This is a genomic window from Atlantibacter subterraneus (assembly GCF_007570865.1).
GTDB lineage: Bacteria > Pseudomonadota > Gammaproteobacteria > Enterobacterales > Enterobacteriaceae > Atlantibacter > Atlantibacter subterraneus.
Window position 1 is genome coordinate 403701 of the sequence record NZ_VLPS01000005.1, and the last position, 57671, is coordinate 461371.

The window sequence follows — 57671 nt, forward strand, 5'->3', positions numbered from 1 at the left end:
TCATCTGCTACGGCGAATACCCGAATATTCAGCACAACCTGAAAGCGCTGGAAGACGTCTGGGATTACAGCTATCAGCACGTGCCGTATTACGGAACCAACACCCCGATCGACGAGTGCTACGAATGCGGCTACACCGGTGAGTTCGAATGCACCAGCAAAGGCTTTACCTGCCCGAAATGCGGCAACCACGATGCGGCCCGCGTGTCGGTGACCCGTCGCGTTTGCGGCTACCTGGGCAGCCCGGATGCGCGTCCGTTCAACGCCGGCAAGCAGGAAGAAGTGAAGCGCCGCGTGAAGCATTTAGGGAATGGGCAGTTAGGTTAATGAATTTCCATCAGTATTACCCGGTCGACATCGTCAACGGGCCCGGCACGCGCTGTACCCTGTTTGTTTCGGGGTGCGTCCATGAATGCCCCGGGTGCTACAACAAAAGCACCTGGCGGCTGAATTCAGGCCAGCCGTTCACCCGTGAGATGGAAGATCGGATCATCAGCGATCTCAACGACACGCGGATCCCCCGCCAGGGGATCTCGCTATCCGGCGGCGATCCGCTGCATCCGCAAAACGTGCCGGATATTCTGGCGCTGGTGCAGCGCATCCGCGCCGAGTGTCCGGGTAAAGATATCTGGCTATGGACCGGCTATAAGCTGGAAGAACTGAATGCCGACCAGATGCAGGTGGTCGATCTGATCAACGTGCTGGTGGACGGCAAGTTTGTGCAAGATCTCAAAGACCCGGCGCTGATCTGGCGCGGCAGTAGCAATCAGGTGGTCCATCACCTGCGTTAAAGTATGACAGCGGGCGGCAGACGCTTCCCGCTGCTAAAAACGGCTTACGCACTCCATCGCCACCGCCTTAAATTCCGCAAAGTTGCAGCATCCGCACAGCCGCGTCATGGCGCGCTCCCGCAGGAAAGTGACAAAAATATCGTAAATCGCCATCGCTTCTTCGTACTCGCTTTTACTGATAGCGAGTAAAAAGATCACGTGCGCCGTTTCGTCGCCCCAGGCGATCCCCTGGGGAGCCAGCACGGTATAGACCACGGTTTTTTTCGCTAACAGCCCCAGGGCGTGGGGAAGCGCGATACTGTCACCCAGCAGGGTGCTGACGATGGCCTCACGCTCGATCACCGAGTCGAGAAACTCGCCGTCAACAAAACCTTCGTCCTGCAACTGGTCGCACAGCGTTTTGAACAGCGTCTGCTGGTCCATCGCGCCTTCGATAATGCGGAAATGGGCGGCGTCGAAATATTTGTTCAGCATCCACGGACGGGTGCGATCCACCAGCACCAGCTTGCCGATTTGCTCCAGCTGATAGTCGGTAGGGAACGGCGCAATCTGCACCACCGGCTTGTCTTTTTCACTGATGCGCGCGGTGGAAATCACGAAGTCTTCACTGATGCTCTCTCGCTGCTCATAGTCGCGCAGCGTCAGGGTGCGGGTGATGTCGATCTGCGGATATTTGCGCGCCATCACCGCTTCGATCATCCGCACCATGGCGTTACCGGCATCACATACCAGCAGTACGCGCGGCTGGCGCTGATAATCAATGTTGTAGCTGCGCTCCAGCCCGACGCCGACGTGCAGCACCAGAAAACCGATTTCGTTTTCGCTGATGGTGTACGGCGTGTATTTCACCCAGCCCGACACCGCCGCCAGCGTCATATCCCACGCCATCGGATAGTGCTGCTTGATGTTATCCAGCAGCGGATTAGGGATCATGATTTGATAGCGCACCCGGGTGATCATGGTTTTGACATGGGTAAGCATGTCGGCATGCAACTGCTGGTCATTCAGCAGATTGTAGTTGTACTGAGTGTTGATGAAATTGAGGATGTAATTGACCAGCGCCTCTTCATCATCGGCGTTAATGGTACTGGGCGCGATCTCCTGCACCTGGCGCGCGGCGATATGCACTTTTAACCAGTTCTCTTCAAAAGCCGACAGCGGTTTTTCCGCCAGCCGTTGCAGTACGCCTGCCAGCTCGCGCGCCGCATGGCATACCGGTTCCGCCACCTCTTCGCCAGTAAATTCCGACAGCGGATAGCCTTCGCCGATGCGCCGCACCGCCACCGCACAGTACAGGCGTAAAAACAGCTCGCCTTCATCGGTTAGACGGATATGAAAGCGGCTGAATATTTCCTGTAGGATCGGCTGTAACCGTTCCGGCATCCCCGCGTTCAACGCCTCTTCGGTGACCAGCGGATGAGCCGGATCCTGCTGGGCCAGCGTCCACAGCAGATCGGTGAGACAGGCGCGGATCGCCATTTCGCTGCCAAACAGCTTCATGCCGTGACGGGGCCGCGTCTCCAGCGTCAGCTGGTAGCGCCGCAACCATTCGCGCACTTCCGCCATGTCGTTTTGCAGCGTGGCGCGGCTGACGAACCATTCATCAGCCAAATCTTCCAGCTTGATGGAAAACGCCGAGGTCAGGAAACGCACCATCAGATAGTGTACCCGCTCCTGGCTGGTACGCGGAATGCGCAGCGCGGTCGGCTGCTGGGTTTGCAGGATCTGATAGCTCGCCGAATCATCGATTCTCAGCTGATAGCCGTTACCCCGGCTCAGCACGAACTGCGCGCCATGCTGAGTCAGTAAGGCATTCAGCGCAGTGATATCGGCGCGGACGGTACGCGTGGAAACCGACAACCGCTGCGCCAGTTCATCCTGCGGCAGCGTTTCGTTTTGCAACATATCAAACAGTTGCGCTAAACGTTGGTTGGGGAATCGCACGTCACTCTCCTCGCTATTAGCCTACGCACGCCCGGGTGATGGCCAGCAGCTGGCGCACATCGTCCGGGCGGGTGTTTCCGCTCACCTTATCAATAATCGAACTATAGATGTGAGGAATGATTCTTGAGACGCCCGCATCCAGAGCAATCTGCAAAATCTCGCCAAAGTTCTCTAAATCGATGCCGCCGGTAGGCTCCAGCCAGAAGTTGTTACGGGCGCAGGCTTCCGCCACCGCCCGGTACTCGTCGCGGCACGCCAGGCCGCCCATCGGGAAATATTTAATCGAGCTGCCGCCCATGTCTTTCAACAGGGCAATAGCGGTGTCGATGGGCACAATGCCGTCCGCCGCTTGACTGCTGAGCGGGCCGGTGGAGATTTTCACCTGGCCCGGCGTACCGGTCGGCGACACCAGACCGTTGACTACCGTGTCGTTCTGGCCCAGCAGCGCGCGGCTGGTGGCCACGCCGGTAAACACCTGGTTGACGTGTTGCGGCTGAACCTGACGGGAGATTTCGCTCACCATCGCCGACTGGTTGGGATCGCCCGCGCCGAGTCCAACCGACAGCGCGTTGTCAATAAGCGCCGCGTATTCACGCATATCCGCCACCGCGCTGGCGACGTCCGGGTAATTTTTGGAGAGCACGCCCACCAGCACATGGCCTTCCGCCGCTTGATAGATTTCGCGGGCGTTGTCTTTAGAGCCTGCCAGCACGTTCAGGCAGACGCGATCGCGATAAAAGTTGGGGGTCAGTTTCATGCGGTTTTCTCCGGGTTAATCACTTCGCTAATGCGGCGTGCCACAATCTCCAGCTGCGCGCGATCCACGCTGCGCACGTCGGCTTCGATAATCCCTTCGTTCGCTTTGTAGCCACGGAAGTAAATCGCGTACTCGCCCTGCTTCAGCGCTTCCACCAGCTCGCCGGTCGCCACGCCGGTCACGGCTTCATCAAACTTGATTTCGGTACGGGCGATATCGCGTCCGGCGCTGTCCCACACCACGCGAGCGCTCACGCCGTTAAGCGTATTCAGCGCGTCGATAAACGGCGTCATTTTTTCCACCATCTCCGCCCCGCTCTCTTTCTGAGCATGCAGGTAAAGCTCAATGGCGCAGGTCAGGCCAAGAATGCCCTCTTTGCCGACTTTCATTGCCCGGCCAATGCCCGCCGTCTGGCGTTTTACCCACTCGACGTACTGGGTTTTGCCGATCACCAGCCCGCTGGTCGGTCCTTCAATGGCTTTCGCGCCGCTGTAGATCACCAGGTCCGCGCCCGCGCGGTAGTAGCATTGCAGATCTTCTTCCGCCGCCGCGTCGACGATCAGCGGCAGGTTATGTTTGCGGGCCACGACCACCGCCTGCTCCACGCTGAGCATGCTTTTTTGCACGCAGTGGTGGGATTTGATGTAGAGAATGGCTGCGGTGCGCGGGGTGATCGCCGCTGCCAGCTGCGCGGCGGAGCATTCGTTGGCATAGCCCGCTTCCACCAGTTTGCCGCCGCCCAGCGCCACCATGGTGCCGACCGGCGCACCGAAGTTGACGTTATGGCCCTTCGGCAGCACGATTTCGTTATTCTCGATGGGCGTGACGTGCAGGTTTTCCAGCAGCCAGTCGCTGTCCTGAACCAGTACCGCCGCCACCGACTGGGCGATCCCCGCCGAGGCGCAGGAGACCACGGTCGCGCCTTCCACATCCAGCAGCTTCGCGATGTAATCGCCGGTCTTGTTCACCAGATCTTTCATTTCGAAGTACTGGTTCATGCCTGCCATCGCCACCTCCACCACTTCCGGGCGCGGCGTGGACACGCCCAGCGCGGTCATGCGGCCTGAGGTATTAATCACCTGTTTTAACTGGTATTTCTCAAAAATCGAAGACATGTTCCGCGCTCCCTTGTTCGGTCATATAGCCCTTGCCCGCACGAACGGCGGCAAGCGGCACCAGCAGTTTCTCAGCCTGTAAGCTGTCGTTTTCTGCATCCACCAGCAGCGTCGGCTGGCGCTGTAGCGTAAAGAGGGTGAGGTCGGCATCCAGACCCGGCTGGAGCCGCCCTTTGGTTTTCAGATTCAGGCCGTCGGCGACGTTGGCCGTTACGCAGTCGATGACCTGCGGCAGCGACATCCCGATAGCGAGAAATTTCGACATCACGTTAGCCAGCGAATAGACCGGCCCGTTGATGCGGTTGCGGCAATAGATATCCGAGCTGATGGTGTGCGGCAGAATGCCTAAGCTGATGGCGCGTTTTGCCACCGCAAAGCTGAGGCTGGCGGTGCCGTGGCCGACGTCGAGACGCACGCCGCGCTGGATTGCCCGGGTCACGGACGCGCGCAGCTCTCCGTCCGGCGTCAAAATACGGTTCGGTTTGCCGTTGTAGCAGTGGGTAATGATGTCGCCCGCCGTCAGGCGCTCGGCGATCTCATCCAGATCCGGCGGGTTGTTGCCGATGTGTACCATTAGCGGCAAATCGCCGTTCTCCTGCTGCATCGCTTTGGCGCGTTCCAGCGGCGTAATGCCGTTATCGCCCACCACGCTGCTGCTCATGCGCGCTTTCAGGCCGACGATAAAATCAGGATGGCGTTTGACCGCCTGCTTCACCGCCTCGCTATCGATATTAGCCATGTTCGCCAGTTCGTTCTGGGCGATCAGGCCGACGCGGGAGATGTTCAGCAGGGCGTAAACCTCGGTGGCGGCGTCGCGGGTCAGGGTATAAAAGTCGTCGATATCATCGGCACCGGTGCTGCCGGCATCAATCACGGTGGTGACGCCGGTGGCAATGCCGATGCTGTCCGGCTGGTCGTGATAAATCGGCGATTCTGGATAACAGTGCACGTGCGAATCAATCCAGCCGGCGCTGACGTAACACTCGCCCTGGAGATCGACGGTTTTCACCGCCGGGTCGTTTATCTCACCGAGGGCGGCTATTTTGCCGTCCTTGATGGCGATATCACAAACCGTATCGTCGACCAGACGGGCACGGCGCAGGAGTAAATCAAACATGTCTCTCTCCTGTGAACGCGGGCGCTTGCACGCCCGCTCAGGTTTTAACTGATTGCAATCGGGAAGATCGAACCCAGAATCATCGCGCCGAGGATCGCGCCGCCGGTGATCGGTTTCTGCCAGATGTAAAACAGCAGCGCGCCAACCAGCGAACCGATGCCGATAGGAATCGACGCGGTCATGGCGCTGAGGATAATCAACGGCCCGAGGAAGCGGCCCGAGGCGTTACCGGCCCCCATCATCACGTCCGCCCCGTAGGTGGAATCGCTCTGGTTGATGGTGAACTTACGCGCCAGGATGATGACATAACCAATCGCCAGGCCAATCGCCAGACCGGTAACCAGGGAGGCGATAAAGTTTTCTACCGGGAAGACAATACCCGCGCCCAGCAGCAGTGCCGGAACGCCGAGGCCCACGCCGGTCTGGATCGCCCCGCCGATATCCAGGATCCCGACCAGGGAACCTTCGATAATGCGGGCAAACAGGAAGCTCGCGCCAAATGCCGCCACCGCGCCATACGAACCGGTATCGATACCCGCTTTCAGCATCGCCACGAACGCCACTTCGTTAAACGCACCGATGCCGTACAGGTAGTACATGTGCGTCCCGGCAAACACGCCGGAAGAGAGCAGGCCAACGAAGATCGGGAACGACCAGTCGGCAAACCAAAAACCTTTATTCTGTTCCATTGTGGCCTCCGTTATTTGCCGCTCAGCGAGTTGTGGATCAGTTCGAGCCAGTTCGGCACGGTCATATGGAAGGATTCGATCATCTTCATGTCGAAGCCACGGAAGAATCCGCTCAGCACGAACAGCAGCACGATGGCGACCATCATCACTTTGGTGACGTGGTTCCAGCCGCTCTCTTCCACGCCTTTACCGATCAGGATGCCTAACACCAGGCCGGGAACGGCGTTGCCCATGATCAGCTGCGCTGCGCCGCCGAACACGGTGGCCCAGAAACCGGATTTCTTACCGGCGTCGATGGCCGCCAGCCAGAAGATCACCGGCATCACGGTGTTGACCAGCAGGTTAGCCGCAGGCACCAGCACCTTCACGGCGGTAACCTGCAACGCTTCCGGAACCGAAGAGGCGGTAAGGTTGAGGAAAGTCACCACGATCATGCCGATAACGCCGCAGGCGATGGCCATTTTTTTTGGATCGTGCAGGGTTTCGCCGACGTTGCGGTTTTTCACCATCAGCGCCGCCGCACCCCAGTTAGGAATGATGCGGTGATCGACGTCCTGGGTGAACGAGCCCGCCGCCACCGACGATGCCCAGGCGTTGAAGAAGAAGCCCAGACCGAAGGAGAAGTGAGAAGCCGGATCCCCTTCACAGGAGTTCAGTTCCCCCAAAGTACGAAACGCGCCCATACCCTGTGTGGTAGGCGCATGAAACATGCGTGCAGCCCCAGCGCCCACGCCGACGCCAACCAGGCCGCCGATAATGAGCGATTTTATTAATATTATCAGGAACATTAGTCTGCCCTTTTTAGTCAGAATCAGCGTTGCGCGACGAAATCCACCTTGTCGAGATTGATGGCTGTCACGTTGACGGTCACATCCAGCTCCACGCTGTACGTGCGTCGTTCCCGGCGCAAAAAGAAGAACAGAAAGGCTTCTTTACGCACCGTTTCACGCGCTTGAACAACCTGCACATCCTGTGGCTCAATACGCAGTAAGATATGCGGCGAGGCTTTCATCACCGCTGCCTGAACGTGGTTCAGGGCATCGGCAAAGGCGCGCGCTTTGGCTTCGCCTTTGCCGGAGACTCTCACCGTGGTGGTGAATTGCTCTTTCATACTCAGACGCCGTGTTTCTTTTGCCACGCCTGCACCAGACGCTCGCCCAGCTCTTCTTTATCCATAAAGCCGAACCCCAGCACATTGCAGCCTTCGTTGATGGCGGTGACGCCCTCATCCACCGAGCGCATGCCGTATTTGGCTTTGTAGCCGTATTTGGTCTGCGCGGTGATGGCACCCGCGCCGCCGCTGCCGCAAAACGAAATGCCAAAGGTGGCGTTTTCCGCTTTCATTACGTCGCCCAGTTTCATATCCGCCGCCACGCCCGGCACCACTACCGCCCGGCCACCGGCTTTTTCTACGCCTGCCGCCACTTTCTGGCCTTTACCCAGACGATCGCCAATCACGACTGTAATCTGTTCCATTCTTTGCTCCTTAAAGGTTGTCTTTCGCGACTTCGAAATGCACCGACAGCAGCCAGGCCTCTTCATCGGGAAGATTGCCAAACGCGGCGACTACCTCACGGGCAAGCGCCATCGACTCGGCAGAAATTTCGTCAAACAAACTGGCATCCACTTCCGGCAACGGCTCGCCGGTTACCGACCGGTGCGCCATGGCGCGAACGTGCGACGTCAGCATCTGTTGCTGGACCGCATTGGGAATGATCTGGTGATGGCGGAGTAAGGCATACACCTGCGCCAGCATGCGCTCGGCCAGATCGCCGATCTGCATCGCCTGCGCTCCCCCGTCGTTGATTACTGCTCCGTTATTCACTCGCGTTACCCCGTTAATGGCTCTGGGGTAAAAGTAACGACTGGGGTTAAGAGTTTGTAGCGAGTTGTTTTCCACTTCGAAGTGGAAAGGCGGGGGGTGAGAGTGATCTGTTCCACAGAAAAGGCGGGATTGCCGAGTTATCGCTGGAAATCTGTGATGGGTATCGCGGGAAAACGACAAAAACCGTCAAGGAAACCGACAATCAAGCTGGGAATTGAAAGCAAGATTTGTGACAGGGATTGGATTTACTTATGGCGAAACGTGCAGGGAAAGCGGGAGCCAGGCGTCCCCCGCCAGCGGGAAAGCGATTAACGGTACTTCTTGTGATAGGCGTTGCGGGTGGTTTTAAACTCTTCAGCTGCCGCCTGCGCTTCTTTGATTTTCCCTTCATTCGCCAGCTTCAGCGCACCGTCGATTTGCCCGACCAGCGTCTGTAATCCATGGCGGAAATCTTTCATTTCCGGGCTGTCCGGCGCTTTGTCTTCCAGCTTCGGCGGCGTGCCCTTTTGCGCATCCAGTGCGGCGGCGCGCATCGTGGTCAGCGCGGTTTTCATCTCACCGGCATTTTCCGTTTTTTGCACGATTTTGAGATTGTCGTTGAGGATATCCATATCATCTTCAAGATCCTTCGCCAGACCGGCGGCACTGAATAACACGGACGACACGGCTAACATTGCAATCAGTTGCTTACGCATTAGGTCACCTTTTTTTAGTTATAAAAAAGGCGCGATGCCTCGCGCCCATTTTGATATCACTGACCGGCGATTTTCATCTCCGGCAGTAATACCGAACCACACTGAATATTGCTGCGCGTTTCGATATCGTCGCCAATGGTGACCATATTGCGCCACATGTCTTTCAGGTTCCCGGCGATGGTGATTTCACTCACCGGGTACTGGATCACGCCATTTTCCACCCAGAAACCAGCAGCGCCGCGGGAGTAATCTCCGGTGATGCCGCTGACGCCCTGGCCCATCAGTTCAGTGACCACCAGGCCGGTGCCCATCTCTTTCAGCAGCTCATCAAAGCCTAAACCGCGCCCGTTGATGCGCCAGTTGTGGATGCCGCCCGCATGGCCGGTGCTGGTTAAGCCCAGTTTGCGCGCCGAGTAGTTGGTCAGCAGCCACTGCTGGAGCACGCCGTCTTTAATGATATCGCGACGCTCGGTGCGTACGCCTTCGCTGTCGAACGGCGTGGAGGCCAGCCCTTTCAGCAGATGCGGATGCTCTTCAATAGTCAGCCAGTCCGGCAGAATTTGTTTACCCAGCGAATCCAGCAGGAAGGTGGATTTGCGATACACCGCGCCGCCTGCAATCGCGCCCACCAGGTGACCAAACAGGCCGGTGGCCACTTCACGGGCGAAAATCACCGGTGCCTTCATGGTGGAAAGCTTGCGCGGTGCCAGGCGTGATAAAACGCGCTGGGCGCACTCTTCGCCCACCCACTCCGGCGAACGTAAGTCTTCTATGGCGCGGCCAATGGTATAGGCGTAATCGCGCTCCATATCGCCGTCCTGCTCGGCAATCACGCAGCTGGAGAGCGAGTGGCGGGTTGAACAGTAGCTTTGCAGCATGCCGTGGCTGTTGCCGAACACTTTGATGCCGTAGTGGCTGTTAAAGCTGCCGCCTTCGGTATTGGTGATGCGTTTATCGGCTTTAAGCGCCACTTCTTCGGCGCGCGCCGCCAGTTCGATGGCGCGATCGGCGTCGACTTCCGCCGGGTGGAACAGATCCAGGTCCGGGGCGTCGAATGCCAGCAGCTCTTTATCCGCCACGCCTGCGCACGGGTCCGGCGAGGTGTAGCGGGCGATATCCAGCGCCGCCTGCACGGTGCGGGCAATGGCGTCGGGGCTTAAATCGGTGGACGAGGCGCTGCCCTTGCGGTTCTGGTGATAAACCGTAATGCCCAACGCGCCATCGCTGTTAAATTCTACGTTTTCCACTTCACCGTAGCGGGTACTGACGCTGATGCCGGTGGTTTTACTGACCGCCACTTCCGCACCGTCGGCTTTACCGGCAGCGAGCTCCAGCGCCTGAGAGACAGCCTGTTCCAGCGTTTTGCGCTGCGCTTCAACTTGTGTGATTACTTTCATCGCGAGTGCCATAATGTAAGGTGATAATTCGAAACGTCTTAAGTGAGTCTAACAGAGAACCATTTCGCAGTGCGCGCCATTACTGATAGTATTAGCCTCTTTTTTTAAGGAGCCTGAAATGACAAAGCAGCCCGAAGACTGGCTCGACGACGTGCCCGATAATGAAAACGAAGATGACGATGATGAAATTATCTGGGTCAGTAAAAGCGAGATTAAACGCGACGCCGAAGAGTTAAAGCGCCTCGGCCTTGAGATGGTTGAGCTGGGTAAAAACGCGCTGGATAAAATCCCGCTGGATGAGGAACTGCGTGCCGCCATCGAGCTGGCGCAGAAAATCAAAAAAGAGGGTCGCCGCCGCCAGCTTCAGCTTATCGGTAAAATGTTGCGTAACCGCGATGTCGATCCTATTCGTCAGGCGCTTGATAAGCTCAAAAACCGCCATAACCAGCAAGTTGCGCTGTTTCATAAGCTGGAGATGCTGCGCGATCGCCTGATTGAAGAAGGCGATGACGCGGTGCCGGAAGTGCTGAAACTGTGGCCGCAGGCCGATCGCCAACAGCTGCGCTCGCTGATCCGCAACGCGAAGAAAGAAAAAGAGGGCAATAAGCCGCCGAAATCCGCGCGCCTGATTTTCCAGTACCTGCGCGAGCTGGCTGAAGAGCAGCCATAAACGCAGCGTTGTTTTCAGACATAAAAAAGCCAGGGTTTGCGCCCTGGCTTTTTTTACTTCACAACGCGTAGCGACGGACGGCCACCGCGCGGCGGCGGATCGTCATCCGGCGAATCGTCTTCATGATCGGGTTTGTCGCCGTCGATAACCGACATCACGGTTTCATTTTCCGCCATGCCTGAATCATCATCGTTTAAGCTGGACGCTTCTTCATCATAAGCGGATTCCGGCTCAAACATGGTGCCTGCGCCGTTTTCACGTGCATAAATCGCCAGCACCGCCGCCAGCGGAACATATACCTGGCGCGGCACGCCGCCGAAACGCGCGTTAAAACGCACTTCGTCGTTGGCCAGCTCCAGATTGCCCACCGCGCGCGGCGCGATGTTCAGCACGATTTGACCGTCACGCGCGTATTCCATCGGCACGTTAACGCCCGGCAACGTCACATCCACGACCAGGTGCGGCGTGAGCTGGTTATCCAGCAGCCATTCATAGAAGGCTCGCAGCAGATACGGACGACGTGGAGAAAGTTGCGACATATCCATTCGGTTTAGCCCCGGGTTTGCAGACGCATTTCGCGCTCGGCTTCCGTCAGGGAAGCGAGGAAGGAGTCGCGCTCGAATACGCGGGTCATATAGCCCTTCAGCTCTTTAGAGCCTGCGCCCGCCAGCTCGATGCCCAGTTGCGGCAAACGCCACAGCAGCGGGGCCAGGTAACAGTCCACCAGGCTGAATTCATCGCTCAGGAAGTAAGGTTTTTGACCAAATACCGGGGCAATCGCCAGCAGCTCTTCACGCAGTTGTTTACGCGCGTTATCAGCTTCCTGCGCGGAACCGTTAACCACCACCTCCATCAGGCTGTACCAGTCTTTTTCGATACGATGCATGTAGAGACGGCTTTCACCGCGCGCCACCGGGTAAACCGGCATCAGCGGAGGATGAGGGAAACGCTCATCAAGGTATTCCATGATGATGCGGGATTCCCACAACGTCAGTTCACGGTCTACCAGGGTCGGAACGCTTTGATTCGGGTTGAGGTCGATCAGATCCTGCGGAACGTTATCGGCGTCCACATGCTCAATTTCAAAACTGACACCCTTCTCTGCCAGGACGATACGAACCTGATGGCTATAGATATCAGTAGGACCAGAAAACAGCGTCATTACCGAACGTTTGTTGGCAGCGACAGCCATGAAAACCTCCAGGTATATTCAGAAAAATACTGCTACCAGCCGCAACGGCGGCCAGCCTTTATGGGTTACCCTTCCCTGCCGAACTGACATCGCAGCCCGTGCTCAGACCAAAATGTGAACAGTTACCAGCATTTGGGCAGAAAATTGGATGATAGTTTACCAGATTTTGAGGGCTTTGTGGTGAGGGGATGCGGGATTTGCCTTAAAAGTAATGCCACACCAGTGATTTAGGCTTTTTCCAGATAAATAGCCATAAAAAAACCCGGTACAGGACCGGGTTTTTTCGCCATTCGATTCTGCAAGCAGAAAAGAATTAACGTTTGGAGTACTGCGGACGACGACGTGCTTTACGCAGGCCGACTTTCTTACGTTCAACCTGACGAGCGTCACGAGTAACGAAGCCAGCTTTACGCAGTTCAGAACGCAGAGACTCATCGTACTCCATCAGAGCGCGGGTGATACCGTGACGGATCGCACCAGCCTGACCAGAGATACCACCACCTTTAACAGTGATGTACAGATCCAGTTTCTCAACCATGTCGACCAGTTCCAGCGGCTGACGAACTACCATGCGGGCAGTTTCACGGCCAAAGTACTGTTCCAGAGAACGTTGGTTGATAACGATTTTGCCGTTACCCGGTTTGATGAAAACACGAGCAGCGGAACTTTTGCGGCGACCAGTGCCGTAGTATTGATTTTCAGCCATTGCCTATAATCCCGATTAGATGTCCAGAACTTGCGGTTGCTGTGCCGCGTGGTTGTGCTCGTTACCCGCGTAAACTTTCAGTTTACGGTACATAGCACGACCCAGCGGGCCTTTTGGCAGCATGCCTTTAACCGCGATTTCAATCACACGCTCAGGACGGCGGGCAATCATCTCTTCAAAGGTCGCTTCTTTGATACCACCGATGTGGCCGGTGTGGTGGTAGTACATTTTGTCAGAACGCTTGTTGCCGGTTACAGCAACTTTTTCTGCGTTCAGAACGATGATGTAGTCACCGGTATCAACGTGCGGAGTGTATTCCGCTTTATGCTTACCGCGCAGGCGACGAGCCAGTTCAGTAGCCAGACGGCCCAGAGTTTTACCGGTCGCGTCAACAACATACCAGTCGCGTTTTACGGTTTCTGGTTTAGCTGTAAAAGTTTTCATTAAAAGCTTACCCAAATAAATAAGTTACACGTTGGTGAACACCCAAACGTTTAGTCAGTTGAGGTTCACACGACATTGTCCAGCAAACCTACCCCTTCGAATAGCCTATGCCGGCGCAGAGAAAGTTTTGGGAAAAAAACCTTCTTGTAACGTGGGGTCGCAGGATTATAGAGAAGTCGCCCTCAAAGATCGACCACTTTTTGTGAACAAAAGCAGGATTTCCGCCCCGCGCACCCGGCATTGTTACGGCATATGCTCGCGTTTGAGGTATTCCTCGCTCTGCATTTCCTGAAGCCGCGACAGGCAGCGCTGGAACTCGAATTTCAGCCGCTCGCCGCGATAGATTTCAAACATCGGCGCGGCAGCGGAAACCACCAGCTTAACGTGGCGTTCGTAAAACTCATCCACCAGCGCGATAAACCGCCGGGCTTCGCTTTCCATCAGTGGCGTCATCACCGCCACGTCATGCAGCATCACGGTGTGAAACTGGCGCGACAGTTCGATGTAATCGTGCTGGCTGCGCGCCTCGACGCACAGCGTCTCGAAACTCACCGCCAGGGTTTGGTTTTCGACGCCCAGCGTCGCTAGCGGACGATGATTAATTTCCAGCGTCGGGGCGTTGGCCCGCGTGCCGCCCGCCAGCGCGCGCCAAAGTATATCCATCTGCTGGCGCGTCTCGTCGTTAAGCGGCGTAAGCCACAGGTGCGCCTGGGTCAGGGTGCGCAGGCGGTAATCAATACCCGCGTCAACGTTCATTACATCGCAATACTGTTTGATGGCTTCTATCGCCGGTAAGAATCGGGCGCGCTGCAAACCGTTACGATACAGCTCGTCCGGCGGAATGTTAGAGGTCGCCACCAGGGTAATGCCCCGGTTGAACAGCGCTTTCATTAAGCCGCCCAGCAGCATGGCGTCGGTGATATCGGAGACAAAAAATTCGTCAAAGCACAGCACATCGGTTTTGGCTTTAAACCGATCGGCGATGATCTCCAGCGGGTCGGTTTTTCCCTGCAACTGCCCCAGCTCTTCATGCACGTGCAGCATAAAGCGGTGGAAATGGAGACGCTGCTTACGCTCCCCCGGCAGGCTTTGGTAGAACATGTCCATCAGCCAGGTTTTTCCGCGCCCGACGCCGCCCCACATATATAAGCCGCGTACCGGCGCTGGCGGCGCGCTCGGGCGCTTGCCCAGCAGTTTGCTGAACGCGGCTTTCAGCCCCTGCTCCTGCGGCGGCTCGGCACGCTTCGCCGTCAGTTCCTGATAGATGGCGTCGAGGCGGTTGACCGCCTCGCGCTGGACGTCATCAGGTTGATGGGATTTATCCTGAAGTGCCTGAAGATAACGCGATGTGGGGGAAAGGTTTTGCATGATGTTGTTGTTATTCCTTGAAAATCGGTTTGCCGTAGATCACGGCTGGCGAAAAAAAGGCCGTACTACACTACGCGATGCGCCTCCAGGATTCCACTTCTGCACCGTTAGCGGTTATAGTGGCATTATTGGGCGAAGGTGAGGCAGACCTCGCTATGCTTACCCTACGGAAACACAATACAACGGGAGATGTTCATGACCTGGGAATACGCGCTAATTGGGTTAGTGGTCGGTATCATCGTCGGTGCCGTCGCAATGCGCTTTGGTAATCGTAAATTACGTCAGCAACAGGCCCTCCAGTACGAGCTGGAAAAAAACAAGGCGGAACTGGAAGAGTACCGCGAAGAACTGGTGAGCCATTTCGCCCGCAGCGCCGAACTGCTGGACAACATGGCCCACGACTATCGCCAGCTGTATCAGCACATGGCGAAAAGCTCCAGCAGCCTGCTGCCGGAAATGTCAGCGGAGTCCAACCCGTTCCGCAATCGCCTGGCAGAGTCCGAAGCCGGTAACGATCAGGCCCCGGTGCAGATGCCGCGCGATTATTCCGAAGGCGCATCCGGTCTACTGCGCAACGGCGCGAAACGCGATTAATCGCTACACAGCATTTTTTCCTCAGGGCGCGATATTCGCGCCCTGTTTTTTTGTGCCTGACGTATAGTAAAGGATATCAATCGAAACAATGTCTCCATTGTTACCCGTTCGGGAATTCAATAACATCGACACGTTTTGGGTGACATTTCTTATTCCAGGTTGCGAGAGCGAGCATTCATGAAAAAACAAACCCTGTTGTTGAGTGCGTTAGCGTTAAGTGTCGGGTTATCTCTCTCGGCACCGAGTCAGGTAGCGGCGGCGATCCCGTCCCAGGTGCCGGGCCAGGCGGCGATCCCAAGCCTTGCCCCAATGCTGGAAAAAGTGCTGCCTGCGGTGGTCAGCGTGCAGGTTGAAGGCACCGCCACCCAGAGCCAGAAAGTCCCGGAAGAGTTGAAGAAATTCTTCGGTGAGGAGCTGCCCGATCAACCTGCGCAGCCGTTTGAAGGCCTGGGCTCTGGCGTCATTATCGACGCGGCCAAAGGCTATGTGCTGACCAACAATCACGTCATTAATCAGGCGCAAAAAATCAGCGTTCAGCTCAATGATGGCCGCGAGTTCGACGCCAAACTGATCGGCGGCGACGATCAGAGCGATATCGCACTGCTGCAACTGCAAAACGCCACCAACCTGACACAAATTAAGGTTGCGGATTCCGATGCCCTGCGCGTCGGCGATTTTGCCGTAGCGGTCGGCAACCCCTTTGGTCTGGGGCAAACTGCCACCTCGGGGATTATCTCCGCACTGGGCCGTAGCGGGCTCAATCTGGAAGGGCTGGAAAACTTCATTCAGACCGACGCCTCAATTAACCGCGGCAACTCCGGCGGCGCGCTGCTGAATCTTAACGGTGAGCTGATCGGCATTAACACTGCGATCCTTGCGCCGGGCGGCGGTAGCGTCGGTATCGGCTTCGCCATTCCGAGCAATATGGCGCAAACCCTGGCGACCCAGCTGATTCAGTCCGGCGAAATCAAACGCGGCCTGTTAGGCATTAAAGGCACCGAGATGAGCGCGGATCTGGCAAAAGCCTTTAATCTCAACGTTCAGCGCGGCGCATTCGTCAGCGAAGTGTTGCCGAATTCCGGCTCGGCGAAGGCCGGGATTAAATCCGGCGACGTGATCGTCAGCCTGAACGGCAAAACCCTGAGTAGCTTTGCCGAGCTGCGCTCACGCATCGCCACCACCGCACCGGGCACCAAAGTTAAATTAGGATTACTGCGCGACGGGAAGCCGTTGGATGTGGAAGTGACGCTGGATAAAAGCACCTCGTCTTCCGCCAGCGCCGATATGATTATCCCGGCCCTGCAGGGCGCGACGCTGAGCGACGGCCAGCTGAAAGATGGCACCAAAGGCGTCACCATCGAAAATGTCGAGAAAGGCAGCGCGGCGGCGCAGGCTGGCTTGCATAAAGATGATGTGATTATTGGCGTCAACAGCGATCGCGTCAGCACCATCGCTGAGATGCGCAAACTGATGGAATCCAAACCGTCCGTTATCGCGCTGCACATCGTGCGCGGCAACGACAGCATCTATCTGCTGCTGCGTTAACGGTTTTGCTCACGGACATCACACCGGCGCGTGTGATGTCCGCTAATCTCATGGTATGCTGCCCCGGTCTCCCTGCTAACTAACGTTTACCCATGTTTCTGAAGCTTTTACGGCCCGTCTTTCTTGGACTGATTGTCGCTGCGCTTTTGCTGGCGCTGATGCCGTCATTACGCAAAAACGACGCCGAATTGACGCCTGCGTATAACAGCGCAGATGACACGCCGCTGAGCTATAACTCGGCGGTGCGCCGCGCCGCGCCTGCGGTGGTGAACGTCTATAACCGTGGCGTCAGCAACGGTGGGCGTAATCAGCTTGAAATCCGTACCCTGGGTTCCGGGGTGATCATGGATCAGCGCGGCTATATCCTTACCAATAAACACGTGATTAACGATGCTGACCAGATCATCGTCGCGTTGCAGGATGGACGAGTATTTGAAGCGCTGCTGGTCGGCTCCGACAGCCTGACCGATCTGGCAGTGTTAAAAATCAACGCCACCTCGCTGCCGATTATTCCCATCAACGGTAAACGCATGCCGCATATCGGCGACGTGGTGATGGCGATTGGCAACCCCTACAACCTCGGGCAGACCATTACCCAGGGGATTATCAGCGCCACCGGGCGTATTGGCCTTAACCCGTCTGGTCGACAAAGTTTCCTGCAAACTGATGCCTCGATTAACCACGGCAACTCCGGCGGCGCGCTGGTCAACTCGCTCGGCGAGTTAATGGGCATCAACACCCTGTCATTTGATAAAAGCAACGACGGCGAAACGCCGGAAGGGATCGGCTTTGCGATCCCCACCCAGTTGGCGACCAAAATTATGGATAAGCTGATCCGCGATGGCCGCGTTATTCGTGGCTATATCGGTATTGGCGGGCGGGAAATCTCGCCGATGCACGCCCCGGCGGCAGGCATCGATCAGATCCAGGGAATTATCGTTAATGAAGTGACCCCGGACGGCCCGGCGGCGCATGCCGGTGTTCAGGTCAACGACGTGATTGTCTCGGTAAATAACAAACCCGCCATTTCGGCGCTGGAAACCATGGACCAGGTGGCGGAAATTCGCCCTGGCTCGGTGATTCCGGTGGTGGTGATGCGTGATGATAAGCAACTCACGCTGCAGGTCACCGTTCAGGAATACCCGGCAACCAACTGACAGGTGAAAAAAAACCGGAACTCACGTTCCGGTTTTGCTTTCTTAACCCGCGACGATTACTTGTTAACGAACTCTTCGCCCAGGGTAATGTCTTTTTTCAGGGTATCCAGCATACCTTCCAGCGCCTGCTGCTCAAACGCGCTCAGGGTGCCGATGCTCTGACGCTCTTCGATACCGTTTTTACCCAGCAGCAGCGGCTGAGAGAAGAAACGCGCATGCTCGCCGTCGCCTTCAACATAGGCGCATTCCACCACGCCTTGTTCGCCCTGCATCGCGCGAACCAGCGACAGGCCGAAACGTGCCGCCGCCTGGCCCATCGACAGCGTCGCCGATCCGCCACCCGCTTTGGCTTCAACCACTTCGGTGCCAGCGTTCTGAATGCGTTTGGTCAGGTCAGCCACTTCCTGCTCGGAGAAGCTCACGCCCGGGATCTGGGACAGCAGCGGCAGAATGGTCACGCCAGAGTGGCCGCCAATAACCGGAACTTCAACGTCGGTCGGCTGTTTGCCTTTCAGTTCCGCCACAAAGGTGTTGGAGCGGATGATATCCAGCGTGGTCACGCCGAACAGTTTGTTCTTATCGTAAACGCCGGCTTTTTTCAGCACTTCCGCCGCAATAGCAACGGTGGTGTTTACCGGGTTAGTGATGATACCGATGCACGCTTTCGGGCAGGTGGTCGCAATCTGCTGCACCAGGTTTTTTACGATGCCCGCGTTGACGTTAAACAGGTCAGAGCGATCCATACCCGGTTTACGCGCCACGCCTGCGGAAATCAGCACCACGTCCGCGCCTTCCAGCGCCGGAGTCGCGTCTTCGCCGGAGAAGCCTTTGATCTTCACCGCGGTCGGGATATGGCTTAAGTCAACAGCGACGCCCGGGGTAACCGGCGCGATGTCGTAGAGGGAGAGTTCTGAACCTGAAGGCAGTTGGGTCTTGAGTAGAAGGGCAAGCGCCTGGCCAATACCACCGGCCGCGCCGAGGACTGCAACTTTCATCCTAAACTCCTTATTATGATTTGCAATTAAAGTGCCGTTACTCCTTGGATGGCGACCATGATGATCCAGGGCGGAAGTCATTACAATCTTTTCACCTTCAGATTGAGAAGTCATACCGGCTCTTAATAGCACAGCCTTCACGCACGTCAGGAAAATAGCCGGATCGCTACCGAAGCAACATATCAACAGGCGGTTACATTACACCCTCTTTAATCATCAAAACAACATCAATTTCATAACATTTGATTTACTTAATGGCTTATTTTCGAGTCGTGACGCAGGCATGTTCACCAATAACAAAATTTGATAAAATCCGCCGCTTTCATAACATTATTTCAGCCACTTTTTCGGCCTGGCATTTGCATAAAAATTCAGATAAATGCATAATAATGTTGTTTCTTTCGCCAGATTGTAGGTGACCTATGCGCGGCTCGGCAAAACAAGAAGAATTAGTCAAAGCTTTCAAAGCCTTATTAAAGGAAGAGAAATTCAGCTCTCAGGGAGAGATTGTCCAGGCGTTGCAGGACGAAGGTTACGAGAACATTAACCAGTCCAAAGTCTCCCGCATGCTGACCAAATTCGGCGCGGTGCGTACCCGTAACGCTAAAATGGAGATGGTGTATTGCCTGCCGGCAGAACTGGGCGTACCCACCACCTCCAGCCCGCTTAAAAATTTAGTGCTGGATATTGATTACAACAATGCGGTGGTGGTGATCCATACCAGCCCGGGCGCTGCGCAGTTGATCGCACGCCTGCTCGACTCGTTGGGTAAAGCGGAAGGGATCCTGGGCACTATCGCCGGGGATGACACTATCTTTACTACCCCAGCCAAAGATTTTTCGGTGAAAGAACTGTACGAAGCCATTCTGGTACTGTTCGAACAAGAACTTTAAGCTTTCACTATAACCGCCGCGCCTGCGGCGGTTATCGCTTCTGTTACGTCCCCGGAACGCCCTTCTACCGTCAAACGTTACAACCTCATTACATCTCATCTAAAAAGCACAAAACATCAAATTCACTTATCCCGCTGATTTTACTGGATTTGAATTTCTTAAAAGCACTAAAGGTGAATTTTTTATAACCACAGAGCATAAAAAGTCCGTTTCTGGAAACAAAGTTTCATTGTAAATAATTAGCGTGGTATTAATTTTTAGCGTGATTAGTGTATACTTGATTTTGTGATGAGGGTCACGAAATGAGACCCCAAAGATAAAGATAAAAAATACGACGAGGTAACGATCATGAAAATCAAATCAACCGTAGCAACGTTAAGCCTGCTTTCAATGCTCTCCTTTGGTGCTTTTGCCGCAACGTCTATCGATGCGCAACAGGCCCAGGGTCGTCAGTCACTCGGCACCATCACTGTCTCTTCCGTGACCAGCTCACCAATGGACATGCGTGAAATGCTCGACCAGAAAGCGCAGGAAAAAGGCGCATCCGCCTACCGCGTTATCGAAGCGCACACCGGCGACGAATGGCACGCCACTGCCGAGCTGTACAAATAAGCATTAACTCTGTTCACCTGCATAAATGAATCGACCTGTGGTCCGTACAGTGCGTTCACCTGCCGACCACAGGCACTAATCGAGGAAACGACTATGAAAACTAAATTTACCCTTGCCGCAGTTACTCTGGCTTCCCTGATGGCTTTCGGTGCTAACGCCGCGGTACAACAAGTTAGCGCACAGGATGCCCAAAACCTGCAATCCATGGGCACTATCTCTGTTGCCCAGCACGGCAGCTCGCCGATGGATATGCGTGAAGCGCTGGCTGAAAAAGCCGATCAGAAAGGCGCGTCGGCTTACCGCGTGATCGAAGCACGTACCGGTGACACCTGGCACGCTACCGCAGAGCTGTATAAGTAAGACCTCGTCGTCGTGTCCGACGACTTGCCCCAGTTCGCCTGGGGCTTTTTTCGGTCATGAAGAATGGCGAATATTGAAGCGGAGTTGGCCTTCCAACTCCTCTTCTGCTTCATCAAACAGCAAAATCAGCGCCCCAAACCGCCGACGGTTCTCTTCCGATAAGTGAACGAACTCGATCTCCAGCGGCAACGGCAAATACCCCTCCGTCACCACCTCCCATAAACTATCGAGATTATTCACCTGCTGCTTCGTCAGCCCAAACATCCGGGTAAAATCGCGATAAAAATCCGCCTGATCGGTGATTTCATCAAAGTCAAAAGTGTAGATTTGCATTGGTCGTCACCCATCATTGTGGTCACCGGTTACAGTCCGCCGATATGCAGCGTTTTCACTTCCAGATACTCTTCCAGCCCCAGCACCGATCCTTCACGCCCCAGACCCGACTCTTTCACGCCGCCGAACGGTCCCAGCTCGGTCGAAACCGCACAGTCATTCACGCCGATCATCCCACTTTCCAACTGCGATGAGACGCGGAATGCCCGCTGGAGATTCTGAGTATAGAAATAGGCGGCCAGGCCATACGGCGTATTGTTGGCGCGCTTGATCACCTCTTCTTCACTGCTGAAGCGGAAGCAGGCGGCCAGCGGCCCGAAGGTTTCTTCCTGGGCGAGCTTCATATCGTCGCTGGCGTCAATCAGTACCGTCGGCTGCCAGAAATTGCCGCCGAGTTCGTGGGCTTTACCGCCCGCCAGCACTTTTGCGCCTTTGGCGATGGCATCTTCCACGTGCTCGCGCACTTTATCCACGCCCGCTTTCTCAATCAGCGGCCCGACAATCACGCCCTCTTCCAGGCCATTGCCGACTTTGAGTTGGTTCACCGCCTCGGCCAGTTGATTGACGAAGCGATCATACACGCCATCCTGAATAAAGAAGCGGTTGACGCTGACGCACACCTGCCCGGCGTTGCGGAATTTATTGGCGATCGCGCCTTTCACCGCTGCATCGATATCCGCGTCGTCGAACACGATATACGGCGCATTGCCCCCTAACTCCATGGAGACTTTTTTCATGGTTTCCGCCGCGTTGCGCACCAGGGTTTTGCCCACCGCCGTTGACCCGGTGAACGAAATTTTGCGCACCTCGTGGCTTTCCATAATCGCATCGCTGATTTCCGGCGTCTTACCGGCTACGGCGTTAAGCACGCCATCCGGAATGCCCGCCTTTTTCGCCAGTGCCAGCAGTGCGAACGCGCACAGTGGGGTGTTATTGGCGGGTTTGATCACGCCGGTACAGCCCGCAGCCAGCGCCGGACCGAGTTTGCGGGTCAGCATTGCCATCGGGAAGTTCCACGGGGTGATGGCCGCCACCACGCCCACCGGTTCGCGGGTCGCCAGGATGCGCGAGCCGGGCTTGGCTGGAGGAATAATTTCGCCGTTAGCGCGTTTCGCCTCTTCGGCGAACCACTGGATAAAACTGGCCGCGTAGTCCACTTCGCCTTCCGCTTCTTTCAGCGGCTTACCCTGTTCCAGAGTCATTAACCGCGCCAGCCAGCTTTTGTTTTCGTTAATCAGTTCAAACCAGCGATACAGCAAGGTAGAACGCTCTTTTGCCGTCTTTTCCCGCCAGGCCGGGAATGCCTTGCTGGCTGCCGCGATAGCGGCCTGAGTCTCTTTCTTACCCGCTTTCGCCACTTTGGCAATGACTTCCCCCGTCGCCGGATTCAGTACGTCAAAGGTCTCGTCGGCCTGATGCCATTCGCCATTAACCAGATAGCCCGTCTTAAAGAATTCACTGTCCTGGAGTGCTTGTGTTGTCATCGTTTCCTCCTGATGGATGGTGCTTTTTTGGAACCTCGGCTAAGTATAGCTACAAAAAAACCGACGCCCGGGCGTCGGTTTTTCAGGCTGTGCGGCGGTCATCAATTATCAGTCAGGGCATGCTGATATTTTCGCAGCATCGCGGTCAGCCGCTTCACCGACTCGGTGACCGACAGCGGCGCTTCCCAGACCTGCAATTTTTGCTGATAAATATCGAGCTCATCCAGCAGCTGCAAAAACGTCTGGTGGCGCTTATCGTCGCTGGAAGCCGATACCACCCGGTCAGCGGTGCGGCGCAGCTGACGGTGAAACGCCGACAGATCGTCATTCTCGGGGATCGGTGCATCGCGCAGCCGCTGGTGGGCGATGATAAGGTTCAGCGCCAGGCGAAACTTAGCGATATCGCCAGGGAATTTGCTGAGCAGCAAAAACAGCTGTTGATACAGTGCCGGAAGATGGTTCTCTTTGCGCCGCGCCTTGTTGGTGGTCATGGAGGAAACCGCCGCCAGCATAAACCGGTTGAGCAAGGCCCGCCCGGTTTGCGCCTGTGAATTGTCGCGGATCAGCAGGATCACCATCATCGCCAGGAAGCAACCCACAATCTGGCCGAGGGCGCTGTCGAGAAAGCGGCTGAACTCAAAGGTCATCGGGTTATCCAGCACGATAATGTTGATGGTACTGGCCAGCGCGCCCAGCGAACCCAACCGCCGCTTTTGCACTTCAATACCGATAAAGAACCCGAGCAGCGCCAGGCTAATGCACAGCAGCAGCATGCTCTGCTGAGTCGCGGGCAGCACGATCAGGAAGTAAAACGCCCCGAGCGGCAGCGCCGCCAGCGTGCCCAGCAAAAAATCCAGCGACACCATCCGCGGGTTAGGCAGGCGCATCGCCAGCGCCGTCACCACCGCGATCATCACCATCGCGCCGCTGCCGGAGGTCCAGCCGGTCCACAGCCAGAACAGCGTGCCGAGCATGCAGGATACCGTGGTGCGCCAGAAGTTGATCATTGCGTGATGACGCTCCGCCGAGGCCGCTTTCACCACCACTTCGCCTTCGAGGATTTCTTCCTCCACGGCACTGATGCGCGTATTACCGATTACCCCGCGCTTCAGCAGCAGAAAGCGCGTCGCCGCGCCCACCCAGCTATAGAGGGTGACCGGCGTATCGCGCTCGCCGGTCCAGGCCATTGCCCGACGGATAAATTTCAGACGCTTATGGACATCCGCCACCGTTTCGACCGGCTCGCTGAAAAACTCGTGGTATTCCGGCGGCACCGCTTCCGGACGGGGGTTCTGGATCAGATAAGTTTCGCAGGCCTGGGTGATTAAGGTCAGGGAAAGCGTATTGATGGCTTTTAAGCGTTGGTTGGCGCGCGCCCAGCGCGACGATTCCATATTCAGGTTGCTGCGCATCCCTTCCAGCGCCGTGGTGCGGCGCACCAGGTTGCCCCAGGCTTTATCCACCACCTCGCTGTCGCCGTGGGCGATACACAGCTGCATCAGGCGATAATGATCCACCAGCAGCGCGTCCAGTTCGCGGTCGATTTCCTGCTTGATGGAGCGCGGGGAGAACAGCAGGTCGGCAGCAATGGCGCAGCAAATGCCAATCACAATCTCGCTGCAGCGCTCTACCGCGAACTGCGGCGTCAGCAGCGGCTCGGCCTGAACGGTGATAACGATAATTAACGCGGTATAGCCTGCCAGCCCCCATGCATAGGAGTTCTCGACTTTAACCAGTGAGGAGATCCAGGTGCAAAAACCGGCCCAGATACAGCACACCATCAGCATCACCACGGGCGCGCGGATCATCGCAATAATAATAATCAGCGCGGCGATGCTGCCAATAAACGTCCCGACGATACGCAGCATCCCGCGATAGCGGATCGCCCCCGACCACGGCTCGCCGCCTGCGGCAAACGCCGGGCCTGCCGCCACAATCGCGGCGGTTAACACCGCCCAGCGCGGGGTTTCCAGCTGAAAATGGAAACCGATAAACAGCGCCAGCACGATGGCCGTAGCCAGTTTCAGCGCAAAACGAACGTGCTGCGGCGCAATGGAAAAAATACCCATGGGATTAACCAAATTCGCGCAGGCGGTGCATCAGGCGATTAAACGGCGATGCGTTACGGTTATCCCGGTCGGCTTCGCCGGTAATCACCACGGTTGCCGTGGTGCCTGCCGGGAACAGATTACCGGTCTGTTCATCCAGACGAATACGTACCGGCACGCGCTGGGCCAGACGCACCCATTCCAGGTTGGAATCCACCGACGCCATACCTTTGCCGTCGTTGCTGCTGCTGGCGTTGGTGACGCCCGCCGCGACGCTATCCACGGTGCCGTGCAGCACACGGTTGCTGCCAAGTGGCGTAATTTCCGCGCGGAAGCCAGGGCGCACGCCTTCCAGCTTGGTCTCTTCCATATAGGCCAGCACGTAGAACGAGTGCTGCTTAACCAGCGCCACGGCGGTCGAACCGCGGGTGATAAACTCCCCGGCGTAAACGTTGAGGTTGGTCACCCAGCCGTCAGCAGGCGCACGGATCACGGTACGTTCTAAATCCAGCTTCGCCAGGTCGCGGGTCGCTTGCGCGCGCGCCATCTGATGCAGCACGGTTTGCAGCACGTTGTTGGACTGGTCGATCTCTTCGCGCGACATGGCCTGGATGCCCAGTTTATTACGGCGTCCGGCCTCACGACGTTTTTCAGCGGCCAGCGCCTGGTAATAAGAGACATCCGCTTCGGCTTCGTCCAGCGCCTTCTGGTAGCGCGGCTGGTCAATGGTGAACAGCACCTGATCTTTTTTGACCAGTTGGTTATCGTGAACCATGACCTGAGTAATCAGCCCGGCGACGTCGGGCGCGATGGCAACCACATCGGCGCTGAAACGCGCATCGCGCGTCCACGGCGATTCGGTGTAGTAAACCCAGGCACGGAAGATGGCGACGAAGGCCAGCGCAACCAGCGCCAGCGTGATCGCCGTTCGGGATATTTTTCTTGTAAGTGCTTTCACATCAACCTCAGACAAATAAGCGCGATATCAGATAAAACAGGCAGCAATACAGCGCGGTATTAAACAATGCCGGATGCCAGACAAAATCATAGATCCCTGTCGGGGTCAGCAAACGGCGCACCAGCCAGAAAATCGCCAGTGACAAAAGCAGCTCGAAGAATATCGGCGGAAAAGAGAGACCGAAAACCACGATAACCGGAAATAAACTCATACGAACCTTGATTAGCGTGCAGGCGAATTAGTGATGGATAACCGGGTGCACAAAGTCAGGAAGGACTGTGGACGCGTGCGGGTTAGTTACCTCGTTAATAATATATTAACGTAATTTATAATATGTCATCTATCATATGTGATCTAAATCACTTTTCACTCAGAGTGAACAATGGAACGCCTGAAACGAATGTCGATTTTCGCGCGGGTTGTTGAGCAAGGCTCTTTTACCCGCGCCGCTAAACAGTTGGACATGAGCGTCTCGTCCATCAGCCAGACCGTGTCAAAGCTGGAGGATGAATTGCAGGTCAAGCTGTTAAACCGCAGTACGCGCAGCATCGGGCTGACCGAGGCAGGAAAAATTTATTACCAGGGCTGCCGCAAAATGCTTCATGAGGTGCAATCGGTACATGAGCAGCTCTACGCCTTTAACAACACGCCGATTGGCACCCTGCGCATTGGGTGTTCTTCAACTATGGCACAAAATGTCCTGGCGGGAATGACGGCGCAAATGTTACGCGAATATCCGGGGCTAACCGTCAATCTGGTGACCGGTATCCCCGCGCCGGATCTGATTGCCGATGGCCTGGACGTGGTGATCCGCGTCGGCGCGCTTCAGGATTCGAGCCTGTTTTCCAAACGGCTTGGCGCGATGCCAATGGTGGTATGCGCGGCTAAATCCTATCTCGCCCGCTACGGCACGCCGGAGAAGCCCTCGGATCTCGGCAATCATTCATGGCTTGAATACAGTGTGCGCCCGGACAACGAGTTTGAGCTGATCGCACCGGAGGGGATCTCCACGCGCCTGATCCCGCAGGGACGTTTTGTCACCAACGATCCGATGACGCTGTCGCGCTGGCTGATTGAAGGTGCCGGGATCGCCTATGTGCCGCTGATGTGGGTGATCGACGAGATCAATCGGGGCGAGCTGGAGATCCTGTTCCCGCGCTACCAGTCCGATCCACGCCCGGTTTACGCGCTTTATACCGAACGGGATAAGCTGCCGCTGAAGGTGCAAGTGTGCATTAATTATCTGACGGAATATTTCGCCGGAGTGGCGACGCTGTATCAGGAAAGGCGCTTCGGGAGTAAAGAGACGCGTTAATCAAACCCTCTCCGTTAAGAGAGGGTTGGCAGGAGGGATTACGCGGTACCGCCCACGGTCAGGCTGTCGAGTTTCAGGGTTGGCTGACCGACGCCAACCGGCAGGCTCTGGCCCTCTTTACCGCAGACGCCGACGCCGTTATCCAGTTTCAGATCGTTGCCGACCATGGAAATCTGCTGCATGGCTTCGATACCGGAGCCAATCAGGGTCGCGCCTTTCACCGGCGTGGTCACTTTACCTTTCTCGATCAGGTACGCTTCAGAGGTAGAGAACACAAACTTACCGGAGGTGATATCCACCTGGCCGCCGCCAAAGTTGGGCGCATAAATCCCGTATTCCACCGACTCAATAATTTCCTGCGGCGTGGATTTGCCCGCCAGCATATAGGTGTTGGTCATGCGCGGCATCGGCAGATGCGCATAGGATTCCCGGCGACCGTTGCCGGTCGGCGCAACGCCCATCAGGCGCGCGTTGAGTTTATCCTGCATGTAGCCTTTAAGAACGCCGTTTTCGATCAGCACGTTGTACTGGCCCGGCACGCCTTCGTCGTCAATGGCCACCGAACCACGGCGCGAGGCCATCGTGCCATCGTCCACCACGGTGCAGAGCGCCGACGCCACCAGCTGGCCCATCTGGCCGCTGAAGACGGAGGTGCCGCGACGGTTAAAGTCGCCTTCCAGACCGTGGCCCACCGCTTCGTGCAGCAGCACGCCCGGCCAGCCTGCGCCTAATACCACTGGCAGGGTGCCTGCCGGGGCGGCAACGGCGGAAAGATTTACCAGCGCCATGCGCACCGCTTCTTTTGCCCAGGCATCGGCGCGCACTTCGCCGTCTGATGCTTCGAGGAACCACTCGTAGCCAAAACGGCCGCCGCCGCCAGCGGAACCGCGCTCGCGCTTGCCGTCCTGTTCAACCTGCACGCTGACCGACAGACGTACCAGCGGGCGCACGTCCGCCGCCAGGGTGCCGTCGGTCGCGGCCACCAGAATCAGTTCATAGACGCCGGTCAGGCTGGCATTCACTTCCTGCACGCGGGCATCTGCCGCACGGGCCACGCCGTCGACGCGCTTCAGAATATCGAGCTTCTCTTCGCGGGTCAGGCTTTGCAGCGGGTCCAGCGAGGTGTACAGCGCTTTATGCTCTACTGCGCCCAGGGTTTGCACCCGGCCATCGCCCTGCTCGCGCACAATGCTGCGCGCCGCATGAGCGCTTTGCTCCAGCGCCAGCAGGCTGACCTGGTCCGCATAGGCAAACCCGGTTTTCTCGCCGCTCACGGCGCGTACGCCCACGCCCTGGTCAATATTGTAGGAGCCATCTTTAATGATGCGATCTTCCAGCACCCAGGATTCGTGATAGCTCGACTGGAAATACAGATCCCCGTAATCCACCCGGCGTTCGGCCAGTTGACCGAGGATGGAAAACAGATCTTGATGGTTCAGGCCATTCGCAGACAATAACTGCTCAGTTACCAGGTTCAGACTCATCGGTACGCTACTCTTCTGGGGATTCATAATATCGAGCTTGCGGCAATTCATTGATGCCGTCAAATCATTGCGCCTTCCCGTCGCGGGGTTCACGCAGCACTTCATTAATCTGCGGCTTATCAAGCGGGCCGGAGATATGGTAACGCAGCACGGAGATTTTACTCCACAGCGGGCCAAGCACCTTGCTGGCGGCAAACACCGCTGCGCCAACAATCGGGTTAACCACGAAGGCCGTGGCAACGCCCACGGTGGCAGAAATTTCCGGCGCGATAATCGCTTCCATATCCAGCTGACGACGCACCAGGTCAACCGAGCCTTTCATGGCGATATCCGCTTCCAGGCCATCCACCAGCGTATCGTCGGTGTGTAACACGCCATCTTTAATCCACGCGGTACTGCGAATGGAGTCGAAGTAAAAACCGTTGCCAAATGTATCGCTGAAGTCGAGACGCAGCTTACGCAGCAGGGCGTCGAAGCTCATCAGGCGCAGCAGCTGCCCAGCGTGGCCGGTGTCGACATCTTCGATTTGTCCTTTGCCGAGACGGGCATGCAAAATGCCATTGAGCGTGGCTTCATCCGGTTTCCAGGGCATATCCCGCCAGTGGAGATCGTAATCAAAATCGAAAGATGAGCCCTGAATCGGCGTTGAGACGCCAAAGAAATTGGTCGCGGCGTCGATCTTCTTGCCTTTCAGAGTGCCTTTTAGCGAGGTGCGCGGCTCGGTGGTGCGGTTTACCCATTCGCCATCGGCGGTGAGCTTTGCGAAACCGGTGTCGACCACGCCGTTTGATAATTTCAGCGTGTCGCCTGAAATAGCAACGTCACCGTCGATGCGGCCATATTTCTGGCCCCACAGCCAGCACTCCGCACAGCGCAGCTGCACATCAGGCCAGCCGCTGAAATTGATACGCTGGTCAGGTATCGGGCTGGCGGGCGCTTTGGCACCGGTGACCGCGCTCCACACCGGATTGAAATACAGATATTTAATTTCCGCCAGCCACGGACCGGTTTTATTCATTGCCAGCGAGCCGTTAATTTCCCGGCCCTGCACCGAGACGTCATTCCCCCGGAACCCGCTGCGGGAAATAATGCTGACGTTGTTCCACTGTTGCCCGCCCAGCGTCAGGGCCGGGGTGCGTAAGGTGACATGATCCGGGAACTGCGTGGCGTTGCTGACGTCATCCGCCGCCCCTTTCTGGAATAGCCCCAGCCACTCTGCGCCGTCCAGCGCCGGCAGGTTGAGTTCCACGCCCGCCTGGTCCGGCAATGGCGGTAAGGTTTTGCTGTCAGAAACCCAGATGCCGCGATCGAGGGTCAGTTTATTGCCCAGCAGCCAGCGGCTGTTAAAGCGATGCCCGTCGCCCGCATTGCCCGTTAAATTGAACCCACGCAGATCGCCTTTAACGTTTACCGTCAGAGGCAAAGGCTCTCCGGCGTCTTTACTGGCAGGAGAAGGTAAGCGACTGCTCACTTCCTTTAAATCGCTCTTCACGGCTACGTCATACTGCGCGCTGCCTTTATACGGCAGAGTGATGCCGACTTTGCCCTGCCAGGGTATGCGGCCCGCCAGCGCGTCGTTGATCGGTTTCGGCAACAGCCCGGTACGCGTCGGCTGCCAGTTGGCATCCAGATTGACACCCACCTGGTAGGCCTTATCGCCTTGTTTGGTGTTGAAATCGAGATTCAGCGGCTGATTGAACCAGGTGGCGCGCATCGGTTCACTTTGCAAATCGCCGTTCACGAAACTGAATTTTCCGCTCAGGTTATGAACGGTACTGTCGAGGGGCTTGATATACAGCGTGTTGTCGTCCAGCACCACATCACCTTTCGCCGTCACCAGCTCGCCAGTAAACGGGATATCGAGATGTAAGCGAGCATTCACATCGCCATCAAGCTGGAGTTCATCCAGCGCCGCGCCCAGTGAATCATCTAACGGGGTCTGTTTGAAATACGGTCCAACCGCCTTGCCTGGCCCGGAAATGTCCGCATCGATCAGCAGTGTTTCTTTGGCGTAATCGGGGATATTGGCGGTAATGTTGCGCCCTTTTACCCCGCCCAGCATGGCTTCCGGCGATTTCATCCACAGGCCGTCATTGATAAAGTCGAGTTCGACATCAATGCCCTTCAGCGCAGGCCAGTCGGGCTGGAACGCATAGGTCGCGTTACGTACCGGCACCAGCACTTCAAACTGGCCTTCGTTTTTATAGTACGGGAACAGCTTCGGGTTGCCGCCGTAAACCAGCGTGGCGTTGTCGGCTTGCCCGCCCTGTATCGCGCCGCTCAGGTAATCCACCAGATGCTTGCCCATCAGGTTTTCCGGGAAGTAGCGCCACGCCTGGGACGCGTCATCGGTGCTAATGCCCGCAAGGATCGCCAGCCACGGCTCGTCACCGACCGGTTGCTGGTAGCGGAAGTCGCCCCGCGCATGAACCGCCGTGGCTTTGACATCAATGTCTTTGCCGTCCAGCGTCAGCCCCCCGGCGTCTTTGCGCCATTCCAGCGTCGCTTTGCCATCGGCAATTTCCAGCGGCGCGCGGAACACCCCTTCATACGGCATCTTCGCCTGTTTCATGCTGGCGGTAACGCGGCCATTCTCCACGCTGCCAGAAAGGGTACCGGAGAAATTCTCCGCGCCCGGCATCAGTTTCCACTGGTTCCAGGAGAGGTTATCCCACTCGCCCTGGAAACGCGTTTTCTCGGTGGCCTCCAACGGGATATCCAGCGCCAGGGTGTTGAGATGTCCTTTGGGACGCAGCGTATTCCACACTTCACCAAAAGATGGAGAGAGTTTGGTCGTTATCGGGATCAGACCATTCAGCCCCTGGAGTTCAAGATTATTGGCCCGGATGCGCAGTTCGTCGCTGGATTGGCGATCCACGCCGCCGACTTCCTGAGCTGGCAGCCATGCCAGCGTTAACGCGCCTGCGGGCCAGGGCGTATCGTCAATGGAAATATTGGTACGCGGAATATCTAACTGCCAGCCCGCGCCCTCTTTACGCAGGTGAGCGGTCAGATTATCCACCTGCAAATGATGGGGCTGACTGTCGCCCTGCCAGGAGGCACCGCCGCGCTTCAGCCAGACGTCCCCGTCGGCGATATCGCCTTTGCGAATGTTAATCCAGGCGGCAAGGCTGAACTGCGCGGTAGAAAGCGAGACGTTATCGGTCATCCACCGGCCCAGCCAGGGCTTGACGTCCACATCGTCGGCCTCCAGCCAGATGGTGCCGTTGCTTAGCAAGCCGTCATCGTCGCGCAGGTCCATACGTAGTTGCATGGTGCCGTGCTGACCGGTCAGGCTGGACAGGCTGATTAAGCCTTCCGCGCGGTGGCGATCGCGGCCATTAAGCCAGGTCAGTTTGGGGATAGCCAGTTCAGCGCGCTGGCCGGACAGGGTGATAAAGCTGATATTGCTGTCGCGCAGATCGAACTGATCGAACTGGCGCAAAAACAAATCGCTGATTTTATTGGCCGGGATCGGCTCTCCGCTTTCACTCTGGGTAAAAGGGGTATTGGTGCGGATGTTTAGCTGATAAAACGTCAGATCGCGAAACTGCCAGCGCGCATGAAGCAGGCTCTGCCATACGTCCAGCGCCAGGGTGACGCGCTTCACCGTGAGTTCGCCGCCCTCTTTCAGGCCCGCTTTAATATCGCGAACTTCCAGGGTCGGGCCAAAATTTTGCCATGAGGCCTGAAGATAGCTGGCGTCCACCGGCGCGCCGGTGGCGGCGCTGATTTTCTCAAGCAGTGCGGGACGCCAGGTATTGAGATGCGGCAGAGCCAGACGCAACCCGCTCACCAGCAGGGCGACAATCACGACCAGCGTTGCGCCTGTAAGTAACAGTATGCCCGGCAGTCGCCTCACATTCCTCTCCTTGTCATCCGCCATCGCGGAGCGTAGGTTACCTGCACCGGGTTACATCATAACCACGTCAAACTGCTCCTGGTTATAGAGCGGCTCAATTTGCACTTTAACCTGCTTGCCGACGAAAATCTCCACCTCGGCCAGCGCATGGGACTCTTCGCTTTTTAGCGCTTCCGCCACCGCTGGCGCAGCGTATACCAGGAAACGATCGGACTCATACGCATGATGCACGCGCACAATTTCACGCATGATTTCGTAGCACACGGTTTCAACGGTTTTCACCGTGCCGCGGCCGTGGCAGGTCGGGCATTCGTTACACAATACGTGCTCGACGCTTTCACGGGTACGCTTGCGGGTCATCTCCACCAGCCCCAGTTGGGAGAAGCCGTTGATGCTGGTTTTCACCCGATCTTTGCTCAGCGCCTGCTCCAGCGAATGCAGCACCCGGCGGCGGTGGTCTTCATTATTCATATCGATGAAATCAATAATGATAATGCCGCCCAGATTACGCAACCGCAGCTGGCGGGCAATCGCCTGCGTCGCTTCGATGTTGGTATTAAAGATAGTATCGTCGAGATTGCGGTGGCCGACAAAAGCGCCGGTATTGATATCCACGGTGGTCATGGCTTCGGTCTGATCGATGATCAGATAGCCGCCGGACTTCAGCTCGACTTTGCGCTCCAGCGCGCGCTGGATTTCATTCTCAACGTCGTAGAGATCGAAAATCGGCTGGCGGCCCGTGTAGTGCTCCAGCTTGCTGGTCATCTCCGGGATGTATTCCGCCGTGAACTCCAGCAGCATGTCATAGGTCAGGCGGGAATCGACGCGGATTTTATCCAGCGAGGTGTCGGCAAAATCGCGCAGCACACGCTGGGCCAGCGCCAGTTCTCCATACAGCTGGTAGCGCGTTTGATGGCGTTTTTTACGCTCCATCACCTTGGTCCAGACGCGTTTCAGGTACGCCGCGTCAGAAGCCAAATCCTCGGTACACACGCCTTCTGCCGCGGTGCGAATGATAAATCCGCCCTGCTCGTCGCAATAATCCGCCACCACCTTTTTCAGGCGATCGCGCTCGGATTCACTTTCGATACGCTGGGAGACGCCCACGTGAGACGCGCCAGGCATAAACACCAGATAGCGGGACGGCAGGGTGATGTCGGTAGTCAGACGCGCGCCTTTGGTGCCGAGCGGATCTTTAACCACCTGAACCATTAAGTCCTGGCCCTGACGGACCAGTTCAGAGATATCGCGCACGGTGAAGTTTTTTTGCTCTTCACCCGCTACGCATTCGGTATGCGGCATGATGTCGGAGGCATGAAGAAACGCGGCCTTATCGAGGCCAATATCGACAAATGCCGCCTGCATACCCGGCAGAACCCGGCTGACGCGACCTTTGTAGATATTCCCAACGATCCCGCGGCGCGCTTCCCGTTCGATGTGAATTTCCTGGAGGATCCCGCCATCGATATACGCCACCCGGGTTTCCGAAGGGGTCACGTTTACTAACAGTTCAGCCGTCATGTTCTCTTCTATCCTTCACGCAGTGAGTTAAAGTTACTCAGCAACTCATACGTTTCCACCAGCGGTAAGCCGACTACGGCGTGATAGCTGCCATTAATCTTCCTGACGAAACAGCCACCCAGCCCCTGAATACCGTATGCACCTGCTTTATCCATAGGTTCACCGCTGGCGACATAACCGGCGATATCCTGTTGCGACAGTACTCTGAATGTCACTTCGGTCATGACCAGGCAATCCATGATGTGTTGGCGGTCAGCGATAGCCACCGCCGTCATCACCTGATGCGTATGGCCAGAGAGGCGATGCAGCATCGCGCAGGCATCGTCCGGCGACTGCGGTTTTTCCAGCACCTCGCCGTTGAGGATCACAATCGTATCCGCACCCAGCACCGGCAGATCGCACGGCGCCTGCGCCACGCCCGCCAGGGCTTTATCGCGCGCCAGGCGTACCACGTACTGCTGCGCGCTTTCCTGCGGCTGGCGGCGTTCTTCCACGTTTGTGACGATGCGTTCGAATTCGACGCCCAGCTGCGTTAACAGTTCCTGACGACGCGGCGAGCCTGATGCGAGATAAATCGCTGACATAATCCCTCTTATTGCACTGCAAACTGCTGGCGAATTTTACGCATCAACAGGAAAAGCCACGGCCAGAGTATGCCGTTCACTACACTACTCCAGAACACTTCCGGCTTGAAAGAGACGTTGATCACTAAAAATTCAGCCCAGAAAACAATAATATCCGAAGCCAGTGAAAGTAAGACCACCACCAGTGCCTGTTGCCAGAGCGCCAGATTCCTGAAGAGCTGATATTTAAGCGCCACCAGATAGGCAATGATACACAGCGACAGGGCGCGAACGCCCAACGTAGAGCCACTAATGAGATCCAGTATGGCACCCATCACGAAACCTGTACCGACATTTACGCGATGCGGCAGCGCCAGGATCCAGTAAAGCAGGATCAATAATACCCAATCTGGCCGGAAGGCCAGCAGATCGTCCGGCCAGGGCATTATTTGCAATAACAAGGCGATAAGGAAAGAGAGCCAAATAACCCAACGTCCCTGACTTCGATAACTCGCCACTATTGCCCTCCCGCAGCGCCAGGCGCAGCAGGCGCGGGCTGGGTAATGCCGGTTGCTGGCGCAGGTACGGGCGCTGGCGGCCCCATCGCATCCGGCGACGGCAGCACCTGCGGCATCATCTGCATCAGACGCTCATTCGCCACGCGATGCACGTCTTCCGGCGTCATCGGGTTAGCACCGTTGCGGTCGGCTCCCCACAGCAGCAGCAAATAGCGTAAGCGCTGAAGACCTGCGGTCGGACGCGCCTGAATCACGGTGTAAGCCCGCTGGGTATCCAGCTTCACGGAAGAGACCACCGCAACCGGATAGCCTTCAGGGAAGCGGCCGCCCAGGCCGGAAGTGACCAGTACATCGCCAACGCGAATGTCGGTATTTGCCGGGAGATGCTCAAGCTGCAAATCGTCGGTACAACCGTTGCCTGCAGCGATTACGCGGATATCATTACGCAATACCTGGATCGGCAGCGCATGGGTCGCATCGCAAATCAGCAGTACGCGGCTGGTGAGTTTCGCTACCGCCACTACCTGGCCCACGACGCCTTTGTCGCTGATCACCGGCTGGCCTTCATACACGCCGTTGACGCTGCCTTTGTCGATCACCACCTGATCGCTATAGGGATCGTTCACGGTGGAAATCACCTGGGTGACCATTTTCTGCTCGTCCTGACGCAGCGGCGAACCCAGCAGCTCGCGCAGACGCGCATTTTCCTGGCGGTACTGGCCCAGCAACAGAATTTCGCTGTTCTTTAACAATAATTCCTGACGCAGCGCCCGATTTTCTAACTCAAGCTGATCGCGGGACGCCAGGGTTTGAGACACATTGTCCAGTAATTGACGTGGACCGTTTGATACAAAGTAGAAGGGGCTGACGGCGGTATCCATGTACGTTCGGATTTGACTGAACGTACCGAGGCGGCTGTCGGCGATAATGACACCAAGCGCCACCAGAACCGCCAGGATCAGGCGAAACTGTAGCGACGGGCCACGGCTAAAAATTGGCTTCATAGGCTATGCGTATTCCTCGGCTGCAAGAAAAGGGCAGACCTTGCGGGCTGCCCCCTTTCCTGCGGCTGATTACTCTTCGCTGAACAAATCGCCGCCGTGCATATCGATCATTTCCAGTGCCTTGCCGCCGCCGCGGGCTACGCAGGTCAATGGATCTTCCGCGACCACTACCGGAATGCCAGTTTCTTCCATCAGTAGACGGTCAAGGTTACGCAGCAGTGCACCACCGCCGGTGAGCACCATACCGCGCTCGGAGATATCAGACGCCAGCTCCGGCGGGCACTGTTCAAGCGCAACCATCACGGCGCTCACGATACCGGTCAACGGTTCTTGCAGCGCTTCGAGAATTTCGTTGGAGTTGAGCGTAAAGCCGCGCGGCACGCCTTCTGCCAGGTTACGACCGCGCACTTCGATTTCACGCACTTCATCACCCGGATAGGCGGAACCGATTTCATGCTTGATACGCTCTGCGGTGGCTTCGCCGATCAGCGAGCCATAGTTACGACGCACATAATTAATGATGGCTTCGTCAAAACGGTCGCCGCCGATACGCACGGAGGAGGAATACACTACGCCGTTCAGGGAAATGACCGCGACTTCGGTGGTACCGCCACCGATATCCACCACCATAGAACCGGTTGCTTCGGAAACCGGCAACCCGGCACCGATAGCGGCCGCCATCGGTTCTTCAATCAGGAACACTTCACGTGCGCCTGCACCCTGCGCGGATTCGCGGATGGCGCGGCGTTCAACCTGGGTCGCGCCAACCGGCACACACACCAGCACACGCGGGCTTGGACGCATAAAGCTGTTGCTATGCACCTGCTTGATGAAGTGTTGCAGCATTTTTTCCGTGACAAAGAAGTCGGCGATCACGCCGTCTTTCATCGGGCGAATCGCCGCGATGTTGCCAGGCGTACGGCCCAGCATTTGTTTCGCATCATGACCGACGGCGGCAACGCTTTTCGGCGAGCCTGCGCGGTCCTGACGAATGGCCACAACGGAAGGCTCATTCAGTACGATGCCTTGTCCTTTTACATAAATGAGGGTATTCGCGGTACCCAGGTCAATGGACAGGTCATTGGAAAACATGCCACGAAATTTTTTCAACATACTAAGGGATAATCCTGAAAGCTGGGGCGGAAAACAAAATCCGCTTACTTTACCAACCACACGACGCAGCGACAAGGCGCAAAAAATGTTCTGCGACGGTGAAAAAGAGTGCCGTTTGCTTCCTCTTTCGTCAGCGCACTACCCACTCCTCGTCATCCTGCAAAAAGCATCATTTCCGAAGGGGTATTCATAACGCAAAGAGGTTATAAACTGGCTGTATATTTGCTGCGTGAATCTGGCCGGCAGGCGTACTCGCCCCCTTAAGATGCAGCGCGCGTTATTCTACGTGAAATCTGGCTAAACGGCAGGTCAAACCGAGAATCTTTGAGAATATTTTTTCACGCTGGTATCCAGGGGCTGCGAGGCCGAGAAGAAATCGCCCTGACCGCCCGTCACGCCGCGTTCTACCAGGGTCTGCCATTCGCTTCGGCTACGAATGCCTGCCGCAAATAATTGGGCCTGCGTACCGCTGCAAGCCTCCACCAGACTCTGCACAAACAGTTGATTTTCTGTACGCTTTTCAATGTTACGCACCAGCCCCGGATGGAGCTTCACCACTTCGACATTGAGATCGTTAATGTACGAGGTGCTGACCACCGTTAATCCGGCCTGTACCACGGCGATACGCGCGCCCAGCGCCTGGATTAACCGCACAACCGGTTGTAAACGGTTGATGTGTTGACAAACATCCGCCTCTGCAAGTTCAAAAAGAATGCGTTTTCTTTGCGATTTTTCACATTGCATCAGCGTATCGCGCAGCCAGCGCTGGAACGGCGGGCGGATCAGCGACTCCACGGACACGGAAACCGCCAGGGTTTCTTCCGGCCAGAAGCGTAAAAAAGGGATGACGCGGGTGATAATCTGCCGATCGTACTGCTCGGCAAGGCCAAACTGGATCACCATCGGCATAAACTCCGCCGCCAGCACCTCCTCTTCACCATCGAAGATGCGGCACATTAATTCCCGGTGATGTACCCAGCCTTCACGCGTGACGGCTGGTTTTTGATAAAAACGCGGACCGCCGCGCTGCAAGGCGTTTTCAATCAGCGTGCGCCAGCGTACATTGCCGCGCCCCTTTTCCGGTAAGGATTCGTCATAAACCGACCAGCCGTTACCGCCCTGCAATACGGCATTACGCGTCGCCACCTGGGCGCTCTCGATGACATTTTCAATTGACTGGCCGCCCCGGAAAGCGCAAATACCGATATGCAGCATATCGGCACTGTCCAGCATGCGCGTCGGGGGCAACGCATCCACAGCATTCAGCAACTGGCTGGCAATACCTTCCGCCTCTTTAAGCGTGCGGTGAGGCAGCAGCACGGCAAAATCGCTGCGAAAGTAGCGCGCCAGCAGTGCGCCGGGGTAGCGCATAATAAAAGTAGAAAACATATTAATCAGATTGAAGAGATAGTCTTCTACCGCCGTTTTGCCCCAGGTCTCGCGCAGGGTGTCAAAATCCGGCAGGCGCATCATCATCACCACGCCATGCGCGCCCGCGCTTTCCTGATCTTCCAGCAGCGTCGCAAGCTGATTATCAAAAAACAGGCGGTTGCTCAGCCCGGTTTTCGCATCCTGGGCCGCGAAAGCGCGGATCAGGGTATCCATACGATTGCGCTGTTCGCTGGCATGCTGAATATCCGACAGCAAAATATCCATGGCACTGCTGGCGCGCGTCGGCCATTCGTGCATCGAGCCGCGTACCCGGTTGCCGCGCTCGCCGTTGAGGATCCGGCTGGCTCGCGTCTCCAGCAATTCCAGTCCGGAAAGCTGGCGTTTAATCCAACGCCCGCCCAGAAAAATCATCGCTACCATAAAGATGATGGCGATACTCAGCGGCGCGGTCGTCAGCACGGAGCGAAAATAGTTAACTACCGGATCGCTCCAGGTGACGCGCACCGTCAGGCCGGGATTTTTCAGTAAATGAAACGATTCGCTGCGCCAGCGTTCTGCGCCGCCCAGTTGGCGGTAGGTATGCGGCGCTTTCACCTCAACCAGCGTATGCCCATCCTTAATAAATTCGATTTGCGAGATATCGACCGGGGTCATCAAGCCGGTAAGGCGGGGAGCCAGTGCTTCCGGCGTATTGATAAGCAGCTCACTGTCGATCACCGTCACCACCGCAGAGATGCGTTTCTCGAGCTTATAATGAACGGAGTTGTAGAAACTGGCGGCGCAGCCAAAGAGCGTAACCAGAATCGCCAGACTGGTCAGCAAGGTAACAAAGGCAGAGAATTTCGTCGTTAATCGCATCCTTGAGTTAACTCCGTTTTGGGGTGATACCAGCAACCTTTGAGGGTTGTCCTCGCGACAGTAAAGTGAGTGCTAACTAATTAGCCAGAGCCGCGCATAGTAGCAAACGACGTCAGGTTTAACAGGATTTATTGCGTTAAATCGGCATTGCGTTTCAATAAGCGAGTATAGTCTTCAACAATTATTTTCCAATGCTAACGACCCGGTAAGGAGTAGTAGACATGCAAGCTTTGATTCTCGATCAGCAAGATGGAAAAACGATTTCCGCTGTAAAAACAATTGATGAAAACCAACTCCCTGAAGGAAACGTCACCGTCGATATTGACTGGTCCAGCCTGAATTATAAAGATGCGCTCGCCATAACCGGAAAAGGTAAAATCATTCGTAATTTCCCCATGGTGCCAGGTATCGATTTCGCAGGCCGGGTGCGCCACAGCGAAGATCCACGTTTTCATGCAGGCCAGGCCGTGCTGTTGACCGGCTGGGGCGTGGGTGAAAACCATTGGGGCGGCCTGTCGCAGATGGCGCGGGTCAACGGCGACTGGCTGGTGGCGATGCCGGAAGGGCTGGATGGTCGCAAAGCCATGATTATCGGTACTGCCGGTTTCACGGCAATGCTGTGCGTGATGGCGCTGGAAGATGCCGGTATTACGCCGCAAAGCGGTGAAGTGGTGGTGACCGGTGCCAGCGGCGGCGTAGGCAGTACCGCAGTGGCGCTGCTGCATAAACTGGGTTACCAGGTTGCCGCCGTGTCCGGTCGCGAAAGCACCCATGACTATCTGCGTAAACTGGGCGCTAACCGTATTTTGGGCCGCGACGAGTTCGCCGAAACCCGCCCGCTGGAAAAACAGCTTTGGGCAGGCGCGGTGGATACCGTTGGCGATAAAGTGCTGGCCAAGGTGCTGGCGCAGATGAACTATGGCGGCTGCGTTGCAGCATGCGGTCTGGCTGGCGGCTTCGCCTTACCGACCACCGTGATGCCGTTTATCCTGCGTAATGTCCGTCTCCAGGGCGTCGATTCGGTAATGACGCCTGCCGCGCGCCGCGCCGAAGCCTGGCAACGCCTGGTTCGCGATCTGCCTGCTTCTTTCTATGAGCAAGCCACCAGCGAAATCCCGCTGGCGGAAGCGCCGCGTCTGGCTAATGACATTATGAATAATGCGATCCAGGGCCGTACTCTGGTCAAAATTCGCTAAGTTGCTGCAGGGGTCGTCGCGCCCCTGCTTCACTTTTTTTATGACAAACTCGCCGTAACCCCATTTCTTCGTCATGCTTAATGACTACGTCAAGGAGCATGTCATGAAAAAGCAATTCCGGCTGACTGAAGCCGACGTTACCCCCGAATCGGTATTTATGATGAAGCGCCGCCAGGTCCTGCAGGCGTTGGGCCTTGGCGCTGCCGCGTTATCCCTGCCGCATGCTGCACACGCGGATTTACTCTCCTGGTTTAAGGGCAACGATCGCCCGCCCGCGCCTGCCGGAAAACCGCTGGAATTCAGCAAGCCTCAGCAGTGGCAAAGTTCGCTGGAACTCACCCCGGAAGATAAAGTCACCGGCTATAACAACTTCTATGAATTTGGCCTCGATAAAGCCGACCCGGCCGCCAATGCCGGCAGTCTGCCCGTCAATCCCTGGCAATTAAAAATCGATGGTGAAGTCGCTAAGCCGCTGACCCTGGATTATGACGATTTACACCATCGCTTCCCGCTCGAAGAGCGTATTTACCGGATGCGCTGCGTGGAGGCCTGGTCAATGGTGGTACCGTGGATTGGCTTCCCGCTCGCCAAACTGCTGGCGCAGGTTGAACCCACCAGCCGGGCGCGTTATGTGGCGTTCAAAACCCTGTATGCGCCAGAGATTATGCCGGGACAGAAAGACCGTTTTATCGGCGGCGGGCTGGAATATCCGTATGTTGAAGGGTTGCGCATCGATGAGGCGATGCATCCGCTGACGATGCTTACCGTTGGGGTTTACGGAAAAGCGCTGCCGCCGCAAAACGGTGCCCCCGTAAGATTAACCGTGCCCTGGAAGTATGGCTTTAAGGGAATCAAGTCCATCGTCAGCATCACCCTGACCGAGCAGCGACCGCCGACCACCTGGAATCTTGCCGCCTCGAATGAGTACGGTTTTTACGCCAACGTAAATCCTCATGTGGATCATCCACGCTGGTCGCAGGCCAGCGAACGCTTTATCGGCTCGGGCGGAATTCTGGATGTGAAACGCCAGCCGACGCTGCTGTTTAATGGCTACGCCGAGCAGGTGGCCTCGCTATATCGTGGGCTCGATTTACGGGAGAATTTTTGAGTGCGTCTGAATGTAAAACAGATTATCTGGCTGAAAGTGATTCTTCATCTGGCGGCGTTTTTGCCGCTGGTGTGGCTGTTCTGGGCGGCAAATCAGGGATATTTCAGCGCCGATCCGGCAAAGGATATTCAACACTTTACCGGTAGGATGGCTCTGAAATTACTGCTCGCTACCTTGTTGGTCTCCCCGCTGGCGCGTTACGCTAAACAGCCATTGCTGATCCGTACCCGGCGGCTGTTGGGCCTGTGGTGTTTCGCCTGGGCGAGCCTGCATCTAACCAGCTATGCCTTGCTGGAGCTGGGGATTAATAATGTGGCGCTGTTGGGTAAGGAACTGGTGAGCCGTCCCTATCTGACCCTGGGCATTATAAGCTGGCTGATTCTGTTAGCGCTGGCCCTGACGTCGCCGCAAGCGATGCAGCGTAAGCTGGGGCGTAACTGGCAAAAACTGCATAACTTCGTGTATCTGGTGGCGATCCTCGCGCCGATTCATTATATGTGGTCAGTGAAGACACTTTCCCCGCAACCGCTGATCTATGCGGCGCTGGCAGCAGTGCTTTTGGCGCTACGTTACAAGAAGATCCGCCAGTGGTGGCGATAAGGCGAGGTTCTGTGCAGTTGTGCTCAATTCTTCCTACTTCCGCTGCGGTCTCGCAGATATCAGTTGATAATCTTCCCTGATAAGACCAGTATTTAGCTGCCAATTGCTACGAAATCGTTATAATGTGCGACTTTGGTTTTTCACCTGGCTGTTTTCGAGCCGCCAGGTGATGACAATCAGGCAATCACGGTATATTTTGTAATATCACCGAAATTGGCAGGAGATACAGGCACGATGACGGACAGATTCAACATACTGCTTTTGAACGGCCCTAATCTGAACATGCTCGGCACGCGTGAGCCTGAGAAGTACGGCAGCCAAACGCTGGCAGAAATTGTTACCGATTTGAAAGCCCAGGCAGCCTCGTTGAACGTCTCGCTGGATGACCTGCAATCCAATGCGGAGTATGTGTTGATTGACCGCATTCATCAGGCAAAGGACAAGGTGGATTACATCCTGATAAATCCGGCTGCGTTCACCCACACCAGTGTTGCCATTCGTGATGCGCTGTTGGCGGTGAGCATTCCGTTTATCGAGATCCACCTGAGCAACGTCCATGCCCGTGAGCCTTTCCGGCATCACTCATATCTCTCGGATATCGCGGCCGGCGTCATCTGCGGATTCGGCGCTGACGGCTATTCCTATGCACTACAGACGGCGGTAAAACGCCTGTCACACTCAAACTAAACAAGAGTACGGAACCCACTCATGGATATTCGTAAGATTAAAAAACTGATCGAGCTGGTTGAAGAATCAGGCATTGCTGAACTGGAAATTTCTGAGGGCGAAGAGTCGGTACGTATCAGCCGCGCCCCGGTGAACACCGGTTTCCCGATGATGCAGCAAGCGTATGCCGCACCGATGATGCAACAGCCGCAACCTGCGCTGTCTAACGCTATCGCACCAGCCGCCGCGCCGGCCATGGAAGCGCCAGCCGTCGCTGAAATCAGTGGTCACATCGTACGTTCCCCAATGGTTGGTACCTTCTACCGTACCCCAAGCCCGGATGCGAAAGCGTTTGTGGAAGTGGGCCAGAAAGTTAACGTTGGCGACACGCTGTGCATCGTTGAAGCAATGAAAATGATGAACCAGATCGAAGCCGACAAATCAGGCGTAGTGAAAGCTATCCTGGTCGAAAACGGTCAACCGGTAGAATTTGACGAGCCGCTGGTCGTCATCGAGTAACGAGGCGAACATGCTGGATAAAATTGTTATCGCCAACCGCGGCGAGATCGCATTGCGTATTCTTCGTGCCTGTAAAGAGCTGGGCATCAAGACCGTCGCTGTGCACTCAAGCGCGGATCGCGACTTAAAACACGTATTGCTGGCGGATGAGACGGTCTGTATCGGTCCGGCTCCGTCCGTAAAAAGCTATCTGAATATCCCGGCTATCATCAGCGCCGCTGAAATCACTGGCGCGGTGGCGATTCATCCGGGTTACGGTTTCCTCTCTGAGAACGCCAACTTTGCCGAGCAGGTTGAACGCTCCGGCTTTATCTTCATCGGCCCGAAAGCCGACACTATTCGCCTGATGGGCGACAAAGTGTCTGCGATCACCGCCATGAAGAAAGCAGGCGTGCCGACGGTCCCGGGCTCTGACGGCCCGCTGACCGAAGATATGGATGCCAACCGCGCCCATGCGAAACGCATCGGCTACCCGGTGATCATCAAAGCCTCTGGCGGTGGCGGCGGACGCGGTATGCGCGTAGTGCGCGGCGATGCCGAACTGGCGCAATCTATCTCCATGACCAAAGCGGAAGCGAAAGCCGCTTTCAATAACGACATGGTTTACATGGAGAAATACCTGGAAAATCCACGCCACATCGAAATTCAGGTGTTGGCAGATGGCCAGGGCAACGCGATCTATCTGGCGGAACGCGACTGCTCCATGCAGCGTCGTCACCAGAAAGTGGTTGAAGAAGCGCCGGCACCGGGCATCACCCCGGAACTGCGCCGCTTCATCGGCGAGCGTTGCGCGAAGGCCTGTGTGGATATCGGCTATCGCGGCGCGGGTACCTTTGAGTTTCTGTTCGAAAACGGCGAGTTCTACTTCATTGAAATGAACACCCGTATTCAGGTTGAACACCCGGTTACCGAAATGATCACCGGCGTTGACCTGATTAAAGAGCAGCTGCGCATTGCTGCAGGCCAGCCGCTGTCTATCAAGCAAGAAGAAGTTCAGGTGAAAGGCCATGCGGTGGAATGCCGTATCAACGCCGAAGATCCGAACACCTTCCTGCCGAGCCCGGGTAAAATCACCCGTTTCCACGCGCCGGGCGGTTTTGGCGTGCGTTGGGAATCTCATATCTATGCCGGTTACACCGTACCGCCATACTATGACTCCATGATCGGCAAGCTGATCTGCTACGGCGAAACCCGTGATGTGGCGATTGCCCGCATGAAAAACGCCCTGCAGGAACTGATCATCGACGGCATCAAAACCAACGTTGATCTGCAGACGCGCATTATGAACGATGAACACTTCCAGCAAGGTGGCACCAATATCCACTATCTGGAGAAAAAACTCGGCCTCGCCGAGAAGTAATCGCTCATCAATAAAAAAGGCCGGTCTTCCGGCCTTTTTTTATGCCCGCCTGCGCCCCTTAGGTTACAATCCCGGCTTTTACAATTAACCTGGGATGACAATGGACAAACGCTTTGTTCAGGCACACAGAGAAGCCCGCTGGGCGCTGTGGCTGACCCTTCTCTATCTCGCCGCCTGGTTAGTGGCTGCTTACTTACCTGATTCCACTCTCGGATTTACCGGGCTTCCTCACTGGTTTGAAATGGCCTGCCTGCTGGTGCCGCTGATTTTTATCGTGCTGTGCTGGCTGATGGTAAAAGTGATTTACCGGGATATTTCGCTGGAGGACGACAATGCAGCATGAAGTGATCCTGCCGCTGGTGGCGTATTTGCTGGTGGTGATGGGGCTGTCGATTTATGCCATTCGCCGTCGCGCGACCGGCAGCTTTTTAAACGAGTATTTCCTCGGCAGCCGTTCCATGGGCGGTGTTGTGCTGGCGATGACGCTTACCGCGACCTATATCAGCGCCAGTTCATTTATTGGCGGGCCTGGTGCAGCCTATAAATACGGGCTGGGCTGGGTGTTGTTGGCAATGATTCAACTGCCGGCAATTTGGCTGTCGTTAGGTATTTTAGGCAAAAAATTCGCTATCCTGGCACGCCGCTACAACGCGGTTACGCTGAACGATATGCTGTTTGCCCGCTACCAGAGCCGCTTACTGGTGTGGCTGGCGAGCCTGAGTCTGCTGGTGGCGTTTATTGGCGCGATGACGGTGCAGTTTATCGGCGGCGCTCGGCTGCTTGAAACAGCCGCAGGCATTCCCTACGAAACCGGGTTGCTGATTTTCGGCGTCAGTATCGCACTGTATACGGCGTTTGGCGGCTTTCGCGCCAGCGTGCTGAATGACACTATGCAGGGCCTGGTGATGCTGATTGGCACCATCCTGCTGCTGGTTGGCGTGGTGCATGCCGCTGGCGGGCTGCCGAGCGCGGTAGAAAAACTCCAGCAGATCGACCCGAAGCTGATCGCACCAGAAGGCGCGGGCGACATTCTTTCTCCTGCCTTTATGACCTCGTTCTGGGTGCTGGTCTGCTTCGGGGTGATCGGCCTGCCCCACACTGCGGTACGCTGCATTTCCTATAAAGACAGCAAAGCCGTCCATCGAGGCATGATTATTGGCACCATTGTGGTGGCAATCCTGATGTTCGGTATGCATCTCGCCGGGGCGCTGGGCCGTGCCGTATTGCCTGATCTGAAAGTCCCGGACCTGGTCATCCCGACGCTGATGGTGACCGTGCTGCCGCCGGTCGCGGCAGGCATCTTTTTAGCCGCGCCGATGGCGGCGATTATGTCGACCATCAATGCGCAACTGTTGCAGTCATCCGCCACGATCGTTAAAGATCTCTGGCTCAATATCCGCCCCGATCAGATCCATAATGAAAAGGGACTCAAGCGCATGTCCTCGGCGATCACGCTGATACTGAGCGTACTGCTGCTGCTGGCGGCATGGCGTCCGCCTGAAATGATCATCTGGCTGAATCTGCTGGCGTTTGGCGGGCTGGAAGCGGTTTTCCTGTGGCCGCTGGTACTGGGACTGTACTGGGAAAAAGCTAACGCCGCAGGGGCGCTGAGCGCGATGATTTGCGGCGGCGTGCTGTATGCCGTGCTCGCCACGTTCAACGTGCACTACTTTGGGTTCCACCCCATTGTTCCGTCGTTATTGATAAGTTTGCTGGCTTTCCTGTTGGGCAACCTGTTTGGTCGCCCGGTAGCCGAAGCCGCTGTTGTTTCATCCGCTGATAAATAAAGAGTGACGCTATGCCATGGATTCAACTGAAAATTAACACCACCGGTACGCATGCGGAGGAGCTCGGCGACGCGCTGGTGGAAAGCGGTGCGGTGTCCGTCACCTTTCAGGATACCCACGACACGCCGGTGTTCGAGCCGCTGCCGGGCGAAACGCGCCTGTGGGGTGATACCGACATTATCGGCCTGTTTGACGCCGAAACCGATATGAAAGAGGTGGTGGCGATACTGGAAAATCAGCCGCTGTTAGGCGCAGGGTTCCACCACAAAATCGAGCAGTTAGAGGATAAAGACTGGGAGCGCGAATGGATGGATAACTTCCACCCGATGCGTTTTGGTGAACGCCTGTGGATTTGCCCGAGCTGGCGTGAGGTTCCCGACGAAAACGCCGTTAACGTGATGCTCGATCCAGGCCTGGCGTTTGGCACCGGAACGCACCCGACGACTTCGCTGTGCCTGCAGTGGCTCGACGGCCTGGATCTCGCCGGTAAGACGGTGATCGACTTTGGCTGTGGCTCCGGCATTCTTGCCATCGCCGCGCTCAAGTTGGGGGCAGCGAAAGCGATCGGCATTGATATCGATCCGCAGGCGATTCAGGCCAGCCGCGATAACGCCCAGCGCAACGGCGTTTCTGAGCGTCTGGAACTCTACCTGCCGCATGACCAGCCGGAACAGATGCAGGCCGACGTAGTGGTCGCCAATATCCTGGCAGGCCCGCTTCGCGAGCTGGCACCACTGATTAGCGTATTGCCGGTTAAGGGCGGTCTGTTAGGGCTTTCCGGCGTGCTGGCAACCCAGGCCGAAAGCGTCTGCGAAGCCTATCAGGCGTTGTTCAGCCTTGACCCGGTAGTGGAAAAAGAAGAGTGGTGCCGGATCACCGGCGTTAAATACTGAGCTTTGAGAACATGGTCCAGGCCATGTTCTCATTTCCCCTTTCCATCCCGTTAAACACCCTTCTGATTGATTCGTCCTCCTTATAATGGTCCGCCCCGATATACCGGGGCGGACCATCTGAACTGTAAAATTCACCGGACGAATAAAATGAAAATGCATTTAGCAAAATCACTGTTGATTGCCGCAGGCCTGATGCCTGCACTGGCTTTGGCTTCCCACTGGAGTTATGAGGGCCATGGCTCCCCCGAACACTGGGGTGAACTGAGTAGCGAATTTAAAGAATGCCAGGCGGGAAAAAATCAGTCACCCATCGATATTATCCACTCTCTGAACGCGCATATCGCGCCGCTGGAAATGCAGTATATCCAGAGCCCCATCGTGATACTGAATAACGGCCATACTCTCCAGGCCAGCTTTGACCAAAAAGCCGGGAACGTCGTTAAATTCGACGCTATTAAAGCCGACTTGCAGCAATTCCACTTCCACGCGCCCAGTGAAAACACCATTAATGGCAAACATGCCGCCATGGAAATGCATCTGGTTCATAAAGAGAGCAATGGAGATGTCGTGGTGGTCGCAGTGATGTTTGATATTGGCGCAGAAAACCCGGCGCTGACGGAACTGTGGAAGAAAATGCCTCAGCAAGCGGAAAAAAGTGCGCCTCTGACCACCAAAATCGACATGAATACCCTGCTGCCCACAGATAAGACATACTGGCGCTTTAGCGGCTCGCTGACCACGCCCCCCTGCTCTGAAGGGGTGACCTGGCTGGTGATGAAGCATCCGTTGACGCTGTCAGAAGCGCAACTTCAGCAATTTAAAGCGGTTATGCATCACGATAACAACCGTCCGGTGCAGCCGCTACACGGACGTGTGGTAGTGGAATAATCAGCGCGGCTGTTGAATGACTGTACGCTAAAAATGAGAGCAAGTTCTCAAAACCTGCTCTCACTGCCTGAAAAACAAACAAATACATACGTGTTGTTTCCCGAAAACTCCAGCTCTGGCATAAGAAGTCATAAGAAATTGTGGTTGAACACTAAATAATCTTATTTGATTAACCCTATGAAATAACTAAGCAATTCAGTCTGCCACCCCGTTACTCTGGCGATTCCTTGATCTACACCCTCTGATTGTTCAAAGTTTGGCCTTTCATCTCGCGTCAAAAATGCGTAATATACGCCGCCTTGCAGGCACAGTATGGTCATTTCTTAACTCATGCGCATCGGACACCACCAACTCAGAAATCGCCTGATTGCAGCGCCCATGGCGGGGATTACCGACCGGCCATTCAGGACGCTGTGTTATGAGATGGGGGCCGGGCTGACCGTTTCCGAGATGATGTCGTCTAACCCGCAGGTATGGGAAAGCGACAAATCACGGCTCCGGATGGTTCATGTCGATGAGCCGGGTATTCGCACCGTGCAAATTGCCGGAAGTGTACCTGATGAGATGGCCCAGGCCGCGCGTATCAACGTGGAAAATGGCGCCCAGATTATTGATATCAATATGGGGTGCCCGGCGAAAAAGGTGAATCGTAAGCTGGCGGGCTCTGCCCTGCTGCAATACCCCGAGCAGGTGAAGTCAATCCTGAACGCGGTAGTCAACGCAGTGGACGTGCCTGTGACGCTGAAGATTCGTACCGGCTGGGATCCGGAACACCGCAACTGTGTAGAGATTGCCCAACTGGCGGAAGATTGCGGTATTCAAGCGCTGACGATTCATGGCCGTACCCGGGCATGTTTATTTCAGGGAAACGCGGAATACAGCAGTATTCGGTCAGTTAAGCAGAAAGTTTCCATTCCGATTATCGCGAATGGCGACATTACCGACCCGCTTAAAGCCAGGGCCGTGCTCGACTATACAGGGGCAGATGCCCTGATGATAGGACGCGCAGCCCAGGGAAGACCCTGGATCTTCCGGGAAATCCAGCATTATCTGGACACTGGGGAGTTGCTGCCCCCTCTGCCCCTGGCAGAGGTTAAGCGCTTGCTTTGTGCGCATATTCGCGAACTGCATAGTTTCTATGGCGAAGCGAAAGGGTACCGAATTGCGCGTAAACACGTTTCCTGGTACTTACAGGAACACGCTCCAGATGACCAGTTTCGGCGCACATTCAACGCCATAGAGGACGCCAGCGAGCAGCTGGAGGCGTTGGAGGCATACTTCGAAAATTTTGCGTATACACAAAATCAATCAACATGCGTCGAGGCGGCAACTGAGTGAATCCGCGGAGCTTACAGCCGTAAGCGACAAGGTGAACGAAGGCAGCAAGCGAAGGCAGATTGAGCGATGCAGTGTAAAACAGAAATAAAGAGCTAACAGAACTATGTTCGAACAACGCGTAAATTCTGACGTACTAACCGTTTCTACCGTCAACTCTCAGGATCAGGTAACCCAAAAGCCCCTGCGTGACTCGGTTAAACAGGCACTGAAGAACTATTTTGCTCAATTGAACGGTCAGGATGTGAATGACCTGTATGAGCTGGTACTGGCTGAAGTTGAACAGCCCCTGTTGGACATGGTGATGCAGTACACCCGCGGTAACCAAACCCGCGCTGCGCTGATGATGGGTATCAACCGCGGTACTCTGCGTAAGAAACTCAAAAAATACGGCATGAACTAATTTCGATTAGCTTACTGCTGTGTAAAAAGGCGCTAACCGGCATGGGGAAGCGCCTTTTTTATTGCGAAATTATACCGCGGCGAACAGCGAAGGTGGAAACGAGGTCGCTCTGAAGTTATCGGTCGTTAGCAGCTTTAACATATTATCGACTAAATCCTCCAGCAACGCGAAAAGATTAAATGCCTCAGGTTGGCTCAGCCAATTACTGATTATTCCGTTAACGCAACTTTGTAATAATAGTATCGTTACATCAATATTTATTGTCGCACTGACCTGACCGCTCTCCACGCAGCGTTTAAGCGCTTTTGTTAAGTTTACTTTATCGAAACAGGCGCTATTTTTGATTTCATATTCGGAGGTCATGTCAGCGGTGAATTCACATTTATGATACAAGATTTCCATAAGCGCGCGACTTTTGGGATCCACCGCAACAGCTTTCAAGGGAGCGATTAATGTTTCCCGCAATAAGGTCAGCGGGTCACGATTTTCATCAGTAATAAGTTGTGTTTTTTCCTTTATCTCTTCTTGCTGTTTCCATATCTCATTAAATAATTCCGCCTTGCTGGAGAAGTGCCAGTAGATCGCACCGCGCGTCACGTGCGCCGCGTCGGCAATGTCTGTCAGGGTAGTGCCAGACACGCCGCGCCGGGCAAACTCCGCAATGGCGGTATCAATCAGGAGTTGCCGGGTTCGCATAGCATCCAGTTTCGTTTTACGCACCTTGATTATCCTTACTGTATCCAGTCTGGCGAAACTGGAAAATAGTATTTTCAAAGGTGAGGTGAAGTCACTTTAAATACTCACACTACTACAATTCATAACACTTTTCAGAATACTGCAATACCTTCACAGAGATTATATAAAAAACTTAATCATTTCTTTTTTAAATATCACAATTTATATTTGATAATAATTAAAGACAGAATAAATAAATTCACACTTTGTCATAGTTAATTCCTAATTTTGTTTTTTTGTGCTGAAAATAACAGTCTCCACCCTACCCTTACTTACATTGACTAGGGATTATTTGTAGGATCGCCCATTACGTTTATTTGATTAACTCTGATGCCAGCTTGAGGAATGACACTCTGCCATCGGTTTATAAAAGGAATAGTGATGACAAAACATAACGGGGCTAAATGTTTATTCCTCTTTCTACTGATTTCAGGAATGTGCATTAGTGGATGCGATGATAAAAATAACAAGCCATCAGGTAACGAACCGCCTTCAGTTGTAGTGCATGTCGTTAAAACCGCGCCCTTCGCTGTGACCACAGAGCTGCCTGGACGCACCTCGGCTTTCCGTATCGCCGAAGTCCGACCGCAAGTTGGCGGAATTATCCTTAAGCGTAACTTTGAAGAGGGCAGCGATATTACGGCAGGTTCCTCGCTTTATCAGATCGATCCGGCAACTTATCAGGCTACGTATGATAGTGCAAAAGCCACGTTAGCCAGAGCACAGGCGGCGGCAGAGATCGCCCGTCTGACAGTGAAACGCTACCAGCCACTGGTTGGCACGCAGTACGTGAGCAAGCAGGAGTACGATCAGTCGGTGGCCAGCGCTAAACAAGCCGATGCTGATGTGCTCAGCGCCCAGGCCGCCGTTGAGTCCGCGCGTATCAACCTGGCTTATACCAAAGTCACCTCTCCTATCAGCGGTCGGATTGGCAAATCCGCCGTCACGGAAGGCGCGCTGGTAACCGACGGACAGTCTACGGCACTGGCGACGGTACAGCAGCTCGATCCAATTTATGTCGATCTCACCCAGTCCAGTAACGATTTTCTGCAGCTTAAGCAGGCTATCGAGCAAGGTAGTCTGACCAAAGAGAGCTCCAGCGGCGTGAATATCATTATGGATAACGGCCAGACCTATGCGCATACCGGGAAGCTTGAATTTACTGATGTGACTGTGGATGAAAGCACGGGTTCTGTGACGTTAAGAGCCGTGTTCCCTAATCCCGATCATCAGCTGTTGCCGGGGATGTTTGTCAGAGCGCGGGTCGATGAAGGCACCCAGCCTGATGCGATTCTTGTGCCTCAGCAGGGCGTGACCAGAACGCCGCGCGGCGACGCACTCGTGATGGTGGTTGATCAGCAGAATAAGGTTGAAACCCGCGCGGTTGTCGCTTCTGAAGCGGTTGGCGATCGGTGGTTGGTGAAACAGGGACTTAAGCCGGGCGACAAAGTGATCATCAGCGGTTTACAGCATATTAAGGCTGGCGCAACGGTGAACCCGGTCACTGACGATACCGCAGAAAAATCTCAGCAAGGCGCCCGCGAACATGGCTAATTTCTTTATTCAGCGACCTATTTTCGCCTGGGTTCTGGCAATCCTGTTGATGATTGCCGGCGGGTTGGCCATTATCCAGTTGCCCGTTGCCCAGTATCCTACGATCGCGCCGCCTGCTGTCGCTATCTCCGCCACCTATCCCGGCGCGGATGCGCAAACCGTTCAGGACTCTGTCACTCAGGTTATTGAACAGAACATGAACGGCATCGATAACCTGATGTACATGTCTTCGACCAGCGATGCCTCAGGCAGCGTGACCATTACCCTAACCTTCGAATCCGGCACCGATCCGGATATCGCACAGGTTCAGGTGCAAAATAAACTACAGCTGGCGATGCCCCTGCTTCCTCAGGAAGTGCAACAACAGGGTATCGGCGTTGAAAAATCCAGTAGCAGCTACTTACTGGTTGCAGGCTTTATCTCTTCGGATAACAGCATGAACCAGGAGCAGTTGGGGGATTACGTCGCCTCTACGGTAAAAGATCCGATCAGCCGTACGCCAGGCGTGGGCGACGTTCAGCTGTTTGGCGCACAGTTCGCCATGCGTATCTGGCTGGATAATAATGCATTAAACAACTATCAGCTGACGCCGGTTGACGTCGTCAACCAGTTAAAAATACAGAATGCGCAAATTGCTGCAGGTCAACTTGGCGGAACGCCTGCGGTGGCCGGGCAGCAGCTAAACGCCTCTATCATTGCCCAGACGCGTCTTAAGAGCGTGAAGGAGTTTGAAAACATCACCTTACGCGTCAACAAAGACGGCTCGCTGATCCGCCTTAAAGATGTGGCACGCGTAGAACTGGGAGGCGAAAACTACAACACCGTCGCGAGAATCAACGGGAAACCCGCCGCAGGTTTAGGTATCAAACTGGCGACAGGCGCGAATGCGCTGGACACCGCCAAAGCCATTAAAGAAGAACTGGCAAGAATGCAGCCCTTCTTTCCTAAGGGTTTAAAAGTCACTTATCCCTATGACACCACCCCGTTTGTCCAAATATCCATTAAAGAGGTAGTCAAAACCCTGTTCGAAGCCATCGTGCTGGTATTTCTGGTGATGTACCTGTTCCTGCAGAATATTCGCGCCACGCTTATCCCTACCATTGCCGTTCCTGTCGTGTTACTGGGCACGTTCGCTATGTTGTCTGCGTTCGGGTACTCGATTAACACCCTGACAATGTTCGGCATGGTGCTCGCTATAGGCCTGTTGGTTGACGATGCTATCGTGGTGGTGGAAAACGTGGAGCGCGTTATGGAAGAGGACCATCTTCCGCCTAAAGAAGCCACCAGCAAATCTATGGGGCAAATTCAGGGCGCGCTGGTAGGCATTGCGATGGTGCTGTCCGCCGTGTTTATTCCCATGGCCTTCTTTGGCGGTTCGACAGGCGCGATTTATCGACAGTTTTCTATCACGATTGTTTCCGCTATGGCGCTGTCAGTGCTGGTCGCATTGATTCTAACGCCTGCACTGTGTGCGACGCTGTTGAAACCGCCGTCAGGCGAGAAGCACGACAAAAACACCGGGCTTTTTGGCAAGTTCAACCGCTTATTCGATAAGAGCGTCGATCACTACAGCAATAGCGTAAGCCGGATCCTTCATAGCACTACGCGCTATCTGGTGGTTTACGTCATCATCGTGGCGGGCATGGTTGTACTGTTTATGAAGCTTCCTACCTCATTCCTGCCCGAGGAAGATCAAGGCGTGTTTATGACTCTGGTGCAACTTCCTTCCGGTGCAACGCAGCAGCGTACCCAGAAAGTGCTTGATGCAGTCAACGACTACTACCTGACCAAAGAGGGTAATAACGTCGAATCCGTGTTTACGGTTAACGGATTTAGCTTTAGCGGACAGGGGCAAAACGCCGGTATTGCCTTTATTAGCCTGAAGCCCTGGGAAGAGCGCTCCGGCGACGAAAACAAGGCGCAATCCATTATTGCCCGCGCGACGATGGCCTTCAGGAATATTAGCGACGCGATGGTGTTCCCGTTCAACCTTCCTGCCATTATCGAACTGGGTACCGCCACGGGCTTCGATTTTGAGCTCATTGACCAGGCCAACCAGGGGCATGATGCACTAACCCAGGCGCGTAACCAATTACTGGGTGAGGCGGCAGCGCGTTCCGATGTGCTGGTGCGCGTCAGGCCGAATGGCCTGGAAGACACGCCACAATTTAAGATCGATGTCGACCAGGATAAGGCGCAGGCGCTGGGCGTCGCGCTTTCTGACATCAACCAGACGCTGTCCACGGCGCTGGGCGGTAACTACGTGAATGACTTTATCGACGAAGGCCGGGTGAAAAAGGTTTATCTTCAGTCGGATGCGAAATTCCGCATGCTGCCGTCAGATCTTAATACGCTCTATGTGCGTAGCAGCAGTGGCGAAATGGTACCGTTCTCGGCCTTCGCATCATCACACTGGATTAAAGGTTCCCCTCGTCTTGAGCGCTATAACGGGCTGCCTTCCATGGAAATTCAGGGAGAAGCCATGCCGGGCAAGAGTACCGGGGAGGCCATGGCGGTTATGGAATCGTTGGCCTCTAAATTGCCTTCGGGATTTGGCTATCAGTGGACCGGGATGTCCTATCAGGAAAGATTATCCGGCAACCAGGCACCTGCCTTGTACGCCATCTCCCTGATTGTGGTGTTCCTGTGTCTCGCCGCGCTGTATGAGAGCTGGTCCATTCCGTTCTCGGTCATGCTGGTGGTGCCATTGGGGGTGGTGGGCGCGCTGCTTGCGGCGACAGTAAAAGGTCTGGATAACGATGTCTATTTCCAGGTCGGCCTGCTCACCACCATCGGTTTGTCGGCGAAAAACGCCATCCTGATCGTTGAGTTTGCAAAAGACTTAATGGACAAAGAGGGTAAAAATCTTATCGAGGCAACACTGGAAGCAGTCAGAATGCGTCTGCGCCCGATTCTGATGACTTCGCTGGCGTTTATTCTCGGTGTGTTACCGCTGGTGATCAGCAAAGGAGCCGGGAGCGGCTCGCAGAATGCCGTAGGTACCGGCGTCATGGGCGGTATGCTTGCCGCAACGCTGTTAGCGATTTTCTTTGTCCCGGTATTCTTTGTGGTAATACGCCAACGTTTTAATAAAAAGTGATCCTGTAAACATGAAAGACAGCGGATGTCTTTCATGTTTTTTAACCTTGAATAAGCTGATTTATTAATGAGATAAAACGTGCACTGCAGCCGATTGGCTTATCAATTCCAGTGTAAGTTCCGCTCTCCATTATTTTTACAATCCACATGAATTGACAATAATCACCGCTCCTCTCTGTTTTTTACCAGTGGTAAAATGCATCTATCAAATCCAGAGCTAAAGGGATATGAATAATATTGCCTTTAGCGCGAATGACTGGATGATTATTCTAATGAGGTAATACCATGAAGAAGTTAATCGCTGTCGCATCACTTTGTGCAGTGTTAGCTGGTTGCGCGCATGATTCTCCTTGCGTACCGGTGTATGACGATCAGGGTCGTCTGGTGCATACCAATACCTGCATGAAAGGCACCACGCAGGATAACTGGGAAACCGCGGGCGCGATCGCCGGTGGCGCAGCAGCAGTAGCGGGCTTAACGATGGGCATCATCGCGCTGAGCAAATAATCTCGGCCTGTTCCTGAACGGCGCGTCTATCGCGCCGTTTGCATTCAAACGGTGCAACTTTTTTCCTCGTCCTTTCATTTGTTATTTAATCGCACCCTGACGAAAATAAAATTTCTGAAATATCTCACATTTCTTTATTTATTTTTTCAACACTAAATTCGATCTCGTGATTTATCTCACACCGCTGTTTATTCCTTACCCTGCCAATATTAACCTGAGAAATTAATTAGTTACTTTGCTGGCCTGGCAATTAATTATTTTGCTCCAAAATGTGGCGCAGGTTGTAATTTCGCACCATTGACGAGCATTGCGTTTTACGTTTCCTGTCTACACTTCGCTTACTGCATCGAAATAAACGCGTAATCCCTCCGATGCAAAACTGGCACTCCCTTTGCTTTAACGTTTATGGCTGTTGCCACAGACAGGTAATTAGCGTGCCTACGGGCCGCCAATATAACGATAATTTCGCCACACAGGATGCACTATGAAGAAGATGATTATTGCCACGCTTGCCGCGGCAGGCGCACTGATGGCTGTTGCAAATCAGGCACATGCAGGCGCGACATTTGACGCAGTAAAAAAGAAGGGTTTTGTTCAATGCGGGATTAGTGATGGCTTACCGGGATTTTCTTATGCGGATGCGGACGGTAAATTCAGCGGTATTGACGTTGATGTCTGCCGTGGCGTCGCTGCCGCCGTGTTTGGCGATGCAACAAAAGTAAAATACACCCCGTTAACGGCGAAAGAACGCTTTACCGCGCTGCAGTCTGGCGAAGTGGATTTATTATCCCGCAATACCACCTGGACATCTTCTCGCGATACCGGCATGGGCATGGCCTTCACCGGCGTGACCTATTATGACGGTATCGGCTTCCTGACCCATAACAAAGCGGGCCTGAAAAGCGCCAAAGAACTGGATGGCGCAACGGTTTGTATTCAGGCGGGCACCGATACTGAGTTAAACGTGGCGGATTATTTCAAAGCCAATAACATGAAATACACGCCAGTGACCTTTGACCGCTCCGACGAATCGGCAAAAGCGCTGGAATCTGGCCGTTGCGATACCCTCGCCTCTGACCAGTCTCAGCTTTATGCCCTGCGTATTAAACTCAGCAACCCCGATGAATTTATCGTTCTGCCGGAAGTGATCTCGAAAGAGCCGCTGGGCCCGGTGGTGCGTCGTGGCGACGATGAATGGTTCTCCGTGGTGCGCTGGACGCTGTTCGCTATGCTCAACGCGGAAGAGATGGGCGTCACGTCTAAAAACGTCGATGAGAAAGCCGCTAATCCTGCCACGCCGGACATGGGCCACTTGCTGGGCAAAGAGGGCGACTACGGCAAAGATCTGAAGCTGGATAACAAATGGGCTTACAACATCGTTAAGCAGGTCGGTAACTATGCCGAAGTGTTTGAACGTAATGTGGGTTCTGAAAGCCCGCTGAAAATCAAACGCGGTCAGAACAACCTCTGGAACAACGGCGGTATTCAGTACGCTCCGCCAGTTCGTTAATTACGTACGCTGTTGTAACGGGCGCTGTGGTTTCACCGCGCCCAGACCAGAGTTATGTTACTGAGGTTCACATATGCCCCATCGCCGCCCAAACGCAAAAGGAGAACTCTCCTTTTCCAATCCCGCGGTTCGTGCCTGGCTGTTTCAAATACTGGCAATCGCCGCCGTCATTGGTATTGCGGTTTACCTGATC

At 55.3% G+C, this 57671-nt stretch carries 57 protein-coding genes and 1 pseudogene (2 of these 58 cut by a window edge); 27 read left to right on the forward strand and 31 right to left on the reverse strand.

Features of this window, described 5'->3' with window-relative positions:
* Positions 1 to 326 carry the end of an anaerobic ribonucleoside-triphosphate reductase gene (gene nrdD, locus FND52_RS11650; RefSeq protein ID WP_125293022.1) on the forward strand. 1813 nt of this gene lie to the left of the window's left edge, so 326 of the gene's 2139 nt are visible here — the last part of the coding sequence; its start codon lies beyond the left edge, outside the window; it ends in the stop codon at positions 324 to 326.
* Positions 326 to 790, forward strand: a complete 465-nt coding sequence (nrdG, locus tag FND52_RS11655) for an anaerobic ribonucleoside-triphosphate reductase-activating protein (RefSeq protein WP_125293021.1) — start codon at positions 326 to 328, stop codon at positions 788 to 790. Before nrdD ends, nrdG begins: the two co-directional genes overlap by 1 nt.
* A gap of 33 nt (positions 791 to 823) precedes the next feature.
* Here nrdG and FND52_RS11660 read toward each other — a convergent pair whose 3' ends face one another.
* The 11 genes from FND52_RS11660 to pmbA all read right to left on the reverse strand — a co-directional run bounded on the left by FND52_RS11660 (position 824) and on the right by pmbA (position 10341).
* Complete coding sequence (locus FND52_RS11660; RefSeq protein ID WP_125293020.1) at positions 824 to 2734, reverse strand: BglG family transcription antiterminator; 1911 nt, start codon at positions 2732 to 2734, stop codon at positions 824 to 826.
* Between the two features lie 16 nt (positions 2735 to 2750).
* Complete coding sequence (gene dagF, locus FND52_RS11665; protein WP_144130958.1) at positions 2751 to 3491, reverse strand: 2-dehydro-3-deoxy-phosphogluconate aldolase; 741 nt, start codon at positions 3489 to 3491, stop codon at positions 2751 to 2753.
* Complete coding sequence (locus FND52_RS11670) at positions 3488 to 4606, reverse strand: DgaE family pyridoxal phosphate-dependent ammonia lyase (protein ID WP_144130960.1); 1119 nt, start codon at positions 4604 to 4606, stop codon at positions 3488 to 3490. Before FND52_RS11670 ends, dagF begins: the two co-directional genes overlap by 4 nt.
* Entirely contained in the window at positions 4590 to 5723 is a 1134-nt protein-coding gene (locus FND52_RS11675; protein WP_144130962.1) for an amidohydrolase/deacetylase family metallohydrolase, read from the reverse strand. Before FND52_RS11675 ends, FND52_RS11670 begins: the two co-directional genes overlap by 17 nt.
* Before the next feature lie 44 nt (positions 5724 to 5767).
* Entirely contained in the window at positions 5768 to 6412 is a 645-nt protein-coding gene (locus tag FND52_RS11680) for a DUF4310 family protein (RefSeq protein WP_144130964.1), read from the reverse strand.
* 11 nt (positions 6413 to 6423) lie between these two features.
* A complete protein-coding gene (locus FND52_RS11685; RefSeq protein WP_125293015.1) occupies positions 6424 to 7200 on the reverse strand; it encodes a DUF4311 domain-containing protein in 777 nt (258 codons plus the stop codon).
* A 23-nt stretch (positions 7201 to 7223) separates the two neighbouring features.
* Positions 7224 to 7523 (reverse strand): DUF4312 family protein, encoded by a 300-nt coding sequence (locus FND52_RS11690; RefSeq protein WP_125293014.1) that lies wholly within the window; start codon positions 7521 to 7523, stop codon positions 7224 to 7226.
* A 2-nt stretch (positions 7524 to 7525) separates the two neighbouring features.
* The gene (locus tag FND52_RS11695; protein ID WP_125293013.1) at positions 7526 to 7888 is read right to left on the reverse strand and encodes an SFCGS family glycine-rich protein; all 363 of its coding nucleotides are present in this window, start codon (positions 7886 to 7888) and stop codon (positions 7526 to 7528) included.
* A 10-nt stretch (positions 7889 to 7898) separates the two neighbouring features.
* A complete protein-coding gene (locus FND52_RS11700; protein ID WP_167509351.1) occupies positions 7899 to 8237 on the reverse strand; it encodes a glycine dehydrogenase in 339 nt (112 codons plus the stop codon).
* 308 nt (positions 8238 to 8545) lie between these two features.
* On the reverse strand, positions 8546 to 8932 hold the full coding sequence (gene cybC / locus FND52_RS11705) for a cytochrome b562 (RefSeq protein ID WP_144130966.1): 387 nt from the start codon (positions 8930 to 8932) through the stop codon (positions 8546 to 8548).
* A 56-nt stretch (positions 8933 to 8988) separates the two neighbouring features.
* The gene (gene pmbA, locus FND52_RS11710; protein ID WP_125293008.1) at positions 8989 to 10341 is read right to left on the reverse strand and encodes a metalloprotease PmbA; all 1353 of its coding nucleotides are present in this window, start codon (positions 10339 to 10341) and stop codon (positions 8989 to 8991) included.
* 106 nt (positions 10342 to 10447) lie between these two features.
* Here pmbA and yjgA point away from each other — a divergent pair, with 106 nt between their 5' ends.
* Entirely contained in the window at positions 10448 to 10999 is a 552-nt protein-coding gene (gene yjgA, locus FND52_RS11715) for a ribosome biogenesis factor YjgA (RefSeq protein ID WP_144130968.1), read from the forward strand.
* Between the two features lie 53 nt (positions 11000 to 11052).
* Here yjgA and sspB read toward each other — a convergent pair whose 3' ends face one another.
* The 5 genes from sspB to zapE form a co-directional block, all read right to left on the reverse strand.
* Positions 11053 to 11544 (reverse strand): ClpXP protease specificity-enhancing factor, encoded by a 492-nt coding sequence (gene sspB / locus FND52_RS11720; protein WP_125293006.1) that lies wholly within the window; start codon positions 11542 to 11544, stop codon positions 11053 to 11055.
* 5 nt (positions 11545 to 11549) lie between these two features.
* A complete protein-coding gene (sspA, locus tag FND52_RS11725) occupies positions 11550 to 12191 on the reverse strand; it encodes a stringent starvation protein SspA (RefSeq protein WP_125293005.1) in 642 nt (213 codons plus the stop codon).
* 313 nt (positions 12192 to 12504) lie between these two features.
* Entirely contained in the window at positions 12505 to 12897 is a 393-nt protein-coding gene (gene rpsI / locus FND52_RS11730; RefSeq protein ID WP_002437466.1) for a 30S ribosomal protein S9, read from the reverse strand.
* Between the two features lie 15 nt (positions 12898 to 12912).
* On the reverse strand, positions 12913 to 13341 hold the full coding sequence (gene rplM / locus FND52_RS11735; RefSeq protein WP_002437467.1) for a 50S ribosomal protein L13: 429 nt from the start codon (positions 13339 to 13341) through the stop codon (positions 12913 to 12915).
* Between the two features lie 243 nt (positions 13342 to 13584).
* Positions 13585 to 14709, reverse strand: coding sequence for a cell division protein ZapE (gene zapE, locus FND52_RS11745; protein WP_144130970.1), 1125 nt, complete (start codon positions 14707 to 14709; stop codon positions 13585 to 13587).
* A gap of 195 nt (positions 14710 to 14904) precedes the next feature.
* Between zapE and zapG the strand changes: the two genes are divergently transcribed.
* From zapG to degS, 3 genes are all read left to right on the forward strand, one after another.
* The gene (gene zapG / locus FND52_RS11750) at positions 14905 to 15303 is read left to right on the forward strand and encodes a Z-ring associated protein ZapG (protein ID WP_002437469.1); all 399 of its coding nucleotides are present in this window, start codon (positions 14905 to 14907) and stop codon (positions 15301 to 15303) included.
* A gap of 177 nt (positions 15304 to 15480) precedes the next feature.
* A complete protein-coding gene (gene degQ / locus FND52_RS11755; RefSeq protein ID WP_125293003.1) occupies positions 15481 to 16848 on the forward strand; it encodes a serine endoprotease DegQ in 1368 nt (455 codons plus the stop codon).
* A gap of 92 nt (positions 16849 to 16940) precedes the next feature.
* A complete protein-coding gene (gene degS / locus FND52_RS11760) occupies positions 16941 to 18005 on the forward strand; it encodes an outer membrane-stress sensor serine endopeptidase DegS (protein WP_125293002.1) in 1065 nt (354 codons plus the stop codon).
* A gap of 56 nt (positions 18006 to 18061) precedes the next feature.
* Here degS and mdh read toward each other — a convergent pair whose 3' ends face one another.
* Positions 18062 to 19000: a malate dehydrogenase gene (gene mdh, locus FND52_RS11765; protein WP_125293001.1), complete on the reverse strand. Its 939-nt coding sequence runs from the start codon at positions 18998 to 19000 to the stop codon at positions 18062 to 18064.
* Positions 19001 to 19422: 422 nt separating this feature from the next.
* Between mdh and argR the strand changes: the two genes are divergently transcribed.
* The 3 genes from argR to yhcN (FND52_RS11780) all read left to right on the forward strand — a co-directional run bounded on the left by argR (position 19423) and on the right by yhcN (FND52_RS11780) (position 20865).
* Positions 19423 to 19893: a transcriptional regulator ArgR gene (gene argR / locus FND52_RS11770; RefSeq protein WP_125293000.1), complete on the forward strand. Its 471-nt coding sequence runs from the start codon at positions 19423 to 19425 to the stop codon at positions 19891 to 19893.
* Positions 19894 to 20241: 348 nt separating this feature from the next.
* A complete protein-coding gene (gene yhcN, locus FND52_RS11775; RefSeq protein ID WP_144130972.1) occupies positions 20242 to 20505 on the forward strand; it encodes a peroxide/acid stress response protein YhcN in 264 nt (87 codons plus the stop codon).
* A 93-nt stretch (positions 20506 to 20598) separates the two neighbouring features.
* Positions 20599 to 20865, forward strand: coding sequence for a peroxide/acid stress response protein YhcN (gene yhcN, locus FND52_RS11780; protein WP_125292998.1), 267 nt, complete (start codon positions 20599 to 20601; stop codon positions 20863 to 20865).
* Between the two features lie 54 nt (positions 20866 to 20919).
* On the opposite strand, the gene FND52_RS11785 is transcribed toward yhcN (FND52_RS11780), so the two are convergent.
* The 5 genes from FND52_RS11785 to aaeX form a co-directional block, all read right to left on the reverse strand.
* Complete coding sequence (locus FND52_RS11785) at positions 20920 to 21198, reverse strand: barstar family protein (RefSeq protein WP_125292997.1); 279 nt, start codon at positions 21196 to 21198, stop codon at positions 20920 to 20922.
* 29 nt (positions 21199 to 21227) lie between these two features.
* A complete protein-coding gene (locus FND52_RS11790; RefSeq protein ID WP_144130974.1) occupies positions 21228 to 22682 on the reverse strand; it encodes an NAD-dependent succinate-semialdehyde dehydrogenase in 1455 nt (484 codons plus the stop codon).
* Between the two features lie 101 nt (positions 22683 to 22783).
* Positions 22784 to 24751, reverse strand: a complete 1968-nt coding sequence (aaeB, locus tag FND52_RS11795; RefSeq protein WP_144130976.1) for a p-hydroxybenzoic acid efflux pump subunit AaeB — start codon at positions 24749 to 24751, stop codon at positions 22784 to 22786.
* A gap of 4 nt (positions 24752 to 24755) precedes the next feature.
* Positions 24756 to 25688 carry a p-hydroxybenzoic acid efflux pump subunit AaeA gene (gene aaeA, locus FND52_RS11800; RefSeq protein WP_125292994.1) on the reverse strand — a complete coding sequence of 311 codons (933 nt, stop codon included), beginning with the start codon at positions 25686 to 25688 and terminating at the stop codon, positions 24756 to 24758.
* Between the two features lie 7 nt (positions 25689 to 25695).
* A complete protein-coding gene (gene aaeX, locus FND52_RS11805; protein WP_002437480.1) occupies positions 25696 to 25899 on the reverse strand; it encodes a p-hydroxybenzoic acid efflux pump operon protein AaeX in 204 nt (67 codons plus the stop codon).
* 171 nt (positions 25900 to 26070) lie between these two features.
* Here aaeX and aaeR point away from each other — a divergent pair, with 171 nt between their 5' ends.
* On the forward strand, positions 26071 to 27003 hold the full coding sequence (gene aaeR / locus FND52_RS11810) for an HTH-type transcriptional activator AaeR (protein ID WP_125292993.1): 933 nt from the start codon (positions 26071 to 26073) through the stop codon (positions 27001 to 27003).
* A gap of 38 nt (positions 27004 to 27041) precedes the next feature.
* Here the strand turns inward: aaeR and tldD are convergent, their stop codons facing one another.
* The 8 genes and pseudogenes from tldD to csrD all read right to left on the reverse strand — a co-directional run bounded on the left by tldD (position 27042) and on the right by csrD (position 39318).
* Positions 27042 to 28487, reverse strand: coding sequence for a metalloprotease TldD (gene tldD, locus FND52_RS11815; RefSeq protein ID WP_144130978.1), 1446 nt, complete (start codon positions 28485 to 28487; stop codon positions 27042 to 27044).
* Positions 28488 to 28551: 64 nt separating this feature from the next.
* On the reverse strand, positions 28552 to 32349 hold the full coding sequence (gene yhdP / locus FND52_RS11820) for an AsmA2 domain-containing protein YhdP (protein ID WP_144130981.1): 3798 nt from the start codon (positions 32347 to 32349) through the stop codon (positions 28552 to 28554).
* Positions 32350 to 32400: 51 nt separating this feature from the next.
* The gene (rng, locus tag FND52_RS11825) at positions 32401 to 33870 is read right to left on the reverse strand and encodes a ribonuclease G (RefSeq protein ID WP_125292990.1); all 1470 of its coding nucleotides are present in this window, start codon (positions 33868 to 33870) and stop codon (positions 32401 to 32403) included.
* Positions 33860 to 34454: pseudogene (locus tag FND52_RS11830) on the reverse strand (Maf family protein). The gene rng and the pseudogene FND52_RS11830 overlap by 11 nt, the downstream one beginning before the upstream one ends.
* Positions 34455 to 34462: 8 nt before the next feature.
* A complete protein-coding gene (gene mreD, locus FND52_RS11835; protein WP_125292988.1) occupies positions 34463 to 34951 on the reverse strand; it encodes a rod shape-determining protein MreD in 489 nt (162 codons plus the stop codon).
* Positions 34951 to 35955, reverse strand: a complete 1005-nt coding sequence (gene mreC, locus FND52_RS11840; protein WP_125292987.1) for a rod shape-determining protein MreC — start codon at positions 35953 to 35955, stop codon at positions 34951 to 34953. The genes mreD and mreC overlap by 1 nt, the downstream gene beginning before the upstream one ends.
* A gap of 69 nt (positions 35956 to 36024) precedes the next feature.
* Positions 36025 to 37068: a rod shape-determining protein MreB gene (gene mreB, locus FND52_RS11845; RefSeq protein WP_000913396.1), complete on the reverse strand. Its 1044-nt coding sequence runs from the start codon at positions 37066 to 37068 to the stop codon at positions 36025 to 36027.
* 309 nt (positions 37069 to 37377) lie between these two features.
* The gene (csrD, locus tag FND52_RS11850) at positions 37378 to 39318 is read right to left on the reverse strand and encodes an RNase E specificity factor CsrD (RefSeq protein ID WP_125292986.1); all 1941 of its coding nucleotides are present in this window, start codon (positions 39316 to 39318) and stop codon (positions 37378 to 37380) included.
* 221 nt (positions 39319 to 39539) lie between these two features.
* Between csrD and acuI the strand changes: the two genes are divergently transcribed.
* From acuI to fis, 12 genes are all read left to right on the forward strand, one after another.
* A complete protein-coding gene (gene acuI, locus FND52_RS11855) occupies positions 39540 to 40514 on the forward strand; it encodes an acrylyl-CoA reductase (NADPH) (protein ID WP_125292985.1) in 975 nt (324 codons plus the stop codon).
* Between the two features lie 103 nt (positions 40515 to 40617).
* Entirely contained in the window at positions 40618 to 41622 is a 1005-nt protein-coding gene (gene msrP, locus FND52_RS11860; protein WP_144130985.1) for a protein-methionine-sulfoxide reductase catalytic subunit MsrP, read from the forward strand.
* Entirely contained in the window at positions 41623 to 42222 is a 600-nt protein-coding gene (gene msrQ / locus FND52_RS11865) for a protein-methionine-sulfoxide reductase heme-binding subunit MsrQ (protein ID WP_144130987.1), read from the forward strand.
* Positions 42223 to 42456: 234 nt separating this feature from the next.
* Entirely contained in the window at positions 42457 to 42909 is a 453-nt protein-coding gene (gene aroQ, locus FND52_RS11870; RefSeq protein ID WP_125292982.1) for a type II 3-dehydroquinate dehydratase, read from the forward strand.
* A gap of 21 nt (positions 42910 to 42930) precedes the next feature.
* Positions 42931 to 43407 (forward strand): acetyl-CoA carboxylase biotin carboxyl carrier protein, encoded by a 477-nt coding sequence (accB, locus tag FND52_RS11875; protein ID WP_125292981.1) that lies wholly within the window; start codon positions 42931 to 42933, stop codon positions 43405 to 43407.
* Positions 43408 to 43417: 10 nt separating this feature from the next.
* The gene (gene accC, locus FND52_RS11880) at positions 43418 to 44767 is read left to right on the forward strand and encodes an acetyl-CoA carboxylase biotin carboxylase subunit (protein WP_125292980.1); all 1350 of its coding nucleotides are present in this window, start codon (positions 43418 to 43420) and stop codon (positions 44765 to 44767) included.
* Between the two features lie 100 nt (positions 44768 to 44867).
* Complete coding sequence (locus tag FND52_RS11885) at positions 44868 to 45110, forward strand: YhdT family protein (RefSeq protein ID WP_125292979.1); 243 nt, start codon at positions 44868 to 44870, stop codon at positions 45108 to 45110.
* On the forward strand, positions 45100 to 46554 hold the full coding sequence (gene panF, locus FND52_RS11890; RefSeq protein ID WP_144130989.1) for a sodium/pantothenate symporter: 1455 nt from the start codon (positions 45100 to 45102) through the stop codon (positions 46552 to 46554). Before FND52_RS11885 ends, panF begins: the two co-directional genes overlap by 11 nt.
* 11 nt (positions 46555 to 46565) lie before the next feature.
* The gene (gene prmA / locus FND52_RS11895; protein WP_144130991.1) at positions 46566 to 47447 is read left to right on the forward strand and encodes a 50S ribosomal protein L11 methyltransferase; all 882 of its coding nucleotides are present in this window, start codon (positions 46566 to 46568) and stop codon (positions 47445 to 47447) included.
* A gap of 147 nt (positions 47448 to 47594) precedes the next feature.
* A complete protein-coding gene (locus FND52_RS11900; protein WP_144130993.1) occupies positions 47595 to 48335 on the forward strand; it encodes a carbonic anhydrase in 741 nt (246 codons plus the stop codon).
* 330 nt (positions 48336 to 48665) lie between these two features.
* On the forward strand, positions 48666 to 49673 hold the full coding sequence (gene dusB / locus FND52_RS11905; protein WP_144130995.1) for a tRNA dihydrouridine synthase DusB: 1008 nt from the start codon (positions 48666 to 48668) through the stop codon (positions 49671 to 49673).
* Between the two features lie 103 nt (positions 49674 to 49776).
* Complete coding sequence (fis, locus tag FND52_RS11910; protein ID WP_000462905.1) at positions 49777 to 50073, forward strand: DNA-binding transcriptional regulator Fis; 297 nt, start codon at positions 49777 to 49779, stop codon at positions 50071 to 50073.
* A gap of 69 nt (positions 50074 to 50142) precedes the next feature.
* On the opposite strand, the gene FND52_RS11915 is transcribed toward fis, so the two are convergent.
* Positions 50143 to 50793 carry a TetR family transcriptional regulator gene (locus tag FND52_RS11915; protein WP_225989949.1) on the reverse strand — a complete coding sequence of 217 codons (651 nt, stop codon included), beginning with the start codon at positions 50791 to 50793 and terminating at the stop codon, positions 50143 to 50145.
* A 396-nt stretch (positions 50794 to 51189) separates the two neighbouring features.
* Between FND52_RS11915 and FND52_RS11920 the strand changes: the two genes are divergently transcribed.
* From FND52_RS11920 to FND52_RS11940, 5 genes are all read left to right on the forward strand, one after another.
* Positions 51190 to 52362 carry an efflux RND transporter periplasmic adaptor subunit gene (locus tag FND52_RS11920; protein ID WP_144130997.1) on the forward strand — a complete coding sequence of 391 codons (1173 nt, stop codon included), beginning with the start codon at positions 51190 to 51192 and terminating at the stop codon, positions 52360 to 52362.
* Positions 52355 to 55462, forward strand: coding sequence for an efflux RND transporter permease subunit (locus FND52_RS11925; protein ID WP_125292955.1), 3108 nt, complete (start codon positions 52355 to 52357; stop codon positions 55460 to 55462). The genes FND52_RS11920 and FND52_RS11925 overlap by 8 nt, the downstream gene beginning before the upstream one ends.
* A gap of 284 nt (positions 55463 to 55746) precedes the next feature.
* Positions 55747 to 55968 carry a putative periplasmic lipoprotein gene (locus tag FND52_RS11930; protein WP_002437506.1) on the forward strand — a complete coding sequence of 74 codons (222 nt, stop codon included), beginning with the start codon at positions 55747 to 55749 and terminating at the stop codon, positions 55966 to 55968.
* A 484-nt stretch (positions 55969 to 56452) separates the two neighbouring features.
* Positions 56453 to 57478 (forward strand): amino acid ABC transporter substrate-binding protein, encoded by a 1026-nt coding sequence (locus tag FND52_RS11935; RefSeq protein ID WP_125292954.1) that lies wholly within the window; start codon positions 56453 to 56455, stop codon positions 57476 to 57478.
* A gap of 73 nt (positions 57479 to 57551) precedes the next feature.
* Positions 57552 to 57671 carry the 5' portion of an amino acid ABC transporter permease gene (locus tag FND52_RS11940; RefSeq protein ID WP_144130999.1) on the forward strand. It continues 1062 nt past the right edge of the window, so 120 of the gene's 1182 nt are visible here — the first part of the coding sequence; its start codon is at positions 57552 to 57554; the stop codon falls past the right edge of the window.

Bases quoted from the DNA above. Each gene is read 5' to 3' on its own strand.
- FND52_RS11920 (WP_144130997.1), top strand. From the start codon at position 51,190: ATGACAAAACATAACGGGGCTAAATGTTTATTCCTCTTTCTACTGATT.
- msrP (WP_144130985.1), top strand. From the start codon at position 40,618: ATGAAAAAGCAATTCCGGCTGACTGAAGCCGACGTTACCCCCGAATCG.
- degQ (WP_125293003.1), top strand. From the start codon at position 15,481: ATGAAAAAACAAACCCTGTTGTTGAGTGCGTTAGCGTTAAGTGTCGGG.
- mreC (WP_125292987.1), bottom strand. From the start codon at position 35,955: ATGAAGCCAATTTTTAGCCGTGGCCCGTCGCTACAGTTTCGCCTGATC.
- zapG (WP_002437469.1), top strand. From the start codon at position 14,905: ATGACCTGGGAATACGCGCTAATTGGGTTAGTGGTCGGTATCATCGTC.
- argR (WP_125293000.1), top strand. From the start codon at position 19,423: ATGCGCGGCTCGGCAAAACAAGAAGAATTAGTCAAAGCTTTCAAAGCC.
- aaeB (WP_144130976.1), bottom strand. From the start codon at position 24,751: ATGGGTATTTTTTCCATTGCGCCGCAGCACGTTCGTTTTGCGCTGAAA.
- aaeX (WP_002437480.1), bottom strand. From the start codon at position 25,899: ATGAGTTTATTTCCGGTTATCGTGGTTTTCGGTCTCTCTTTTCCGCCG.
- yhcN (WP_125292998.1), top strand. From the start codon at position 20,599: ATGAAAACTAAATTTACCCTTGCCGCAGTTACTCTGGCTTCCCTGATG.
- sspB (WP_125293006.1), bottom strand. From the start codon at position 11,544: ATGGATATGTCGCAACTTTCTCCACGTCGTCCGTATCTGCTGCGAGCC.
- rpsI (WP_002437466.1), bottom strand. From the start codon at position 12,897: ATGGCTGAAAATCAATACTACGGCACTGGTCGCCGCAAAAGTTCCGCT.
- rng (WP_125292990.1), bottom strand. From the start codon at position 33,870: ATGACGGCTGAACTGTTAGTAAACGTGACCCCTTCGGAAACCCGGGTG.
- prmA (WP_144130991.1), top strand. From the start codon at position 46,566: ATGCCATGGATTCAACTGAAAATTAACACCACCGGTACGCATGCGGAG.
- mreB (WP_000913396.1), bottom strand. From the start codon at position 37,068: ATGTTGAAAAAATTTCGTGGCATGTTTTCCAATGACCTGTCCATTGAC.
- FND52_RS11685 (WP_125293015.1), bottom strand. From the start codon at position 7,200: ATGTTCCTGATAATATTAATAAAATCGCTCATTATCGGCGGCCTGGTT.
- degS (WP_125293002.1), top strand. From the start codon at position 16,941: ATGTTTCTGAAGCTTTTACGGCCCGTCTTTCTTGGACTGATTGTCGCT.
- accB (WP_125292981.1), top strand. From the start codon at position 42,931: ATGGATATTCGTAAGATTAAAAAACTGATCGAGCTGGTTGAAGAATCA.
- nrdG (WP_125293021.1), top strand. From the start codon at position 326: ATGAATTTCCATCAGTATTACCCGGTCGACATCGTCAACGGGCCCGGC.
- FND52_RS11785 (WP_125292997.1), bottom strand. From the start codon at position 21,198: ATGCAAATCTACACTTTTGACTTTGATGAAATCACCGATCAGGCGGAT.
- FND52_RS11680 (WP_144130964.1), bottom strand. From the start codon at position 6,412: ATGGAACAGAATAAAGGTTTTTGGTTTGCCGACTGGTCGTTCCCGATC.
- mdh (WP_125293001.1), bottom strand. From the start codon at position 19,000: ATGAAAGTTGCAGTCCTCGGCGCGGCCGGTGGTATTGGCCAGGCGCTT.
- FND52_RS11925 (WP_125292955.1), top strand. From the start codon at position 52,355: ATGGCTAATTTCTTTATTCAGCGACCTATTTTCGCCTGGGTTCTGGCA.
- accC (WP_125292980.1), top strand. From the start codon at position 43,418: ATGCTGGATAAAATTGTTATCGCCAACCGCGGCGAGATCGCATTGCGT.
- aaeR (WP_125292993.1), top strand. From the start codon at position 26,071: ATGGAACGCCTGAAACGAATGTCGATTTTCGCGCGGGTTGTTGAGCAA.
- dusB (WP_144130995.1), top strand. From the start codon at position 48,666: ATGCGCATCGGACACCACCAACTCAGAAATCGCCTGATTGCAGCGCCC.
- yjgA (WP_144130968.1), top strand. From the start codon at position 10,448: ATGACAAAGCAGCCCGAAGACTGGCTCGACGACGTGCCCGATAATGAA.
- FND52_RS11695 (WP_125293013.1), bottom strand. From the start codon at position 7,888: ATGGAACAGATTACAGTCGTGATTGGCGATCGTCTGGGTAAAGGCCAG.
- tldD (WP_144130978.1), bottom strand. From the start codon at position 28,487: ATGAGTCTGAACCTGGTAACTGAGCAGTTATTGTCTGCGAATGGCCTG.
- FND52_RS11900 (WP_144130993.1), top strand. From the start codon at position 47,595: ATGAAAATGCATTTAGCAAAATCACTGTTGATTGCCGCAGGCCTGATG.
- rplM (WP_002437467.1), bottom strand. From the start codon at position 13,341: ATGAAAACTTTTACAGCTAAACCAGAAACCGTAAAACGCGACTGGTAT.
- sspA (WP_125293005.1), bottom strand. From the start codon at position 12,191: ATGGCTGTCGCTGCCAACAAACGTTCGGTAATGACGCTGTTTTCTGGT.
- fis (WP_000462905.1), top strand. From the start codon at position 49,777: ATGTTCGAACAACGCGTAAATTCTGACGTACTAACCGTTTCTACCGTC.
- acuI (WP_125292985.1), top strand. From the start codon at position 39,540: ATGCAAGCTTTGATTCTCGATCAGCAAGATGGAAAAACGATTTCCGCT.
- FND52_RS11670 (WP_144130960.1), bottom strand. From the start codon at position 4,606: ATGTCTTCGATTTTTGAGAAATACCAGTTAAAACAGGTGATTAATACC.
- FND52_RS11885 (WP_125292979.1), top strand. From the start codon at position 44,868: ATGGACAAACGCTTTGTTCAGGCACACAGAGAAGCCCGCTGGGCGCTG.
- cybC (WP_144130966.1), bottom strand. From the start codon at position 8,932: ATGCGTAAGCAACTGATTGCAATGTTAGCCGTGTCGTCCGTGTTATTC.
- FND52_RS11790 (WP_144130974.1), bottom strand. From the start codon at position 22,682: ATGACAACACAAGCACTCCAGGACAGTGAATTCTTTAAGACGGGCTAT.
- aroQ (WP_125292982.1), top strand. From the start codon at position 42,457: ATGACGGACAGATTCAACATACTGCTTTTGAACGGCCCTAATCTGAAC.
- FND52_RS11930 (WP_002437506.1), top strand. From the start codon at position 55,747: ATGAAGAAGTTAATCGCTGTCGCATCACTTTGTGCAGTGTTAGCTGGT.
- FND52_RS11690 (WP_125293014.1), bottom strand. From the start codon at position 7,523: ATGAAAGAGCAATTCACCACCACGGTGAGAGTCTCCGGCAAAGGCGAA.
- yhcN (WP_144130972.1), top strand. From the start codon at position 20,242: ATGAAAATCAAATCAACCGTAGCAACGTTAAGCCTGCTTTCAATGCTC.
- dagF (WP_144130958.1), bottom strand. From the start codon at position 3,491: ATGAAACTGACCCCCAACTTTTATCGCGATCGCGTCTGCCTGAACGTG.
- FND52_RS11675 (WP_144130962.1), bottom strand. From the start codon at position 5,723: ATGTTTGATTTACTCCTGCGCCGTGCCCGTCTGGTCGACGATACGGTT.
- FND52_RS11935 (WP_125292954.1), top strand. From the start codon at position 56,453: ATGAAGAAGATGATTATTGCCACGCTTGCCGCGGCAGGCGCACTGATG.
- pmbA (WP_125293008.1), bottom strand. From the start codon at position 10,341: ATGGCACTCGCGATGAAAGTAATCACACAAGTTGAAGCGCAGCGCAAA.
- panF (WP_144130989.1), top strand. From the start codon at position 45,100: ATGCAGCATGAAGTGATCCTGCCGCTGGTGGCGTATTTGCTGGTGGTG.
- zapE (WP_144130970.1), bottom strand. From the start codon at position 14,709: ATGCAAAACCTTTCCCCCACATCGCGTTATCTTCAGGCACTTCAGGAT.
- csrD (WP_125292986.1), bottom strand. From the start codon at position 39,318: ATGCGATTAACGACGAAATTCTCTGCCTTTGTTACCTTGCTGACCAGT.